This is a genomic window from Pseudomonas sp. NFPP07, from assembly GCF_900115645.1.
Classification (GTDB): Bacteria; Pseudomonadota; Gammaproteobacteria; order Pseudomonadales; family Pseudomonadaceae; genus Aquipseudomonas; species Aquipseudomonas chlororaphis.
Map to the genome: position 1 here is coordinate 280,770 of NZ_FOXG01000005.1, position 57,671 is coordinate 338,440.

At 62.8% G+C, this 57,671-nt stretch carries 48 protein-coding genes and 1 pseudogene (2 of these 49 cut by a window edge); 15 read left to right on the forward strand and 34 right to left on the reverse strand.

Annotated features, from left to right (window positions below):
• Both zwf and BM019_RS14835 read left to right on the forward strand, forming a co-directional pair.
• Positions 1-88 carry the final stretch of a glucose-6-phosphate dehydrogenase gene (gene zwf, locus BM019_RS14830; RefSeq protein ID WP_085530929.1) on the forward strand. The gene continues 1,433 nt to the left of window position 1, outside the view, so 88 of the gene's 1,521 nt are visible here — the last part of the coding sequence; its start codon lies beyond the left edge, outside the window; the stop codon is at positions 86-88.
• Positions 85-906, forward strand: coding sequence for an HAD family hydrolase (locus tag BM019_RS14835; protein ID WP_092418716.1), 822 nt, complete (start codon positions 85-87; stop codon positions 904-906). Before zwf ends, BM019_RS14835 begins: the two co-directional genes overlap by 4 nt.
• A gap of 126 nt (positions 907-1,032) precedes the next feature.
• Here the strand turns inward: BM019_RS14835 and nhaB are convergent, their stop codons facing one another.
• The 16 genes from nhaB to paaF all read right to left on the reverse strand — a co-directional run bounded on the left by nhaB (position 1,033) and on the right by paaF (position 18,448).
• Positions 1,033-2,535 (reverse strand): sodium/proton antiporter NhaB, encoded by a 1,503-nt coding sequence (gene nhaB / locus BM019_RS14840; protein ID WP_085530927.1) that lies wholly within the window; start codon positions 2,533-2,535, stop codon positions 1,033-1,035.
• Positions 2,536-2,747: 212 nt separating this feature from the next.
• Positions 2,748-4,802, reverse strand: coding sequence for a phenylacetic acid degradation bifunctional protein PaaZ (gene paaZ, locus BM019_RS14845; protein WP_092418717.1), 2,055 nt, complete (start codon positions 4,800-4,802; stop codon positions 2,748-2,750).
• Between the two features lie 58 nt (positions 4,803-4,860).
• Entirely contained in the window at positions 4,861-6,114 is a 1,254-nt protein-coding gene (locus BM019_RS14850) for an OprD family porin (RefSeq protein WP_092418718.1), read from the reverse strand.
• Between the two features lie 33 nt (positions 6,115-6,147).
• Positions 6,148-7,794 carry a cation acetate symporter gene (locus BM019_RS14855; protein ID WP_092418719.1) on the reverse strand — a complete coding sequence of 549 codons (1,647 nt, stop codon included), beginning with the start codon at positions 7,792-7,794 and terminating at the stop codon, positions 6,148-6,150.
• Positions 7,791-8,099, reverse strand: coding sequence for a DUF485 domain-containing protein (locus BM019_RS14860; protein ID WP_092418720.1), 309 nt, complete (start codon positions 8,097-8,099; stop codon positions 7,791-7,793). The genes BM019_RS14855 and BM019_RS14860 overlap by 4 nt, the downstream gene beginning before the upstream one ends.
• A 172-nt stretch (positions 8,100-8,271) precedes the next feature.
• Entirely contained in the window at positions 8,272-9,348 is a 1,077-nt protein-coding gene (gene paaE / locus BM019_RS14865) for a 1,2-phenylacetyl-CoA epoxidase subunit PaaE (RefSeq protein WP_092418721.1), read from the reverse strand.
• Positions 9,349-9,372: 24 nt separating this feature from the next.
• Positions 9,373-9,906: a 1,2-phenylacetyl-CoA epoxidase subunit PaaD gene (gene paaD, locus BM019_RS14870; protein WP_092418722.1), complete on the reverse strand. Its 534-nt coding sequence runs from the start codon at positions 9,904-9,906 to the stop codon at positions 9,373-9,375.
• Positions 9,893-10,654 (reverse strand): 1,2-phenylacetyl-CoA epoxidase subunit PaaC, encoded by a 762-nt coding sequence (gene paaC, locus BM019_RS14875; protein ID WP_092418723.1) that lies wholly within the window; start codon positions 10,652-10,654, stop codon positions 9,893-9,895. Before paaC ends, paaD begins: the two co-directional genes overlap by 14 nt.
• Before the next feature lie 8 nt (positions 10,655-10,662).
• Positions 10,663-10,944: a 1,2-phenylacetyl-CoA epoxidase subunit PaaB gene (gene paaB / locus BM019_RS14880; protein WP_007926505.1), complete on the reverse strand. Its 282-nt coding sequence runs from the start codon at positions 10,942-10,944 to the stop codon at positions 10,663-10,665.
• Positions 10,945-11,079: 135 nt separating this feature from the next.
• Positions 11,080-12,069: a 1,2-phenylacetyl-CoA epoxidase subunit PaaA gene (paaA, locus tag BM019_RS14885; protein WP_092418724.1), complete on the reverse strand. Its 990-nt coding sequence runs from the start codon at positions 12,067-12,069 to the stop codon at positions 11,080-11,082.
• A gap of 177 nt (positions 12,070-12,246) precedes the next feature.
• A complete protein-coding gene (gene paaK / locus BM019_RS14890; RefSeq protein ID WP_092418725.1) occupies positions 12,247-13,569 on the reverse strand; it encodes a phenylacetate--CoA ligase PaaK in 1,323 nt (440 codons plus the stop codon).
• Between the two features lie 102 nt (positions 13,570-13,671).
• On the reverse strand, positions 13,672-14,877 hold the full coding sequence (pcaF, locus tag BM019_RS14895; RefSeq protein WP_092418726.1) for a 3-oxoadipyl-CoA thiolase: 1,206 nt from the start codon (positions 14,875-14,877) through the stop codon (positions 13,672-13,674).
• Entirely contained in the window at positions 14,870-15,319 is a 450-nt protein-coding gene (gene paaI / locus BM019_RS14900) for a hydroxyphenylacetyl-CoA thioesterase PaaI (protein WP_092418727.1), read from the reverse strand. Before paaI ends, pcaF begins: the two co-directional genes overlap by 8 nt.
• A complete protein-coding gene (gene paaH / locus BM019_RS14905) occupies positions 15,312-16,829 on the reverse strand; it encodes a 3-hydroxyacyl-CoA dehydrogenase PaaH (RefSeq protein WP_092418728.1) in 1,518 nt (505 codons plus the stop codon). Before paaH ends, paaI begins: the two co-directional genes overlap by 8 nt.
• Before the next feature lie 2 nt (positions 16,830-16,831).
• Complete coding sequence (paaG, locus tag BM019_RS14910) at positions 16,832-17,623, reverse strand: 2-(1,2-epoxy-1,2-dihydrophenyl)acetyl-CoA isomerase PaaG (protein ID WP_092418729.1); 792 nt, start codon at positions 17,621-17,623, stop codon at positions 16,832-16,834.
• Positions 17,624-17,674: 51 nt separating this feature from the next.
• Positions 17,675-18,448 (reverse strand): 2,3-dehydroadipyl-CoA hydratase PaaF, encoded by a 774-nt coding sequence (gene paaF, locus BM019_RS14915; RefSeq protein ID WP_092418730.1) that lies wholly within the window; start codon positions 18,446-18,448, stop codon positions 17,675-17,677.
• A gap of 358 nt (positions 18,449-18,806) precedes the next feature.
• Between paaF and paaY the strand changes: the two genes are divergently transcribed.
• The 5 genes from paaY to BM019_RS14935 all read left to right on the forward strand — a co-directional run bounded on the left by paaY (position 18,807) and on the right by BM019_RS14935 (position 32,028).
• Positions 18,807-19,403 (forward strand): phenylacetic acid degradation protein PaaY, encoded by a 597-nt coding sequence (gene paaY, locus BM019_RS14920; protein ID WP_092418731.1) that lies wholly within the window; start codon positions 18,807-18,809, stop codon positions 19,401-19,403.
• Between the two features lie 87 nt (positions 19,404-19,490).
• Positions 19,491-20,414, forward strand: a complete 924-nt coding sequence (gene paaX, locus BM019_RS14925; protein ID WP_009043762.1) for a phenylacetic acid degradation operon negative regulatory protein PaaX — start codon at positions 19,491-19,493, stop codon at positions 20,412-20,414.
• Between the two features lie 61 nt (positions 20,415-20,475).
• A complete protein-coding gene (locus tag BM019_RS31195; protein WP_256580942.1) occupies positions 20,476-20,601 on the forward strand; it encodes a hypothetical protein in 126 nt (41 codons plus the stop codon).
• Positions 20,602-21,202: 601 nt separating this feature from the next.
• Entirely contained in the window at positions 21,203-31,255 is a 10,053-nt protein-coding gene (locus BM019_RS14930) for a non-ribosomal peptide synthetase (protein WP_092418732.1), read from the forward strand.
• 65 nt (positions 31,256-31,320) lie between these two features.
• Entirely contained in the window at positions 31,321-32,028 is a 708-nt protein-coding gene (locus tag BM019_RS14935; protein WP_092418733.1) for a 4'-phosphopantetheinyl transferase family protein, read from the forward strand.
• 104 nt (positions 32,029-32,132) lie between these two features.
• Here the strand turns inward: BM019_RS14935 and BM019_RS14940 are convergent, their stop codons facing one another.
• Positions 32,133-32,399, reverse strand: coding sequence for a hypothetical protein (locus BM019_RS14940; protein ID WP_009043763.1), 267 nt, complete (start codon positions 32,397-32,399; stop codon positions 32,133-32,135).
• A gap of 352 nt (positions 32,400-32,751) precedes the next feature.
• On the opposite strand from BM019_RS14940, the gene BM019_RS14945 reads away from it, so the two are divergent.
• Positions 32,752-34,077: a sigma-54 dependent transcriptional regulator gene (locus BM019_RS14945; protein WP_009043764.1), complete on the forward strand. Its 1,326-nt coding sequence runs from the start codon at positions 32,752-32,754 to the stop codon at positions 34,075-34,077.
• Positions 34,078-34,138: 61 nt separating this feature from the next.
• On the opposite strand, the gene BM019_RS14950 is transcribed toward BM019_RS14945, so the two are convergent.
• From BM019_RS14950 to BM019_RS14990, 9 genes are all read right to left on the reverse strand, one after another.
• Complete coding sequence (locus BM019_RS14950) at positions 34,139-35,431, reverse strand: transporter (protein WP_092418734.1); 1,293 nt, start codon at positions 35,429-35,431, stop codon at positions 34,139-34,141.
• 45 nt (positions 35,432-35,476) lie between these two features.
• On the reverse strand, positions 35,477-36,223 hold the full coding sequence (locus BM019_RS14955; protein ID WP_037005200.1) for a hypothetical protein: 747 nt from the start codon (positions 36,221-36,223) through the stop codon (positions 35,477-35,479).
• 44 nt (positions 36,224-36,267) lie between these two features.
• On the reverse strand, positions 36,268-36,948 hold the full coding sequence (locus tag BM019_RS14960; protein ID WP_009043767.1) for a C39 family peptidase: 681 nt from the start codon (positions 36,946-36,948) through the stop codon (positions 36,268-36,270).
• A gap of 63 nt (positions 36,949-37,011) precedes the next feature.
• Positions 37,012-38,055: a heme utilization protein gene (locus tag BM019_RS14965; RefSeq protein WP_092418735.1), complete on the reverse strand. Its 1,044-nt coding sequence runs from the start codon at positions 38,053-38,055 to the stop codon at positions 37,012-37,014.
• A gap of 63 nt (positions 38,056-38,118) precedes the next feature.
• A complete protein-coding gene (locus BM019_RS14970) occupies positions 38,119-38,697 on the reverse strand; it encodes a hypothetical protein (RefSeq protein WP_037004704.1) in 579 nt (192 codons plus the stop codon).
• 1 nt (position 38,698) lies between these two features.
• Entirely contained in the window at positions 38,699-39,160 is a 462-nt protein-coding gene (locus BM019_RS14975) for a hypothetical protein (protein WP_009043770.1), read from the reverse strand.
• 352 nt (positions 39,161-39,512) lie between these two features.
• A complete protein-coding gene (locus BM019_RS14980) occupies positions 39,513-40,037 on the reverse strand; it encodes an AAA family ATPase (protein WP_092418736.1) in 525 nt (174 codons plus the stop codon).
• A complete protein-coding gene (gene pnuC, locus BM019_RS14985; RefSeq protein ID WP_053261070.1) occupies positions 40,034-40,600 on the reverse strand; it encodes a nicotinamide riboside transporter PnuC in 567 nt (188 codons plus the stop codon). Before pnuC ends, BM019_RS14980 begins: the two co-directional genes overlap by 4 nt.
• 108 nt (positions 40,601-40,708) lie before the next feature.
• Entirely contained in the window at positions 40,709-42,343 is a 1,635-nt protein-coding gene (locus BM019_RS14990; protein ID WP_092418737.1) for a methyl-accepting chemotaxis protein, read from the reverse strand.
• Between the two features lie 285 nt (positions 42,344-42,628).
• Here BM019_RS14990 and BM019_RS14995 point away from each other — a divergent pair, with 285 nt between their 5' ends.
• Together BM019_RS14995 and BM019_RS15000 are read left to right on the forward strand one after the other, a co-directional pair.
• Positions 42,629-43,459 carry an undecaprenyl-diphosphate phosphatase gene (locus BM019_RS14995; protein ID WP_062826299.1) on the forward strand — a complete coding sequence of 277 codons (831 nt, stop codon included), beginning with the start codon at positions 42,629-42,631 and terminating at the stop codon, positions 43,457-43,459.
• Entirely contained in the window at positions 43,459-43,884 is a 426-nt protein-coding gene (locus BM019_RS15000; protein WP_092418738.1) for a DUF1294 domain-containing protein, read from the forward strand. Before BM019_RS14995 ends, BM019_RS15000 begins: the two co-directional genes overlap by 1 nt.
• On the opposite strand, the gene BM019_RS15005 is transcribed toward BM019_RS15000, so the two are convergent.
• Complete coding sequence (locus BM019_RS15005; RefSeq protein ID WP_062825815.1) at positions 43,881-44,225, reverse strand: MmcQ/YjbR family DNA-binding protein; 345 nt, start codon at positions 44,223-44,225, stop codon at positions 43,881-43,883. The two genes, BM019_RS15000 and BM019_RS15005, sit on opposite strands and share 4 nt — an antisense overlap.
• A 23-nt stretch (positions 44,226-44,248) precedes the next feature.
• Complete coding sequence (locus tag BM019_RS15010) at positions 44,249-45,157, reverse strand: LysR substrate-binding domain-containing protein (protein WP_092418739.1); 909 nt, start codon at positions 45,155-45,157, stop codon at positions 44,249-44,251.
• Between the two features lie 129 nt (positions 45,158-45,286).
• Here BM019_RS15010 and BM019_RS15015 point away from each other — a divergent pair, with 129 nt between their 5' ends.
• Entirely contained in the window at positions 45,287-45,898 is a 612-nt protein-coding gene (locus BM019_RS15015) for an FMN-dependent NADH-azoreductase (protein ID WP_092418740.1), read from the forward strand.
• Between the two features lie 227 nt (positions 45,899-46,125).
• Positions 46,126-47,163 carry an alpha/beta hydrolase family protein gene (locus BM019_RS15020; RefSeq protein ID WP_007926435.1) on the forward strand — a complete coding sequence of 346 codons (1,038 nt, stop codon included), beginning with the start codon at positions 46,126-46,128 and terminating at the stop codon, positions 47,161-47,163.
• 1 nt (position 47,164) lies between these two features.
• On the opposite strand, the gene BM019_RS15025 is transcribed toward BM019_RS15020, so the two are convergent.
• The 3 genes and pseudogenes from BM019_RS15025 to BM019_RS31030 form a co-directional block, all read right to left on the reverse strand.
• Positions 47,165-48,352, reverse strand: coding sequence for an MFS transporter (locus BM019_RS15025; RefSeq protein ID WP_092418741.1), 1,188 nt, complete (start codon positions 48,350-48,352; stop codon positions 47,165-47,167).
• 203 nt (positions 48,353-48,555) lie between these two features.
• Entirely contained in the window at positions 48,556-50,142 is a 1,587-nt protein-coding gene (locus BM019_RS15030) for an ABC-F family ATPase (protein ID WP_009043780.1), read from the reverse strand.
• Between the two features lie 5 nt (positions 50,143-50,147).
• Positions 50,148-50,364: pseudogene (locus BM019_RS31030) on the reverse strand (integrase); the annotation flags it as partial.
• 312 nt (positions 50,365-50,676) lie between these two features.
• Here BM019_RS31030 and lpxO point away from each other — a divergent pair.
• On the forward strand, positions 50,677-51,576 hold the full coding sequence (gene lpxO, locus BM019_RS15040; RefSeq protein ID WP_009043781.1) for a lipid A hydroxylase LpxO: 900 nt from the start codon (positions 50,677-50,679) through the stop codon (positions 51,574-51,576).
• Between the two features lie 86 nt (positions 51,577-51,662).
• Here lpxO and ligD read toward each other — a convergent pair whose 3' ends face one another.
• Positions 51,663-54,194 (reverse strand): DNA ligase D, encoded by a 2,532-nt coding sequence (gene ligD, locus BM019_RS15045; RefSeq protein ID WP_092418742.1) that lies wholly within the window; start codon positions 54,192-54,194, stop codon positions 51,663-51,665.
• 32 nt (positions 54,195-54,226) lie between these two features.
• Complete coding sequence (locus tag BM019_RS15050; protein WP_092418743.1) at positions 54,227-55,090, reverse strand: non-homologous end joining protein Ku; 864 nt, start codon at positions 55,088-55,090, stop codon at positions 54,227-54,229.
• 216 nt (positions 55,091-55,306) lie between these two features.
• Between BM019_RS15050 and BM019_RS15055 the strand changes: the two genes are divergently transcribed.
• Together BM019_RS15055 and BM019_RS15060 are read left to right on the forward strand one after the other, a co-directional pair.
• Complete coding sequence (locus BM019_RS15055) at positions 55,307-55,672, forward strand: hypothetical protein (protein WP_085530915.1); 366 nt, start codon at positions 55,307-55,309, stop codon at positions 55,670-55,672.
• Positions 55,673-55,739: 67 nt separating this feature from the next.
• Positions 55,740-56,891 carry a PQQ-dependent sugar dehydrogenase gene (locus tag BM019_RS15060; protein ID WP_092418744.1) on the forward strand — a complete coding sequence of 384 codons (1,152 nt, stop codon included), beginning with the start codon at positions 55,740-55,742 and terminating at the stop codon, positions 56,889-56,891.
• A gap of 112 nt (positions 56,892-57,003) precedes the next feature.
• On the opposite strand, the gene rimI is transcribed toward BM019_RS15060, so the two are convergent.
• Positions 57,004-57,671: the 3' portion of a ribosomal protein S18-alanine N-acetyltransferase gene (gene rimI / locus BM019_RS15065; RefSeq protein WP_092418745.1), read on the reverse strand. 439 nt of this gene lie beyond the right edge of the window; 668 of the gene's 1,107 nt are visible here — the last part of the coding sequence; its start codon lies off the right edge, out of view; the stop codon is at positions 57,004-57,006.

Consider the following 57,671-nt stretch of genomic DNA (forward strand, 5'->3'; position numbering starts at 1 on the left):
GCATATCTACCGGGCCGGTGAAGACGGACCGGCGGCCGGCGACGAGTTGCTGACCCGCGACGGCCGTGAATGGCACAGCCTCGGATGAGGGGCGAGGGGCAGCATCCCATCCAGTTCCTGCTCAGCGACATGGACGGCACCTTGCTGCTGCCCGATCACAGCCTGAGCCAGCGCACCATCGCCGCGGTGCGCGCGCTGCGCGAAGCCGGGGTGTTCTTCAGCCTCGCCACCGGGCGGCCGCCGCGGGCCATGTTGCAGCAGATCGAAGCCCTGGGCGTCGACCTGCCGACCGCGGCGTTCAATGGCGGCACCCTCGTCAACCCCGATGGCAGTTTCCTGGTGCGTCACCATGTGCCGGTAGCGGTCGCCAACACTGTCCTGGCGCTGCTGTCGCCGCAGCCGGAAGTCGAAGTCTGGGTGTTTGCCGACGGTGAATGGCTGCTGCGCAATCCCCACGGGCCGATGGTGCCGCGCGAGCAGCATGGCCTGGGTTATCCGCCGGTGGTGGTGGAGAGCTTCGAGGACTACCTGCCGCGCATCGACAAGATAGTCGCCGCCAGTGCCGACACTGCACTGTTGGTGGAGCTGGAGGCGCGTTTGCTGGAGCAGGTCGGTGGGCAGGCGCAGGTCTCCCGTTCGCAGCCGGTGTACCTGGATGTGACGGCGCTGCAGGCCAACAAGGGCCAGGCGTTGATCACCCTGGCGGAGTTTCTCGGGGTGCCGCTGGAGCGCACCGCGGCGCTGGGCGATGGCGGCAACGACCCGGCGATGTTCCAGCAGGCCGGGTTGTCGATTGCCATGGGCCAGGCCGAAGCGGCGGTGCAACGCCAGGCCGACCTGGTGACGGGCAGCAATGTCGCCGATGGCGCCGCCGAGGCGATCGAACGATTCATCCTGCCGCGCTAATGCAAAACCTGTAGCCGCTGCCGCAGGCTGCGATCGACCCGAAGGGTCGCGGCGGTCTCCAGATCGCTGAAGGCCTTCGGCCTTATCGTCCGAACGCGGCCCGAGCCTACGGCAGCGGCTACATCCTTACAGCCAGTAACTCACCGCATACCAGCCCAGCACCCCCATCACCACGGTGTAGGGCAACGCCATCCACACCATGCGTCCATACGACAGGCGCACCAGCGGCGCGATCGCCGAGGTCAGCAGGAACAGGAACGCCGCCTGGCCGTTGGGCGTGGCCACGCTCGGCAGGTTGGTGCCGGTGTTGATCGCCACCGCCAGGGTTTCGAAGTGTTCGCGGCTCATCAGTCCGGAAGCGAAGGCCTGTTTCACTTCGGTGATGTAGATAGTGGCGACGAACACGTTATCGCTGATGGCCGACAACAGTCCGTTGGCGATAAACAGCATGCCCGGTTGCTGGCTCGCCGGCAGCGCCAGCACCCACTGGATCAGCGGGGTGAACAGCTGCTGGTCGTGAATCACCGCCACCACCGCGAAAAACACCACCAGCAGGGCGGTGAACGGCATCGCATCCTTGAACGCGCTACCCAGGCGGTGCTCGTCGGTGATGCCGGTGAACGCGGTAATCAGCACGATCACCATCAGGCCGATCAGGCCGACCTCGGCGATATGCAGGGCCAGCGCGGCAATCAGGATCAGCGCCGCCACACCCTGTACCAGCAGCGCCGCGCGTTGCCGGTCGGTGCGTTCGGCGTTGTCTTCGGCGGCGTAGTTGGCCAGCACCGCGCGCACGTTGTCCGGCAGCAGGGTGCCGTAGCCGAACCAGCGCAGTTTCTCCAGCAGCACGCAGGTCACCAGCCCGGCCACCAGCACCGGCAGGGACACCGGAGCGACCTTGAGGAAGAAGTCGGCGAAGTGCCAACCCATTTCATGGCCGATCAGCAGGTTCTGCGGCTCGCCCACCAGGGTGCAGACGCCACCCAGGGCGGTACCCACCGCGCCATGCATCAGCAGGCTGCGCAGGAAGGCGCGGAACTGTTCGAGGTCCTGGTGATGCAGTTGCGGCAAGTGCTGGTCGTCGTTGAATTCGCTGTCCTGGCGCGGGTCGTTGCCGGACGCCACCCGGTGATACACCGAATAGAAGCCCACCGCGGCGCTGATGATCACCGCGGTCACCGTCAGGGCATCGAGAAACGCCGAGAGGAAGGCCGAGAGAAAGCAGAACAGCAGGCCCAGCAGCGCCTTGGAACGCACCCCCAGCAACAGCCGGGAGAACAGGAACAGCAGCAGCTCCTTCATGAAATAGATGCCGGCCACCATGAACATCAGCAGCAGGATTACCGGGAAGTTGTGCACCAGTTCGTCGTACAGCGCCTGGGGCGTGGTCATGCCCAGCGCCACGGCTTCCAGCACCAGCAGGCCGCCGGGCATCAACGGGTAGCACTTGAGGGCCATGGCCAGGGCGAAGATGAACTCGGCCACCAGCATCCAGCCGGCCGCCACCGGGCCGACGGTGAACAGCAGCAAGGGGTTGAGCAGCAGGAAGGCAAGGATGCTGGCTTTGTACCAGCGCGGTGAATGGCCGAGAAAGTTGTGGGCGAAAGCCTGGGCCAGTGAACCGGACATTGGCTGCTCCTTGTATTGAAGAAGCGCGCAACTTGCCGCAAGCACCGGTGAAGATCAAGAAACTCTGAAATCTTTTGCCACAAATACTGACCCGGGCTTTTGTAGGAGCCAGCTTGCTGGCGATGAGGCCCTTCGATGTCGTTCTGCAGGCCGTCATCGCGAGCAAGCTCGCTCCTACAAGTTTGAGGTGTGTCGGCGATCTGGACGCGCGGTCAGTCTTCGCGTTTGACCACCAGGGTCAGGATGTCGTAGCTAGCCACCAGCTCACCCAACTGGTTGCAGACCTCCACGTCCCAGGCCACCACGCCCTGGGGGATGCCTTGCGGGCTCTGCTTGCCCTGGTCGATCTTGCGCTTGCAGGTCAGGCGCGCCTGGATGGTGTCGCCGATGCCCACCGGGTTGATGAAACGCAGGGTGTCCAGGCCGTAGTTGGCCAATACCGGGCCCGGCGCCGGGGATACGAACAGCCCGGCCGCCGCTGACAGTACGAAGTAACCGTGGGCGATGCGCTTGCCGAACTGCGACTCCTTGGCCGCGATCTCGTCGAAGTGCATATAGAAGTGGTCGCCGGACAGGCAGCCGAAGTTCACCAGGTCGGCCTCGGTCACCGTGCGTCTGTGGGTCAGCAGCGACTCGCCGATTTGCAGGTCCTGGAAGAACCGGCGGAACGGATGCACCTCGGTCTCGATGACCTTGGCGCCCCGCACGTATTCGCCGGTGACCGCCGCCAGCATGCTCGGTGAGCCTTGCACCGCCGCCCGTTGCAGGTAGTGCTTCACTGCGCGCAGGCCACCGAGCTCCTCACCACCGCCGGCGCGACCCGGGCCGCCGTGCTTGAGTTGCGGCAGCGGCGAGCCATGGCCGGTGGATTCGGCGGCGGATTCGCGGTCCAGCACCAGCAGGCGCCCGTGCCAGGCCGCGGCCACCGGGATGGCCTTGGCGGCGATGTGTGGATCGCGGGTCACCAGGCTGGCCACCAGACTGCCTTTGCCTCGCGCGGCCAGAGCCAGGGCTTCGTCGAGGTCGTCATAGGCCATCAGCGTGCTGACCGGGCCGAAGGCCTCGATATCGTGGGCACCGCCTTCGGCATGCGGGTCGCGGGCCTGCAACAGAGTCGGGGCGAAGAACGCGCCCTGGCGGGTGTTTGCCCCGCGTGGCTCGAAGCCGTCACGGGCGCCGAACAACAGGTCGCTGCTGTGCAGCAGGCTCTCCAGGCGTTCGGCCACATCCAGCTGCTGATCGTGGGAGGCCAGCGCGCCCATGCGGACGCCTTCCACCGCCGGGTCGCCGACCACCACCTTGGCCAGCCTGTCGCGCAGGCGGCTGGCGACCGCGTCGAGGTGCCTGGCCGGCACGATGGCGCGGCGAATGGCGGTGCATTTCTGCCCGGCCTTGGTGGTCATTTCCCGGGCCACTTCCTTGATGAACAACTCGAACTCTTCGTCGTCCGGGCTCACGTCCGGGGCGAGGATCGCGCAGTTCAGCGAGTCGGCCTCGGCATTGAACGGCACCGAATTGCGAATCAGCTGCGGGTTGGCGCGCAGCTTGGCCGCGGTGTCGGCCGAGCCGGTGAAGGTCAGCACGTCCTGGCCCTGCAGACGGTCCAGCAGGTCGCCGGTGCTGCCGATCACCAGTTGCAGGCTGCCAGCGGGCAACAGCCCCGATTCATCCATCAGGCGCACCACGGCTTCGGTCAGGTAGCTGGTAGCGGTGGCTGGCTTGACGATGCACGGCATGCCGGCGAGGAAGCTCGGGGCGAATTTTTCCAGCATGCCCCAGATCGGGAAGTTGAAAGCGTTGATATGCACCGCCAGGCCACCGCGGGGCACCAGGATATGGGTGCCGGCGAAGCTGCCGAGCTTGCTCAACGGCAGCGCCGGGCCCTCGTGGACGATATTGCCCGAGGGCAATTCCCGCGAACCCAGGCTGGCATAGGTGAACAGGGTGCTGTTACCGCCCTCGATGTCGATCCAGCTGTCGGCGCGGGTGGCGCCGCTGTGGTGGGAGATGGCGTACAGCTGTTCCTTGCGCTCGCTCAGGTACAGCGCCAGCGCCTTGAGCCGCTGGGCGCGCTGTTGGAAGTCCAGGGCCATGAGGGAGGCGATGCCCTGGCGCCGGCCATGGTCGAGCGCCTCGGCGAAATCCAGGCGCTCTTCATGGGTGCGGGCCAGTTCGTGGCCGTCGATGGCGCTGCGCAGCACCTGGGCGCCGTGTTGGCCGATCCAGCGGCCGGCGATGAAGCTTTGCAGGGTAGGGGCGTGAGGCATCACGATTCCTCCGGATGATGAATGAGGCCGGCGCGGCCAGCGACCGCGCCGGCGGGGTTTACCAAAGAGCCAGGGTGTAGCCGAGGATCAGGCGGTTCTCGTTGAGGTCGGTGGTCAGGCCGTTGCCCGAACGAAAGGTCACGTTGCGCCAGCGGATGCTCAGGTCCTTCAGCGGTCCGCTCTGGATCACGTAGGTGATGTCGGTGTCGCGTTCGCTCTCGCGGCCGTTGTCGATGTTGCCCGCCTTGACGTGGCGGCCGTCGGTGTAGCGGGTCATGAAGGTCAGGCCGGGCAGGCCCATGGCGGCGAAGTCGTAGTCGTAGCGCAGCTGCCAGGAGTCTTCCTCGGCACGGGTGTAGGTGTTGTAGGTCACCAGGTTGACCACGTAGGGATCGCCGCCGTTGAGGAACGGGAAGGCGCTGTCGCCGGACAGCTGCTGCCAGGTGGCGCTGATTTTGTGCGCGCCCTTGATCAGGCTGAACATACTGTTGAAGTTGCGGTTATCGATCCGCCCGGCGCGCTCGGCGCCGTCGCCACGGCTGTCGAAGTAGCGCAGGTCGCTGCGCAGGCTGAAGCCGCCGCCCAGGGGCTGGGTATGCAGCAGGCCGAGGTAGTGCTGGCGATAGATCTCTTCGAGCTTGCCGTAGTAGTAGCTGAGGCTCAGTTGCGGGCTGAAGGCGTAGCTGGCGCCGGCGAAGTCGAAATGATCGCTGCGGGCGGCGCCATAACCGATGTCGTCGTTGCTCGAGGAATCCCGCAGGTTGGCTTCGGTCAGGCGCCCGGCATTCAGGGTCAGGCCGCTGATTTCCTGGCTGGTCAGCAGGCCGCCCTGGAAGGTCGAGCCCAGCAGGCGGGTGTCGTTGTAAGTGGCCACGGGCAGCAGCGGTTGCAGGGTGCCGATCTTCAAGACGCTTTTCGACAGGCGCAGTTTGCCGGTCAGGCCCAGTTCGCTGAACTCGTTCGCAGGTGTATGGCTGTTCGGGCCGAACGGCAGCAGGCCGGTGCCGCGGCGATCCGCGCTGGAGTCGAGCTTGAGCCCTAGCTCGCCAAGGGCATCCAGGCCGAAACCCAGGGTGCCCTCGGTGTAGCCGGACTCGATCCGCGCGGTGAAGCCCTGGGCCCATTCCTCGGCCTTGGACTGCGCGGCGTTGGCCTGGCGGAAGTCACGGTTGATGTAGTGGTTGCGCATTTCGATCCGCGCCTTGCTGTCGCCGACGAAGTCGGCTTGTACGCTGGAGGTGAACAGGCCCAGGCCCAGCGAGGCCATGGCCGGCAGCAGGTGTTTCGGTGAGGCGATGGAAACGGGGTTCATTGTTGTTATTCCCTGTCATCGATCGGAGCGGGTTCAGTGTTTGCTGGCGCCGGAAGCGCCGATGCCGGTCATCGAGCGGATGAACTGCGCGAGGTAGCGACCACGCTCCAGTTCGGCCCGCGCCGAGGTGTCGGTCACCGAGAGCAGCCAGGCGCTGAAGAACGCCAGGCTCATGGAGAACAGCGCCGGGTTGGAGTAGGGGAACAGCGCCCGTTCGTGATGCAGCACGTTGACCCAGACCGCCGGGCTCAGCACCAGCAGCACGATCGCTGACACCAGCCCGGCCAGGCTGCCGGTCACGGCGCCGCGGGTGGTCAGGCCTTTCCAGAACATCGAAAGGAATAGCACCGGGAAATTCACCGAGGCGGCGATGGCCAGCACCAGCCCGGAGAGGAAGGCGATGTTCTGCGACTCGAACAGCAGGCCGAGGACGATCGCCAGCACGCCGATGCACAGGGTGGCGATGCGCGACACGCGCATTTCCTGCTGCTCGCTGGCCTGGCCCTTGCGCAGCACGCAGGCGTACAGGTCGTGGGACACCGCCGAGGCGCCGGACAGCGCCAGGCCGGCGACCACCGCGAGGATGGTGGCGAAGGCCACCGCCGAGATGAAGCCGAGGAACAGGTTGCCGCCCACCGCCTGGGCCAGGTGCACGGCGATCATGTTGCCGCCGCCGATGATCGCGCCGCTGGCGTCGCGGAACGCCGGATCGGTGCCGACCATGACGATCGCGCCGAAGCCGACCACAATCAGCAGCAGGTAGAAGTAGCCGATGAAACCGGTGGCGTAGAACACGCTCTTGCGCGCTTCCTTGGCGTCGCTGACGGTAAAGAAGCGCATCAGGATATGCGGCAGGCCGGCGGTGCCGAACATCATGCCCAGGCCCAGGGAAATGGCGTCGATGGGGTTCGACAGCAGCCCGCCCGGGGCCATGATCGCGCTGCCCTTGGCGTGCACGGCGCTGGCCCCGGCGAACATCGCCTCGGTGCTGAAGCCGAAATGCCGGAGCACCATGAACGCCATGAAGCTGGTGCCGAACAGCAGCATCACCGCCTTGATGATCTGCACCCAGGTGGTGGCGAGCATGCCGCCGAAGGTCACGTAGAACACCATCAGCACCCCGACCAGCATCACCGCGTAGAGGTAGCTGATGCCGAACAGCAACTCGATCAGCTTGCCGGCGCCGACCATCTGCGCCACCAGGTACATCAGGGCCACGGTCAGGGTGCCGAAGGCCGAGGTCAGGCGCACCGGGGTCTGTTCCAGGCGGTAGGACACCACGTCGGCGAAGGTGTACTTGCCCAGGTTGCGCAGGCGTTCGGCGATCAGGAACAGGATGATCGGCCAGCCGGCGAGTACGCCCAGGGCGTACAGCAAACCGTCATAGCCGTTGAGGAACATCATCGCCGAGATGCCCAGGAAGGACGCCGCGGAGATCATGTCGCCGGCGATCGCCAGGCCGTTCTGCAAGCCGCTCATGCCGCCGCCGGCGGTATAGAAGTCGCTGGCCGAACGGGTGCGCAGGGCGGCCCAGCGGGTGACGCCGAGGGTGAACAGGACAAACACCAGGAACATGCCGATGGCGTTCCAGTTCAAGGGGCGCGCGCTGCCTTCGGCGGCCAGCGCCAGGTCGGTGGCGAACAGGCACGGAAGGGCGAACAACGCCAACAAGCGCTTCATTGGGCGCACTCCTGCTTGAGCTTTTCGTTCAGCGGGTCGATCACGTTATTGGCGCGATAGACGTAAAAGCCAGTGAGGGCGAAGGCCAGCAGCACGATCACCACGCCCACCAGCATGCCCACCGTGGTCACCCCGCCACTGAGCGAGCGCCCCAGGGTGCTGGGGGAAAACGCCACCAGCAGCACGAAGCCGTAGTAGATCACCAGCATGGCCAGGGTCAGGGACCAGTAGAGGTTCTGTTTGCGCCGCACCAGCTGGATGAAGTCGGGGTGCTGGCGGATCTGTTCGATGTCTTGCAGGGTCATGGGAGCGCTCTCTTGATGTTGTTTTTGTTTTGCTTGAAACGCGGTGAATTTTTTCTGTAGCCGCTGCCGGAGGCTGCGATAAGGCCGAAGGCCTTCAGCGATCTCAAGACCGTGCGCCCGCTTCGTCGGAGTGCCGCCCAAGTCGATCGCCGCCTGCGGCAGCGGCCACAGGTCAGAGCTGGTCGAAGTCCAGCACCACCTTGTCGCTGACCGGGAACGACTGGCACGACAGCACGTACCCGGCCGCCACTTCGTAGTCCTCGAGGGCGTGGTTGCTGTCCATCTCCACTTCGCCCTCGATCACCTTGCACTTGCAGGTGGAGCACACCCCGGCGCGGCACGAATAGGGCAGCTCGGCGCCCTGGGCATTGCCGGCATCGAGGATGCTCTGGCTGTTGCGCGGCAGGTCGAAGGCCAGGGCGCGACCGTCGCTGATCACGGTGATCTGGCTGACCGCCGCATCGAGCTGCCGGGCCGCCTCGCGGACCTCGCGCTTGTGCGGGCTGCCAGCGGCGGCGAACAGCTCGAAGTGAATGCGCTCGGCGGCCATGCCGTGGGCTTTCAGGCTGTCGCGCACGGTTTCGGTCATCGCCTGCGGGCCGCAGATAAAGGCGGCGTCCAGGGCCTTGACGTCGAGCCAGCGGGAGAACAGCCGGGCGCATTTGTCGGTGTCGATCCGGCCGTTATAGAGGTCGACGTCCTGCTGTTCGCGGCTGAACACGAAGATCAGGTTCAGGCGTTGCAGGTAGCGGTTCTTCAGGTCTTCCAGCTGTTCGCGAAACAGGGCGGCGGAGCTTGCGCGGTTGCCGTACAGCAGGGTGACGCGGCTGTGGGGCTCGGTTTCCAGGGTGCTCTTGATGATCGACAGGATCGGCGTGATGCCGCTGCCGGCCGCCACCGCCAGGTATTGGCCATGGCGCGCGGGGTCGAGCTGGACATGGAAGTGCCCGGCGGGCGGCATCACGTCCAGGCAGTGCCCGGGCTTGAGCCGGTCATTGGCGAACGCCGAAAAACGCCCGCCGGCCACGCGCTTCACGGCAATGCGCAGCTCGCCGTCGTTGACCCCGGCGCAGATCGAATAGGAACGGCGCACTTCCTCGCCATCCAGCTGGGTGCGCATCACCAGGTGCTGGCCTTGGGTGAAATGAAAGCTGTCCTGCAGGTGCTGCGGAATCTCGAAGGCGATGGACACCGCGTCGCGGGTTTCGCTGCGCACATCCTTGATGGTCAGGCTGTGGAATTTGCTCATGGTTGTTCTCCCACTGACACGGCGTCAGATGCACTTGAAATAGTCGAACGGCTCCAGGCAGTCCCGGCAGCGATACAGCGCCTTGCAGGCGGTCGAGCCGAACTCGCTGAGCTGTTCGGTGTGGCTGCTGCCACATTGCGGGCAGCGGATGGCGGCGCTTTCGCCCAGCAGGCTGCGCTTGCTGCCACTGCCCACGGGCGGGGCGATGCCGTAGGCCCGCAGCCGTTCGCGGCCGCTGGTAGTGATCCAGTCGGTGCTCCAGGCCGGGGTCAGCCGGCGTTGCAGTCGGGGCTCGGAAAACCCGCCAAGTTCCAGGGCCGCGCGGATGTCGCCCTCGATCACCTCGGTGGCCGGGCAGCCGGAGTAGGTCGGGGTGACCACCACCTGCAGGTGGCCGTCGTGCCAGTCGAGGTCGCGGACGATGCCCAGCTCCACCACGCTGACCACCGGCACCTCCGGGTCCATGACCGCGCCCAGGATGTTCCAGGCCGCCTCCAGGTCGCCCGGCTGCTGGGCCCGGGCGCCGCGGTCGCTGGAAATCAGCTCACCAGGTCGCATCGGGGTACGCTCGTGGCAGCGCCTGCATTTCCGCCAGCAAAATGCCCAGGTGTTCGCTGTGCAGGCCGCGGCGGGCGTCCAGGTAGAAATGGCTGGGTGCCGGCGGCAGGGGCAGGGTGGCGCTGGCGAAAATCCGCGCCACCGTCGCCTGCCAGGCGCTGGCGACCTGCGCCGGGTCGGCGATGATGCCGGCGCCGTGCAGGTGGTTTTCGCTGTCGGCGCCGCTGATCAGTTCGACGGTGAAGCGCCAGAGCAGGGGAATCGCCTCCAGCATGCGCTGGTGGCTGTGTTCGGTGCCGTCGCCCAGGCGCTCGACCCATTCGCTGGAGCGGCGCAGGTGATAGGTGACTTCCTTCACCGCCTTGGCGGCGATCCCGGCGATGCGTTCGTCGCTGGACTGGGCCAGGCCCTTGAGCACTTCCAGGTGCCAGGCGTCGTAGAGAAACTGCTTGAGCATGGTCACGGCGAAATCGCCGTTGGGCTGCTCCACCAGCAGCAGGTTGCGATAGGCGCGCTCGTCGCGGCGGAACGCCAGGTGGTCGGCGTCGCGGCCGTCATCCAGCAGTTCGGCGGCGTAGTCCAGCCAGTTGCGGGCCTGGCCCACCAGGTCGAGGCCGACGTTCATCAGCGCCAGTTCTTCTTCCAGGGCCGGTGCGCGGCCGCACCACTGGCACAGGCGCTGGCCCTGGACCAGGGCGCTGTCGCCCAGGCGCAGCAGGTATTGGATCAATTCGCTTCGCGTGTTCATGGTCGACCTCACATGTGCCCGACTTCGGCCGGCAGCTCATAGAAGCTGGCGTGGCGATAGACCTTGTCGTCCGCCGGGTCGAACAGCGGGTCCTTTTCATCCGGGGACGAGGCGACGATCAGCGCCGAGGGCACCACCCACAGGCTCACGCCTTCGCTGCGGCGGGTGTAGAGCTCGCGGGCGTTCTCGATGGCCATGGCGCTGTCGGCGGCATGCACGCTGCCGACGTGCTTGTGGTTGAGCCCGTGCTTGCTGCGCACGAAGACTTCGAAGAGGGTCCATTCGGACATATCGGTGACTCCACATCAGGGGGCTGAATTCATGTAGCCGCTGCCGCAGGCTACGATCGGCCCCGAAGGGGGCGCGCTCTTGAGGCCCTCGAAGGCCCTTCGGGCCTTATCGCAGCCTTCGGCAGCGGCTACGGGTCAGGCGGCGTTTTTATTGGTTTTCTTGCGGGCGTGGGCGACCGCGGCTTCGCGGACCCAGGCGCCGTCCTCGATGGCCTTGCGCCGGGTGGCGACGCGTTCCTGGTTGCACGGGCCGTTGCCCTTGAGCACTTCGTAGAATTCGTCCCACTGGATCTCGCCGAAGTCGTAGTGGCCGCGCTCGGCGTTCCACCTAAGGTCCGGGTCCGGGCAGGTGCAGCCGAGCAGTTCCAGCTGCGGGATGATCTGGTCGATGAAGCGCTGGCGCAGTTCGTCGTTGCTCTGGCGCTTGATCTTCCAGGCCATGGACTGCGCGCTGTTGGGCGAGTGTTCGTCGCTGGGGCCGAACATCATCAGTGCCGGCCACCACAGGCGGTTGATGGCGTCCTGGACCATGTCCTTCTGCGCCTGGTTGCCCTCGCGCATCAGGGTCAGGAGGATTTCGTAGCCCTGGCGCTGGTGGAAACTCTCTTCCTTGCAGATGCGCACCATGGCCCGAGAGTAGGGGCCGTAGGAGGTGCGCTGCAGCACCACCTGGTTGACGATCGCCGCACCGTCCACCAGCCAGCCCACCGCACCCATGTCGGCCCAGTTCAGCGTCGGGTAGTTGAAGATGCTCGAGTACTTGGCGCGGCCGCTGTGCAGCTTGGCGATTTCCTCGTCGCGGTCGGCGCCCAGGGTTTCCATCGCGCTGTACAGGTACAGGCCGTGGCCGGCTTCGTCCTGGATCTTGGCCATCAGTTGCAGCTTGCGCTTGAGGGTCGGGGCGCGGGTCACCCAGTTGCCTTCGGGCAGCATGCCGACGATTTCCGAATGGGCGTGCTGGGAAATCTGCCGGATCAGGGTTTGCCGATAGGCATCCGGCATCCAGTTCTTGGCTTCGATCTTGATTTCCGAATCGATTTTGTCCTGGAAGGCGCGTTCCTGTTCGGACATCTCCGAACGGGGCTTGATGCTTTTGACTCCGGTCTCTACCAGCTGTGCGTACATGGTGCGTCTCCTGCCGTGAAGGATTGCCTGGGCATGGAGAACTTTATATGTGATACAAAAATAAATATCAAACACAAAATAACGTGTCGTATATGGTTTTGTATCGCTTTGCTATTGAAGGCTTTCCCTCGGGCAAAAAAAAGCCCCGCCGAAGCGGGGCTTTAAGCTTGGAATGGCTTATTTCTGCCGGTTATCCACCACGTGGCTGGCCTTGCCCTCGGAGCGCTTGAGGGAAAAGGTCGGACGCAAAACGATACGCGAGCTGATGCCGATGTAGGTCTTGATGTGCCGGCTCAATTCGTCGCAGATGGCTTTCTGCTGCTCGTCGCCCAGTTGTTGGTGTTCGTTCTTGAGCTCCACATGCACCTCGACGCTGTCGAGGTTGCCGTTGCGGTACAGGTGGATCTCGTAGCATTCGCAGAGTTGCCGGACCTTGAGCACCTGCTCCTCGATCTGCGTGGGGAACACGTTGACCCCGCGAATGATCAGCATGTCGTCGCTGCGCCCGGTGATCTTGTCGATACGCCGCATGGGCCGCGCGGTGCCGGGCAGCAGGCGGGTCAGGTCGCGGGTGCGGTAGCGGATCATCGGCAGGGCTTCCTTGCTCAGCGAAGTGAACACCAGCTCGCCCATCTGGCCGTCCGGCAACACCTGGCCGGTCACCGGGTCGATGATCTCGGGGTAGAAGTGGTCCTCCCAGATAGTCGGCCCGTCCTTGGTCTCGGCGCATTCCATGGCCACGCCGGGGCCCATGATTTCGGAGAGCCCGTAGATATCCAGCGCGGTGATGCCCAGGCGCTGTTCGATGGCGCTGCGCAGCTCGGCGGTCCAGGGTTCGGCGCCGAAGATCCCCAGGCGCAGGGCGAGCTTTTGCGGATCGATGCCCTGGCGCTCGATCTCGTCGGCGATGTTGAGCATGTAGGAGGGCGTGACCATGATGATGTCCGGCTGGAAGTCCTTGATCAGCTGCACCTGTTTTTCGGTCTGGCCACCGGACATCGGGATCACCGTGCAGCCCAGGCGCTCGGCGCCGTAGTGGGCTCCCAGGCCGCCGGTGAACAGGCCATAGCCGTAGGACACATGGACCTTGTCGCCACGCCGGCCGCCGGCGGCGCGAATCGAGCGCGCGACCACCCTGGCCCAGGTGTCGATGTCGTTCTGGGTGTAGCCGACCACCGTCGGCTTGCCGGTGGTGCCGCTGGAGGCGTGCAGGCGCACCACGTCCTCGATCGGCACGGCGAACATGCCGTAGGGATAGTTGTCGCGCAGGTCGGACTTGCTGGTGAACGGGAACTTCGCCAGGTCCTCCAGGCTGCGCACATCGTCGGGGTGCACGCCCAGCGCGTCGAAGCGCTGACGGTACAGCGGCACATTGCGGTAGGCGTGGTTCAGGCTCCAGCGCAGGCGTTCCAGTTGATGCTGGCGCAACTGGTCGACGCTGGCGGTTTCCAGCGGGTCCAGCAGGGGATCAAGCACGGCTTTGGCAATTGGCATGTTCATGGCTTCACTCGAATTATTGTTGTGTCGAGCCGCCGGCGGGCGGCTCCTGAGTGCCTGCGCCAAGGATACCCGTGGGGGCTCCGGGCGCGGGTGTATCTGGTCTTAAAGTCGTTCGATGATCAGCGCGATGCCTTGGCCCACACCGATGCACATGGTGCACAAGGCGTAGCGACCCTGGCGCTGCTCCAGCTCGTGCAGCGCGGTGGTCACCAGACGCGCGCCGCTCATGCCCAGGGGATGGCCCAGGGCGATGGCGCCGCCGTTGGGGTTGACCCGCTCGTCGTCGTCCGCCAGGCCCAGCTCGCGCAGCACCGCCAGGCCCTGGGCGGCGAACGCCTCGTTGAGCTCGATCACGTCCATGTCCGCCAGGCTCAGCCGGGCCAGTTCCAGCACTTTGCGCGTGGCTGGCACCGGGCCGATGCCCATGATCCGTGGCTCGACCCCGGCGGTGGCCATGGCGACCACCCGACCACGAGCCTTGAGGTCGTAGCGTTGCGCGGTTACCGCGTCGGCCAGCAACAGGGCGCAGGCGCCGTCGTTGACCCCCGAGGCGTTGCCCGCGGTGACGCTGCCGCCCTGGCGGAATGGCGTGCCGAGCTTCTGCAGCTGTTCGAGGGTGGTGTCGCCCCTCGGGTGTTCGTCCTGCTCGACCAGGGTCGGCGGGCCTTTGCGCTGGGGAATGGGCACCGCGACTATTTCCCTGGCCAGGCGTCCGCTGGCTTGCGCCGCCGCGGCCCGCTGCTGGCTGCGCAGGGCGAAGGAGTCCTGGTCGGCGCGGGAAATGCCGAATTGCGCGGCGACGTTTTCCGCGGTTTCCGGCATCGAGTCGATGCCGAAGCCTTGTTCCATCAGCGGGTTGACGAAGCGCCAGCCGATGGTGCTGTCGAACAGCTCGGCCTGGCGCGAAAACGCGGCCTGCGCCTTGCCCATCACCAGCGGCGCGCGGGACATCGATTCGACGCCGCCGGCCAGCACCAGCCCGGCCTCGCCACAGCGCAGGGCGCGGGCGGCGCTGCCTATGGCGTCCAGGCCGGAGCCGCACAAGCGGTTGAGGGTGGTACCGGGGACCTCCACCGGCAGCCCGGCGAGCAGCGCCGACATGCGTGCCACGTTGCGGTTGTCTTCGCCGGCCTGGTTGGCGCAGCCGTAGATCACTTCGTCGACCCGGCTCCAGTCGACCCCGGGGTTGCGCTGCATCAGGGCGCGCAACGGCACCGCGCCCAGGTCGTCGGCGCGCACGCTGCTCAGGGCGCCGCCGTAACGGCCGATGGGGGTACGGACCGCATCGATGATCAGGGCGTCATTCATTGGGGTTCTCCTGCGCCAGCACCGGGCCGCGCACTTTGTAGGATTTGCCGTGGAACAGGGCGATCAGCACGCCATGCTGGTTTTCGATCCGCACGTCGTAGTTGCCGATCCGGCCGCTGCGGCTTTGCTCGATGCAATCGGCGGTCAGGGTATCGCCGAGGCGGGCCGGGGCGATGTAGTCGATGCTGCAGCCGATGGCTACCGTGGCTTCGTCGTAGGTATTGCAGGCCAGGGCGAAGGCCGAGTCCGCCAGGGTGAACAGCAAGCCGCCGTGGCAAGTGCCGTGGCCTTGCAGCATGTCTTCGCGCACGCTCATGCCCAGCCGGGCGGCGCCGGGCGCCACCGACAGCAGGCGCATGCCCAGTGCCTGGCTGGCGTTGTCGCGTTTGAACAGGCTCTGGGCGCAGGCGCTGGCCAGGCTCATTGCAGGGTGATCAAGCATGCAGCGTCCTCCCTTCGGCAACCCGGCGGCGCAACAGCAGGGACGGTCGATAACGTTCCTCGCCGTAGGCGGCCTGCAGGTTTTGCAGGACCTCGAGCACCCATGGCAGGCCCAGGCGGTCGGCCCAGGCCAGGGGGCCTTCGGGGTAATTGACCCCGGCGCGCATCGCCAGGTCGATGTCCACCGCCGAGGCCACGCCTTGCAGCAAGGCGTCGGTGGCTTCGTTGGCGAGCATCGCCACGGTGCGCAGGACCAGCAGCCCCGGGGTGTCGCTGAGCTGGCTGACCTTGAACCCGGCGCGTTGCAACAATGCCACCGCCTGGTCGCGGGCCAGTGGGCTGGTGGTGACGGAGCAACTGATGGCCAGGCGGCCAGCGCTGGCATAGTCATGGGCCAGGTCCAGCAGGATCAGGTTGCTCAAACCGTGTTCGCGGGCGCGCTGGCTGGCCAGGCGCCCGTCGCTGACCGCCAGTACCGCGTCGCCGACCCGCAACAGGCCAGGGCCGTCACGCTCGACCAGGCGCACACCGGACTCGCGCAGGCGTTGCAGCAGGCCTTGGGCAGCCCCCAGATCGCCCTCGACTACGCAGTGCTCGATGGGCTGATCGCTGTGCAGCTCGACAGGGGCCGGGCGCTCGGCGCCCTCGGCATAGGCATAGAAACCCTGGCCACTCTTGCGTCCGAAATGTCCGGCATCCACCAGTTCCTGCTGAATCAGCGAGGGCTGAAAACGCATGTCGCCGTAATAGGCCTCGAAGACCGAGCGGGTCACCGCGTAGTTGACGTCATGGCCGATCAGGTCTGTCAGTTCGAAGGCGCCCATGGCAAAACCACCAGCCTCGCGCAGCAGGGCGTCGAGGGTGGCGCAGTCGCCGGCACCTTCCTGCAGCAGGCGCAGGCTTTCGGCGTAGAACGGCCGGGCCACGCGATTGACGATAAAGCCCGGTGTGGAGCGGGTGTGCACCGGCTGCTTGCCCCAGTTTATTGCGGTGTCGTACAGGCGCTGCGCCAGTTGCCGGTCGCTGGTCAGGCCCGAGACGACCTCGACCAGCGGCATGACCGGCGCCGGGTTGAAAAAGTGCAGGCCGAGCAAGCGCTCGGGGCGCCTCAGGCCGGCGGCGATGCGGGTGATCGACAGCGAAGAGGTGTTGCTGGCGAGGATGCAGCTGTCGCGGCACAGGCTTTCCAGCTGGTGAAACAGCTCACGCTTGGCCTCGAGGTTCTCGGCGATGGCTTCGACGATCAGCTCGCTGTCGGCCAGTTGCTCGATGGCTTCGGCGGCCTGCAACCGGGCCATGGTCGCCCTGTGCGCCTGGGCATTGAGTTTGCCGTTGGCTACGCGCCTGGCGAGTTGCCGGTCGATGTCGGCGATGGCTTGCGCGGCGGCGCCCGGGCGGTTGTCCAGTAGCCAGGCCGGGTGGCCGGCCTGGGCCGCGACCTGGGCGATGCCGGCGCCCATCGCGCCGGCGCCGATCACCGCGACACGGGCCTGGGGTGTCAGTGCGTTCATGTTCAGCGTCCTTTGAAGGCCGGTGTGCGTTTGTCCATGAAGGCACTCACGCCTTCGCGGTAGTCCTCGCTGCGTCCGGCCAGGCGTTGCAGGTCTTTTTCCAGTTCCAGCTGTTCATCGAAGCTGTTGTTCAGGCTGGCGTTGAGGCTGCGCTTGATTAGCGCCAGGCCATAGGTCGGTTGGGTGGCCAGGTGGCGCGCAAGCTTGAGGGCCTCGTCGCGCAACTCGGCATCTTCGACGCAGCGATAGATCAGGCCCCATTGCTCGGCCTGTTCGGCCGTCAGGCGATTGCCCAGCAGGGCCAGGGCCTTGGCCCGCGCCATGCCGACCAGGCGCGGCAGGGTCCAGGTGCCGCCGGAGTCGGGGATCAGGCCGATCTTGCAGAACGCCTGGATAAAACTCGCCGAACGACCGGCCAGCACCAGGTCGCAGGCCAGGGGAATATTGGCCCCGGCCCCGGCGGCCACGCCGTTCACCGCGCAGACCACCGGCAGCGGCAGGTCGCGCAACTGGCGGATCAGCGGGTTGTAGAAACGTTCGATGGATTCGCCCAGGTCCGGCACCTCCGCGCCGGGGGCGACATTGCGGTCGCTCAGGTCCTGGCCGGCACAGAAGCCACGACCTTCGCCGGTCAACAGCAGCACCCGGGTCTCGGGATTGGCGCGCACCTGCTTGAGGGCTTCGCGGACCTCGCCATGCATCTGCGCATTGAAGCTGTTGAGCTGTTCGGGGCGGTTCAGGCTGAGGAGGGCGACGCCTGCCTCGACGGAAAACAGGATGTGTTCGAAGTTCATGGTTCTGGCGCTCTCTGACAGGTCGTGTGAGTCGTTGGCCGCTACGGCGGCCTAGTGGCCGGTGAAGCGGGGCCGGCGTTTTTCCTGGAAGGCGCGGATGCCTTCTTCGCGGTCGCGAGTGCCGGCCAGCACCGTGAAGGCATGGCGCTCGAAGCGCAGGCCGCTGGCGAGGTCGGTGTCCAGCGCCTTGAGCAGCGCCTCCTTGGCCAGGCGCAGGGCCAGCGGCGCCTTGCCGGCGATCAGCCGCGCCAGCTGCAGGGCGCGCTCGACCGTGAATTCCGGTTGGGTGACCTCGCTGACCAGGCCGGCGCGCAAGGCATGGCGGGCATCGATCGACTCGCCGCCGAGGACCATCTGCATGGCCAGGGATTTGCCGACCGCCCGCAGCAGGCGCTGGGTGCCGCCGGCGCCGGGCATGATCCCGAGGTTGATTTCCGGCTGGCCAAAACGGGCGTCCTCGCCGGCGATCAGGATGTCGGCGTGCATGGCCAGCTCGCAGCCGCCGCCGAGGGCAAAGCCGTTGACCGCGGCGATCAGCGGTTTGCTGAAGGCGGTGATCCGCTGCCAGGAAGCCTGGCGCGGGTCATTGAGGATGCCGGTGAGGTCGCGCTCGGCCATTTCATTGATGTCGGCACCGGCGGCGAATGCCTTGCGGCTGCCGGTCAGCACCACGACCCGGGTCTCGCTGTCGGCCTGGGCGGCGTCCAGGGCAGCTGCCAGTTCGCCGAGCAATTCGCTGGTCAGGGCATTCAGGGCGGCGGGGCGTTGCAGGGTAATCAGTCGAACGCCGCCATCGAGGCTTTCGACAGCAAGGGTTTGAGGCATGGCGGATGCCCTCACGGTGCACGCTCGGCGCAGGGCCGGGTCATTATTGGATCGGCTGGGGAGCCGGTTTTCGCCGAGTATATCGCCAATGCGATACATAAATGCAATGTAAAAATGTAATTAGTGTGTCTTTATGTTGAGGCTTTTAATCGTTTGCTCCAGGATGGAGAGGGGCGATCAAGTCATGATTTTCTAGATTTTACTAGAGCTTATGGCCTTTGCCTGGCGGCTTTCGCTGAGCAGAGACGCGATACTGTTTTTCCGCTTTTTCGTTTAAGCTTGATGCGATACAAAATAAACCCTGATCGGCATCGCTTTGCACACTATGTCGACTTGCCGCCTAGCCAAGGAGTACCTCATGACCTGCTACAGCCTCGACGGCCTGACCCCGGTGGTCCATCCCAGTGCTTATGTGCATCCGTCCGCCGTGCTGATCGGCGACGTGATAGTCGGTGCCCACTGCTACATCGGCCCGCTGGCCAGCCTGCGCGGCGATTTCGGACGGATCGTGCTGGAGGAGGGGGCCAACCTGCAGGACACCTGTGTGATGCACGGCTTTCCCGAGAGCGACACGGTGGTTGAGCGCAACGGCCATATCGGCCATGGCGCGGTGCTGCATGGCTGCCGGATCGGCGCCGATGCGCTGGTGGGGATGAACGCGGTGGTGATGGATAACGCCCGGATCGCGCCACGCTGCTTCGTGTCCGCGGCGGCCTTCGTCAAGGCCGGCTTCGAGTGTGCCGAGCAGTCGCTGGTCATGGGCGCCCCGGCCAGTGTCAAACGCCGCCTCAGCGACGAAGAGCTGCACTGGAAGCAGGCCGGCACCCGCGAATATCAACAGCTGGCCAGGCGCTGCCTGGAGCAGATGCAGGTCTGTGAGCCGCTCGCGGAACCCGAAGCCCATCGCCCGCGCATCACTGACAGCGGCCTGCGCCCGAAAAATACCGGCCAGTGAACAACCAGGGCACAGTGGGTCGCGCGCTCCAGGCCACTCCAAGCCGGTGAAACCCGGTATATTTCTTCCTTTTTGTCCGGTACGCCCATGTCGTCCCTAGCACCCCTGAATCACCTCGTGACCCGTTTCCAGGAGCAGACGCCGATTCGCGCCAGCTCCCTGATCATTACCCTGTACGGCGATGCCATCGAACCCCACGGCGGTACGGTATGGCTGGGTAGCCTGATCCAGTTGCTCGAACCCATCGGCATCAACGAGCGGCTGATCCGCACCTCGATCTTTCGCCTGACCAAGGAAGGCTGGCTGACCGCCGAGAAAGTCGGGCGCCGCAGCTATTACAGCCTGACCGGTACCGGCCGCCGGCGTTTCGACAAGGCCTTCAAGCGGGTCTACAACGCCAGCGTGCCGGCCTGGGATGGTTCCTGGTGCCTGGTGATGCTGTCGCAGCTTGGCCAGGACAAGCGCAAGCAGGTGCGCGAAGAGTTGGAATGGCAAGGTTTTGGCGCGATTTCGCCGGTGCTGCTGGCCTGTCCGCGCAGCGATCGGGCGGACATCAACGCGACCCTGGTGGACCTTGGCGCCCAGGAAGACACCATTGTGTTCGAGACCACCGCCCAGGATGTGCTGGCCTCCAAGGCGCTGCGCCTGCAGGTGCGCGAAAGCTGGAACATCGACGAGCTCGCGGCTCACTACAGCGAGTTCATCCAGTTGTTCCGGCCGCTGTGGCAAGCGCTGCGCGAGCAGGAGCAACTGCAGCCGGCCGATTGTTTCCTGGCACGCCTGCTGCTGATTCACGAGTACCGCAAACTGCTGCTGCGCGATCCGCAACTGCCGGACGAGCTGCTCCCTGGTGACTGGGAAGGCCGGGCGGCGCGCCAGCTCTGCCGCAACATCTATCGCCTGATTTACGCCAAGGCCGAGGAATGGCTCAACGACGCGCTGGAAAACGCCGACGGTCCGCTGCCCGACGTGGGCGAAAGTTTCTATCGGCGTTTTGGCGGTTTGAAGTAAGGCGCTCGCAAAGTGTCCCCCGGATACTGACTGACCAGGTTCTTGGCCGCAGGGTGTCGCCATGGTCGTGCAGGATGGCATCAGCCCGCTTGCCGATCCGGCAGCTGCGGCCATGTCACTTGTGGTGCGAACCCTCGTGCTTGAATTCGACGAGCAGCAGACGTACCGGTCGCCATCGCTGATATAAGCCACCTCCGGATGTCCTGCCTGTTGCAAATGACCCTCAGGATCGTCGGCAGCCCTGGCCGCGATCTCGTCAACCTTCCCGGATAGAAGTGCTCGCCGGACAAAACTGTTCCCGGTTTCTCCCCCTCCATCAAAGACTCGCGCCCCGATACAGAGTTGGGGCGGCGGTGAACGGCTGTCGATCGGAACGATAACCCCGGATAGGACCCAGTCCTTGTGTTCAGATATTGCCGTGAAGATTCTGCTTGATTCTCTTTTTTAATTAAGTTTTATCTTATGAGTGCAAAGGAAATATCTTATGGATATTGGATTTTCGTTAAATATATTATTTCGCGAGAATTCGTGAGTGCGTATCTTTCTCGATTGGTGACCATAAATAATTATTTAACTTGGAGTCTGTGCTGGTGAAAGGCAGATGAAGGGTCGGGTTGGGGCTAAGAGGAACATAATTGAATTAAGAAATAGGCACGCTTTTCGGCTTTGGCCCAAGGCAAAGGATTTTTAATCGTAGTCTTGTTTTTAGTGGCGAGAGAGTCTCTCGTTAAAATGCGGCGATCAGTTTAGACGTGAAGGCTCACTCTAATAAACCTTAAGGATATCGTATGTTTTCTGCCTCGCCTTACACCAGGGTCTTCTGGGATGAATATATTATCAAGCCGCAATCATGCGAATATAACCTGGTTCTGGATCAGGATATCGAAGGTGACCTGGATTTAAATAGGCTGTGTTTGGCCGTAGAGGGTATAAGTCGAGACTATATTCTGTTTAATCATGTTCTCGATGAAAAAGATGGACAGCTTTTTTGGGTGAAAGCCGATAATCCTATAACCCTCGAGTATTTCGATTCACCCTGCGATGCCCAATCCCTGGTAAGTACTCCCTTTGACCTCCGCCAAGGGCCTCTCTGTCGCTTCCATCTGATCAAGACTGGCGAACGGCGTTACAACTTTCTTGTCGTCGTACACCACGTGCTGCTGGATGGCCTGTCTGGCGACGAGTTTTATGCCTTGATATCTCAATATTACAACAAGGGCCCGCTAGGGCTCGCGCCGGCAGAGGCGTTTAGTGATCTCATCGATTTATATGCGCGCTATGAAGATGACGTTGCTCAATTGCGTGGACAGTTTGACTCGACGGGGTTCTGGCATGACTTGTTGTCTGGTTGTCCGCGGCGTGCCGAGTTGCCCTGCATACCCTCCGGACAGAGGCAAGAGGCAGCGGGCGAAGTGCGTTTTGATGTCTCGTTCGCCGACTGGCGAGATCTGAAGGCCGGGATCAAATATGCCAATCATTTTCTAATATTCAAGACGTTGTGGGCGATCTTGATTGCCCGTCAGACGAGGCAGGAAAAAGTTTGCATTGCCTATCCTGTCGCAGCGGAAGGAGGGGAGAAAGTCTATTATGGCGGGCAGGTGAATACCGCGGTTTTTCCCTTGGCGTTACTTGCTGATTCGAACTTTTCAAGCTTGTATAAAACGACCCTCGACTATACGAAAAAACTTAAGGTCTCGGGACGGCTGCGCCACTCCAAGTTGCCGGTTCATTACATGCTCAGCGAGAGTCCGGTTGCTGAATTGAACGTCAGTTTTTCCCAGGGATTTCTGAAGAATTTTCCGTTGACATTTGATGGTTGCCGGGCACAGGTCAATCATCGCTTCAATAACGACCTGGCAGGCACTGAGTTGTTGTTGGAGTATCAGCAGTCGAAAGACGCCTTTGAGTTCAGGCTCAGGTATGACGCGAATCTATTCGACGCGGTACAAATGGCTGAACTCGCGGAGCAATACCAACATTTGCTGTGGTCGTCACTAAGCGAGCCGGATCGGCCGCTTTCCACGCTGCCATATTTATCCGAAGAGCAGGCGCAGCGTCTAGAAAATCAATCCAATAACGACAGTGAAGTGCCGCTGGAGCACGTCACGACGCTGTTCGCCGGTTTTGAGGAAAATGCCCGTCTTTATCCCACGCGGATGGCATTGGTCGACAGCCGGCAGGCATTCAGTTATGGGGAGCTCGCGCAGCGTAGCAGCGGCCTGGCGCGTAGGTTGCGTGAGGAATACCTGCGTATTTGCGGCGAGGAAATGCCGGCCGATACCTTGATCCCCTTGTATGTGCAGCGGGGGGCCAACGCAGTCGTGGCCATGCTGGCAATCATGAAGGCTGGCGCGGCCTATGTGCCTTTGGACCCTTACGCCCCCGCGCAACGGCTGGCGTATATCCTGAGCGATGTGGGCAGCCCCATTGTCTTGACCGAAACGGCTCTTGAAAACTCATTGAAGGAAAGTACGGCCGATAGCTACTGCCTGCTGATTGATCGGCCGGAAGAACGAGTGTCTGGCAAAGAGCCGATACTGCTTCCCGAGGTGAGCGGCGAGCAGTTGGCTTATGTCATTTATACCTCCGGGACAACAGGGAAGCCCAAAGGCACGCTGTGCGAACATCGGGGTGCCGCGAACATGATTCTGGGTCATGGCCGCCGGCTGCTGAGTCGTGAGCAGGGTGTTCTGAACTGTCTGCAATTTGCCACCCTGGCCTTCGACGCGCATGTGTTCGAAATCTTCATCGCTCTTAACAACGGGCATCGCCTGTGTATCGCCAGCGAACCCCAGCGCCTGGATCTTGAGTTGCTCACCGCGCAGATGCGCGAGTGGCAAATCAACTTCTGCTTTCTGCCGCCCGCACTGCTGGGGACCCGTCCTCTGTTGCCGGACTCTCTGCGTTGCCTTGCCGTAGGCGGGGAGTCGACTTCGCAGGATGTGCTCGATCACTATCTAGCGACGGGTTTGCAGGTTGCCAACCTGTATGGGCCCACCGAAGCCTCGGTCAGTGTGAGCATCAACCTGTATCGAAACAATGGTGCCCGCAATATTGGCCTGGGCATTGCCAATATGCGCTGCTACGTGGTGGATGAGCATTTTCACCCGCTGCCATTGGGGGTTGAAGGCGAGCTTTGCCTGGCGGGAATCGGCCTTGCCCGCGGTTATCTCAATTTGCCGGAACTGACGGCCTCGGCGTTTATCGAAAACCCCTTCAGCCAGGATCCGGACTACCGCCGGCTGTATCGCACCGGCGATCGTGTGCGGCGCCTGGCTGATGGCAGCCTGGAATACTGTGGCCGAGCGGACCAGCAGGTGAAAATTAACGGTTACCGCATCGAGTTGGGTGAGATCGAGAGTGTGATGCGTGCCGTGCCGGGAGTGGCCGAAGCACTGGTCACGGCGCGCAAGGAGCCTGCGCCGCAGCTTCAGGCCTGGTTCGTAGTCGCTCCCGGCAGCGATCTGACGGTCGAGAGGTTGTGGCGGCAGTTGAGTACCCAATTGCCGGCCCATATGGTGCCAATGGCGATGATGGCGATCCCGAGGATCCCGCTGACTGTCAGTCGAAAAGTGGATTACCGAGCGTTGCCCGAGCCGGCGATGATCGATCAGAGTGTCCCTTTCCGCGCGCCTGGCAATGAATTGGAAAGCCGGTTGCTGGCGTTGTTCAACCGCCTGCTTGGTAGCCACGCAGGCATTGACCATCACTTCTTCCGCTTGGGCGGCAACTCGATTCTGGCGATCAGGTTGTGCCATGAAATCTATAAGGCCCTTGGCATAAAAGTATCGGCGCTGACACTGAATCGGTATCCGACGGTGGCGCTGCTGAGTGAGCATCTTGCCCAGCAAGAGCGGACGCTGTCGGAACCCTCGATCGCAAGGAGCGGGCGCAGCCAGGCGCGGTTGTCTTTCCAGCAGTCGCGCTTGTGGTTTATGGAGAATCTGTCGGGTGGCGCCACGCATTACCTGTCGCCGGTGCTGTTGCAGCTGTCCGCCGATACCGACTGCGCGACCTACATCAAAAGTTTACAGGCGGTGGTGGCTCGTCATCAGGTGCTGCGGAGCCTGATTCGCCAGGATGAAACGGGCGAGGCGTATCTGCATGTCACCGAGCAGGAGCTGGCGGTACCGATCCATTCGGTGACGCAAGTGCAGTTCACTGCCTGCCTGCAACAGGTGCTGCAGCAGCCGATTGACCTGCTGCGCGATCTGCCGTTGCGGGCAGCGATCTACCGCTACCGGAATGAGGTCGGGGCAGAGATTACGGTGAGTCTCCTGGTGTTCCATCACATTGCTTTCGATGGCTGGTCAATGGACGTGCTGCTGCGGGAGTTGGCGGTGCTTTATCAATATTTCCTCGGGCAAACGGAACAAGCTCCCCCGGCGCTTGATGTGCAATATCTCGACTATGCGGTTTGGCAGCGTGAGCAGTCCGATGACCGGGCCAGTGCCGAGGCCCTGGCATTCTGGGATCAGGCGCTGGATGGCTACCAGCAGCTGGATATTGCTCCGGATTACCTTCGGCCCACGTTTTTTGATGCGCGCGGCAGTCACTGCAAGGTCCAGCTGACTGCATCCTTGGTGGCAGCACTCGAGTCGTTGGCCCGCAAGGAAGGGGTTACGCTGCATGCCGTGCTGTTGGCCGGCTTCACCCTGTTACTGGCACGTTATACCAACCAGGATGACATCGTGATGGGGACACCGTTGGCCAACCGCAGCCAGCCGGAGTTGGAAAGCCTAATCGGCTTTTTCGTCAATAGCTTGCCGCTGCGCAATCGGGTGCCTGACGAACTCTCGGTGTGCGAGTTTATCCGCCAGGTCGCGGCCAATACGGTGCAAGTGCAACAACATCAGAGCTTTCCCCTGGAGCAACTGGTGGATCGCCTGGGAGTGCCACGGGACTTTTCGCGGCATCCACTGTTTCAGGTGATGTTCGCTCTGGAAAGCACGCTGGGCGCCGCTTGCCCGGATTGGCTTTCGGTGGTGGATCTGAGTGCGTATGAGCAAACGGCCAAATTCGACTTGACCCTCACGTTGACGCCCGTTGCCGGGCGGATCAATGCCCGGTTTAACTTCGCCACCGCGCTGTTCAGCCAGGACACGATCAGTCGCCTGGCCGGCTACTACGTCACGGTCTTGCAGCAGATGGTCGAGGGGGCCGAGCAGCCGTTGAGAAGCCTTGGCCTGGCAAGCGCCGCGCACATGCAGCCGCAGCTTGCGATGGCTGAGGAGCGGCGTTTCGAGTATTCGTTCGAGCGTACCCTGCAGCACGATTTCATCCGTTACGCGCAGCAGCATCCGCGGGCCGTGGCGGTGATCGATGAGCTGGGTGAAATGACCTATGGCGAGCTGTATCTGGCGGCCCTGACGCTGTCTACCCAGTTGCGCTTGCAGGGCGGCATGACAGGTGAGGCGATTGCGATACTCGCGGACAAGGGACGCCTGCAGCCTGTGGCGATACTGGCGGCGCTGATGTGTGGCAAAGCCTTCCTGCCGATGGATAAAGGCTGGCCGTTGCAGCGCCGCCTGGGCGTGATGGCCCAGGCGAGCATCAATACCCTGTTGAGCAGCGAGCCATGGGAGACATCGCAGATCAATGTCGTCGGCCTGAGCGCCACGGGGCAGGCCCTCACGCTACCACCGCCGGCGCGGCTCTTGCCTGCCGTCGATGCCGCTGCGGACAGCCTGGCCTATATCATCTTTACCTCTGGTTCTACAGGCACGCCAAAAGGCGTGGCGATCGAGCATCGCAGCGTGGTGAATATGCTCGAAGGTACCCGTCGTTATTTCGCTATCGACGCGTACGACCGCAGCCTGGCCCTCAGCGCGCTGAGTTTCGACCTGGCCATTTTTGACATCTTCAGCCCTCTTTCAGTGGGGGGCGCGGTCGTCATGCCGGCCGAGAACGATCGGGTCAACCCGCAGGCCTGGTATCAATCGATCATCAACCATCGCGTTACGGTGTGGCTGAGCGCGCCCGCGCTGCTGGAGCTGTTGCTGGACTATGTCGGCAATGCCGGACTTCTCTCCGGCCCGGTACCCGCGTTGCGCGCGGTGATGGTAGGGGGGGACTGGATTGCCACGTCATTGCCTGAACGCTGTCGGCAGTGGGCCCCGCACAGTCGTTTCTGCAGTGCCGGTGGCGCAACGGAGGCGGCGGTCTTCTCGATTCTTTATGAGGTGCCGCAGGAGCCAGTCCGGTCGGTCAGCATTCCGTATGGCAAGCCGTTGCCACACGAGCGTTTCTATGTTCTGGATGCTGAATTGCGACCGCTGCCTGTGGGGGTGAAAGGCGAGATGTATATCGCCGGTGAAGGGTTGGCGCGCGGCTATTACGCGGATGCACAGCGCACCGCCGACAGCTTCTTCTGGCATGAGCACTTGCAGGAACGCGTCTACCGTACCGGGGATGCCGGGCGTTTCCTCAGCGACGGCAACCTCGAGTTCATGGGGCGGATAGACCAGCAAGTCAAAATCAACGGTTACCGCATTGAACTGGGGGAAATCGAGAACATCACGCTGTCCTATCCCGATATAACCATGTGTTGCGTGGTATTGATTCAGCATCCGCAACCCTATCTGGCGGCCTACTTGGTCGCTACCAAGGCGGTGGACATTCAAGCGCTGAGTCAGTATCTGCGCGGTGAGTTGCCGCCATACATGCTGCCAAAGGCGTTTATCCAGCTGGACAGCATGCCGCTGACCGAGAACGGCAAGATCGCCCGAAAATCGCTGCCGCTGCCCGAGAGCGAACAACGCCCCCTGGTCGCCGCCGAGAGTGATCTGGAGCGCGAGTGCTGCCTGATCTGGGGTGGATTGTTGAAGTTGGAGCGCGTCAGCGTGGAAGACAACTTCTTCTCCCTGGGCGGCAACTCCATTCTGGCAATCCAGGCCTGTTACCAGATCAGCCGCAGGTTACGGAGGGAGGTCACCCTGGGCGAACTGGGGCAATATCCGACGATTCGCGCCTTGTGCCGTTACCTCAAGCTTAACGGCAATGAGTCCGGGCTTTTGCTGATTCCGGCGCTGCAGCGTGATACCTGGCCACTGTCGTTCTCGCAGATGCAGCTGTGGTTTATCGAGAAGCTCAACGGTGGCAGCAACCTGTACCACGTACCGATGCTGTTCCGCCTGAGCACCGAGGTCGATCTGAGCGCTTATCGCCAGAGCCTGAAGTCCATCGTTGCCCGCCATCACGTGCTGCGCAGTGTCATTTGCCAGCCGTCGGCTCTTGCCGCATTGTCGAAGTTGACCGACAACGAGTTGCGGGTGCAGCAGTTGCGGCTCGATGCTGCTGGCTGGCAACAACAGTTGCTCGGCGACATTGACCGGCCATTTGCACTCGATTCGGAAATTCCCCTCAGAGCCAGTCTCTATGAGGTCCGCCAGCCTGACGGCAGTACGATCTTGTACAGCCTGATTGTCGTGCATCACCTGGCTTTCGATGGCTGGTCACAAAACCTGTTCCTGGAGGAGCTGCAAAACCTCTATGAGTCGTACCGACGAGGTCAGCAACCGACATTGCCGGAACCGCTCCTGCAATATGGAGATTACGCTTGCTGGCAGCGTGAATACCTCGATTCGGCTCGGTTGTCAGAACTGAAAACCTTCTGGCAGCACCAACTGCAGGGCTGGCAAACGCTGGAGATGCCGCTCGATTTTGTGCGGCCGGCGCAGTTTGACCACCGCGGGGCCAACTATGGCATCGTATTGCCCGAGGCGCTGATGGCTCGGGCCGAGCAGTTCATTCGACAGGAAGGCGTCACGTCTTTTGCGCTTTTCCTGTCGGCATTCAATCTGCTGCTCAGCTGTTTCAGCGGTCAGCAGGATGTTCTGGTCGGTACGCCGGTAGCCAACCGACCGACGACGGAAACCCGATCGGTAGTGGGTTTCTTCGTCAATACCCTGCCGTTGCGCACGCAGATCAACGACGAGATGCCGTTGTCCGAGTACGTGCGCGAAGTCTTCAACTCTGTGCTTCAGGTGCAGAAGTATTCGAGCCTGCCGCTGGAGCAGTTGATCGATGCTCTGCAGGTACCACGCGATCTGTCGCGGCATCCGCTATTCCAGGTGCTGTTTGTGCTGGAGGATGACGGGCAGACCCCGAAGTTGCCTGATTGGCTGGAACCGCAAAGCCTGATGGAGCAGTACCAGGCGGCAAAGTTCGACCTGACCCTGAACATACAGAAAGAAGGTGAGCGCGTGCAGGCGGTATTCAACTACGCGACCGCGCTCTTCACTGCCCCAACCATGAGCTGCCTGTCTCGGTACTATCTGCGCATTCTTGAACAGATCGTCGGGGAGGGGCATTTGCGGATCAATCAGCTGGAGCTGGTACCCGCTGTAGAGGTCCGGCGGCAGCGCGAAGCCTGGAAGTCCTGTCCGCCAGCCTATGATTTCGAACGGGCGATCCATCACGATTTTATCCAGCATGCCCGGCAACAGCCGCGAGCCATTGCGATTATCGACGGCCTTGGCGAACTGACCTACGGTGAGTTGTATCAGGCTGCTCTGACTCTGTCGTTGCAGCTGCGCCAGCATGTGGACATGGACGCCGAGACCATTGCGGTCATGGTCGACAAAGGGCGGGCCCAGATCATCGCGGTGCTGGCGATCGTGATGTCCGGCAAGGCTTACCTGCCACTGGACAGCTCCTGGCCGGAAAATCGGCGGCGGGATGTTCTCAGGCAGTCGCAAACCCGGGTGGTGTTCAGCAGCAAGCCGTGGAAGGAGGAGCCCGAGGCCAGGCTGCTATTGATCGATCCATACGGCGCGGTTGCCATGTTACCCGCCGCCAGTATGGGTGAACCCATGCTCCCCGACGCGTCTGCACTCGCCTATGTCATCTTTACTTCAGGTTCTACCGGTGTCCCCAAGGGCGTCGCCATTGAACATCGGGGGGCGGTGAACAGCATTGTCGACACCATTCAACAGCTCAATCTCAATGCCCTGGATCGTGGCCTGGCCCTTAGTGCTCTGAGTTTTGATATTTCGGCGTTTGATATTTTTGGCCTGCTGTCGGTGGGTGGCACCATGGTGATGCCTTCGGAAGCGGAGCGTTACCAACCGGATGCCTGGCATCGTTTGATGGTGACCCATGGGGTGACGTTCTGGAACTCCGCGCCTTCGGTGATGACATTGCTGGTGGAGTACCTCGAATCCGTCCAGGCCGATGAAAATGGCTGGCCGATGCTACGTACCGCGGTATTGGTAGGGGAGGTGATTGCCAAACCGCTACCGGCGCGTATCCGCCAATGGAGCCGAGGTTGCAGGGTGGTCAGTGCCGGCGGCGCGACGGAAAGTTCCATCTGGTCGATTCTCTACGACATTCCGGACACTCCGATACTGGCGCCGAGCGTGCCTTATGGCAAAGCCATGGCGCATCAGCGCTTTTATGTACTGGACAGCCACATGCGCTTGCTGCCGCCTTGCTTGCCCGGTGAACAGTACATTGGTGGAGCAGGCGTTGCCCGAGGCTATTTCCGCAATGAGCCGATAACCCGGGAGCGATTCATCTACCACCCTGAACTGGACGAGCGGCTTTACCGGACCGGGGACGCGGGGCGTTATCTACCTGACGGCAACCTGGAGTTCATGGGGCGCATGGACTTCCAGGTGAAAATCAATGGCTACCGGGTCGAGTTGGGGGAGGTGGAAAGCCAGGCTCTGGCCTTTGACCCGATAAAATCCTGCTGCGCCATCGTCTGCAAGGATGAAGTTCAAGAGCGTCTGGCGTTGTACTACGTCTGTGACGAGCCGCTGGTGGAGTCCGAGCTGCTGGAGTCCATGAGTCAGCGGTTACCGCTGTACATGATCCCGACCGTCTTGATACGCCTGCCGGCGCTGCCTTTCAACTCCAGCGGCAAGCTGGATCGCAAGGCGTTGCCCGCCCCGGGGCAGAGAGAGCAGAACCACTACGTCGCACCCGCCAATGGACTGGAACAGCAATTGTGCGAGCTGTGGCAGGCCACCCTGAAGCGCGAGCAGGTCGGTATGACGGATGACTTCTTCAGGTCGGGAGGTACTTCGCTCATGGCGATCTCGGTCTGTATGAAGATGTCGGAGTTGCTGAAAACCTCGATCCCTGTCGTCAGGCTTTTCCAGTGCCGTACGTTGAGAAACCTGTTGGCGGTCACTGAAAGTGGCCTGGTGATACCGTTGAGTCCGGTAGCGAGCGGCGCGCCAGTGTTGTGGATGATTCATCCGGCCCTGGTTGGGGCCGAAGTCTTCTATCCCCTCGCGCAGGAGTTCCAGGGCAGGATGAACTGTCAGGGCATCGATAATCACAACCTTTATTACCAGCCGACGATCAGCTCACTTGGGGCGCTGGCTGACCGATACCTGGATGAAATGATTGTCAATGGACTGCAGGTGGATACCGGCAGGGTGCATATCCTTGGCTGGTCGCTGGGCGGGTTGATTGCCCTGGAAATTGCCGCCAAGTTGGAGCAACGGGGAGCTACCGCTGTTTCGCTCTATCTGCTCGATAGCTTCTACCAGCAGGGCATTGCGGAGATTCCGCTTGCCGCACTGCTGCCAGTGCTGGGGCTTACGGGAGCCGCCGCCGAGCGTGCCCGGAGGGTCGCCGAAGTGGAGGAGCAGTTGTCGCAAGGGCAGTTGAGCGTCAAATTGCAGGCGACGACGGTTACGTTGTTCAAGGCGATGCAGCCCAATCCGCAGTTGCCGGGCTCTGTGATGAAGTCGCTTGTTGCTGTCGCGGATAACGGGTTGGGCGCGGCTTGCTCGCAGCTGAGCGTCGTCCCGCTTGCCTGCCATCATCACAACATTCTGGAATCCAGCGACGAGATCATCAGGGTCATTACCGGATCAATAATCTGAGAAGGAAGCTCGGCAGCGGCCATGTGGGTAGCTGCCGGTCCTGAAAAGAGCCACGGTATGACAAGATGATTGGACTTTACCCCATCGAGCTGGCAACGCATTTCATTACGGACGGCATCGGCATGGTCTGTCTCCGCCTGGACAGAAGCCGTATTGATCTGGGGCAGTTGCTGCAATATGGCGCTGAACTGCCTGTAGACATTCAACGTAGTGTGCACACGAGGAGAGTCGAGTACCTGGCGGGCCGCTATTGTGCCCGCCAAGCGCTTGGCCAGCTGGGGGCCGCTACATGGGCAGTAGGGCGCAAGGCCGATGGTGCACCCGACTGGCCCGAGGGCATTCTGGGCAGTTTGTCTCATACGGAGGAACGGGTTATTGCCTGCGTGGCGTGGCAGTCCGAATGGAGCGGGCTGGGTATCGACATCGAAAAGATCGTGGGTACAGAGATGCTCCTGTCGCTGGAACATCTGGTTTTCACCCAGGCAGATAAATTGCAGATGCAGGCATCGCACTTGAACTTACTTGAAACAGCTACGCTGATCTTCTCCGCAAAAGAGGCGTTTTATAAGTTTATCCATCCACAAGCCTATGCCAGTCTGGACTTTAAGGATGTGTCTTTGCAGGCAATGGATAGTGACGGGTTTACCATCGAGCTTCATAAGGGGCTTGGCGCGTCCTGGGGAAAGGGTAGGCGGGTGCGAGGGAGTTACCTGTTCGAGTCGAACCATGTAATTACCCTCATCGCCAAGTCCAGGACTCATCCCGATAGTTAATTCTGAATGAGTCAAAATGTCGCAGGGGAATGTACTAAAAGCGCGGAGGATATATCAGATGAATAAGAAAGACGGATCACTGGATAGTGATCCGTCTTTTCCGTTTATTCCGGCATGACCCAGGATTGCAGTGTGTAACCTTCCTGGCTCAGTTCGGCGCGGGCCTGTTTCAGCAGGTCTTCCAGTTGCGCCGGGTCGGAGTAGGCGCTGCTTGGAATCTGTTTGCGACCAATACGGGTATTGGTGCGGTCGATGACGGTCAGGCTCAGTTCGCCGTTACCGTCTTGTGGGGCCCAGGCGACGCATTGGAATGGCTGGAATGCGCGGTCGGCGATCAAAAGTGCTTCGTTGATACGGAGCGGGGCGTTCATGGGGTCTTCTCTCTATGTGCCCAATCAAATGATGTGCCGTCGGTTGGGCTTACCGCTCGGCTGGTTACTTATACTGATGTCTCGAACCAGGGATCAGGTCACATAGAAAGACCAGAATTTACAACTTTTGTTCACAGCCGCGGTTCAGAGCCTTCTTTTGAAAGCTGAATGAAAGATTGGCGCAGGCAATTAAACCGGGCTTTGGGATTCCATCTAAGGGTTAGTCCAAATGGTGATTGACGCTATAAACAATCGATACAAGACCCCGTCAAGTAATTGCTAATGTTACAGCCAGGTTTGCCAAACTACTGTTTCTAATAACTTTTCCTCTTTTTGGCGCCAAGGAACAGTCATGCTTGAAGCGACCGCCTTACGCCGCCTTTTAGTGGTTGACCCGTGCGACGATTGCCATCGTCTGCTGCCTGGATTACGCACGGTGGGCTGGGATGTCGACAGTTGTGACCTGGAATCGGCCGTCGATCGCGGCTGTGACGTCGGCTTGCTGCGTTTGCAGGCCTTTCACCTGGAGCGACCGGAAGCGGTCAAGGACCTGATCAGCCGCAGCGGTACCGAGTGGATCGCGGTGCTCAGCCCGGACGTGCTGCGCCTGCAGAAAGTCGGCGATTTTGTCTGCGAGTGGTTTTTCGATTTCCACACCCTGCCGTTCGATGTCTCGCGGGTCCAGGTGACGCTCGGACGGGCTTTCGGCATGGCCCGCCTGCGTGGCCAGGGGCACATTCATGTCGCTCAACCCGAGCATGAGTTGCTGGGCGACAGCCGACCGATCCGCGACTTGCGCAAACTCTTGAGCAAGCTGGCGCCCACCGAGTCGCCGGTGCTGATTCGCGGCGAAAGCGGTACGGGCAAGGAGCTGGTGGCCAGGACCCTGCACCGCCAGTCGCAGCGCCACAGCAAACCCTTCGTGGCGATCAACTGCGGGGCGATCCCCGAGCACCTGATCCAGTCCGAACTGTTCGGCCATGAGAAGGGCGCGTTCACCGGCGCCCATCAACGCAAGGTCGGGCGTATCGAGGCGGCCCATGGCGGCACCCTGTTTCTCGACGAAATCGGCGACCTGCCGCTGGAACTGCAGGCCAATCTGTTGCGCTTTTTGCAGGAAAAACACATTGAACGGGTGGGCGGCAGCCAGCCGATCCCGGTGGATGTACGGGTGCTGGCGGCGACTCACGTCGACCTCGAGGCGGCGATCGACAAGGGGCGCTTTCGCGAAGACCTGTATTACCGCCTGAACGTGTTGCAAGTGGTCACCGCGCCATTGCGCGAACGGCATGGCGATATCGGCATGCTGGCCAGCCATTTTTCCCACTTCTATAGCCAGGAAACCGGGCGCCGGCCGCGCAGTTTCAGCGAAGACGCGCTGGTGGCCATGGGCAAGCACGACTGGCCGGGCAATGTCCGCGAGCTGGCCAACCGGGTGCGGCGCGGCCTGGTACTGGCCGAGGGCCGGCAGATCGAGGCCCGGGACCTGGGACTGCTCAGCCCGCAGGCGAGCATCGCGCCCATGGGCACGCTGGAGGACTACAAGCATCGGGCCGAGCGCCAGGCCCTGTGCGACGTCTTGAGTCGGCACAGCGACAACCTGAGTGTCGCGGCCAGGGTGCTGGGCGTATCGCGCCCGACTTTCTACCGGTTGCTGCACAAGCATCAGATCCGCTAGGGCGGTGCGACGAAAGGCCCGCGGCGAGGTGATCGCCGCGGGCCTTTTTTTGGTTGGGTGTTTAGAAGTAGTAAGGGAATTTCAGGCTGAAGGTGAAGTCCGGCGCATCGTCGGTCAGGCCGATGGACAGGTTGGGCACTATGGTCAGGTTGTCGGTGGCCGCCACGGTCATGCCGACGTTGAAGTAGCCGGCGTTGGCATCGCTGGACACCACGGACTGCCAGTCGCCGCCATCTTCCTTGAGCTTGCTCTTGCGCTGGATCAGGTCCGAGAAGGAGAACGACATACTCATCTTCTCGTTCAGGGCGAAGGCGACGCCCATGCCGATCTGGAAGCTGTCGCCGAGCTTGACCTTGCCCGGGGTCTTCTGGTTGACCGTGGAGCTGATGTCGTCGAACGATTCCTCCAGGTTGTGGGTGTAGGAGAGGGTGCCGAACAGCACCGCCGGGTCGAAGGTCTTGACCAGCGAGATACCGGGAGTGATCGACCAGACGCCGTTACCGGTCGGCAGGTCATCCGGGACGAACAGGTTGGTGTTGTCCTGGACCTGGCGCAGCTTGATGCCGAACGGTTCTTCGCCGGTTGGCGCCTTGACGCGCAAGGTCAACACCGCGTCCGGGGTATTGACCGATTCGTCGAGGAACTTGTAGGCGATGCCGAAGTTCACGTCGCCGAGGGTCGGGTCCTTGGACACGGTCTTTTCGCTGGTGACGCCCGCCGCGCCGTTCTGCGCGCCGCCGGACTGGTAGGTCGATTCGCGGTAGACCACCGGCACGTTGACGTCGAACTGCCAACGGTTGTCCAGGTTGTAGCGGGCCGTGAGGTCGAGGGTCCAGTTGTCGGCCTTGATCCGGTCCAGGTTGATATTGCCGAGGAAAATCGAGTCCAGCGCCAGGAAGCCGTTGAGAATCAGCTGCCGGGTGTCATAACGGGAGTAGGTCAGGCCGGTCTCGACACTGAACTTGCCGCCGCCGAAGAAGCCGCTGGCTTCGTCGTACAGGTTGGACACACTCTGCGCCGGTTGCGAATCATCCTTGAGCGATTCCCCGTAGGAACTGCCGCCGGCCGGGGTCGGGCCTTTGCTCGTGGTCCCGGCCACCTGCTGGTTGCCACGCATGTCCGCTGGCGACTTGGCCAGGCGTTTCGGGGGTGGCGCCGCCGGTTGCTCCTCGACCTGGCGTACCCGTTGTTCCAATACCGCCAGTGCTTTCTGCTGCACTTCGTAACGTTGCTTAAGCTCCAGTAATTCTTGTTTCAGGGCCTCTACGTCGGCATCAGGCGCTGCCTGCAGCAGTGCCGTCGGGAGGATCGTGCTCAGGCATACAACTGCGCGCAGCGAGACTGATCGATACATGAATAAGCCGTCCCTTTAAGCCTAATGATCGAGAATCAGCGTAGTTCAATATCCCAGGTTGCGAAGGCCCTTGAGCTGGGTCAGGTTGCAGTCCAACGCGCCGGTGCTCGCCCCGTTATTGTTGAGCACCACGTTCAGTTGGGTCAGGTTGCTGACCAGGTTGCTGTCGCCCAGCAGGCGGGTGTTCTGCAGCAAGCCGCCCTGGGCCACTTGTTGCAGGGCTGAGCCCTGGTTGTTGCTGGCCTGGATGGCCATCTGGATGCCGCCACCGGTGGCGGACACGGCCACGCTGCCCGCGGCATTGCTGCCGCTGATGGTTTGCCCGCTCATCAACAGCTGGCCCTGCGCCGGCACCAGCGCCGGAGCATGCCTGGCTTCCTTGACGTCGATGGAGACGTTGTTATAGGCGCTATTGCCATCGCCCGCCGCGCGTACGCTCTGGGTCACCCCTTGGGTGGTGGCCAGGCCCGCGCCGCCGATCACGTTGCCCGAGCCCTGGGTCGGCGTCGAGCCGTTGCCGCTCTCGGTGATCGTGGAGACATAGAATTCTGGCTTGATCGTCGATTGCTGGATCTGCATGGTGGTCGTGGCGCCGATCAGATCGCCCGAGGCATTGCGCCAGGTGCTGCTCATGACAATGCCGAAGCTGATGATCCGCCCCGGCATGACGTAGCGACCGCGGAGCTCGGAGAGTTCCTGGTCCTTGATTTCTATAGGCTTGAACCCTGCGTTGGCGTACGCAGGAAAACTTGTGACCAGGCAGGCAGCGGCCAGCCAGTAAGCGCTTTTCATCTGCTGCTCCCGGAGCATCCTGCCCCTTTATCCTTAGGGCGACCCTAGAAGAAGTCGCTCTGAATGAAACCGAATTCCATCAGTTCTGCGTCTTTGACCGGGTTGAAGGTATCCAGCTTGTTCTTGGCCGTCAGCGGGTTGGGCGGGTCGCGCAAGGCGTTGGCCTTGTCGTAGCCGGGACCGACGATGGCGAAGACGATACCGTTCCAGCCTTTGACAAAGTCTTCGTGGGAGTAGCGTTTATGGCCGAGGACGGGGTCGCCGACATAGACCCAGTCTTTCTGCGCCCGCTGCATGACCACGAAGTGCTTGTAACCACGAATGTCCATCAGTACCACCACCGGAATGGTCACCGCCTCGAGTTTTTCAGGAGGTATCCGGTAGCCCCGGGCGCGCATGCCGATGCTTTCCAGGTAGCGCTTCATGTCCAGCATGGAGAAACCCTGGGTACGCACAAGGTCTTGGTCAGCGGTGGCCAGCATGCCTTTGATGACGTGCTCCTCATCGACGTCGAGCCAGTAGGCCTGGCGCAGCACCGTCGCCAGCGCGGCGGCGCCGCAACTGAAGTCGGTTTTCTGCTCGACCAGGTCGGCGAATTTGCGCTCCCGCACGCTCTGCACCTGCTTGTACACCAGGTTGCCGCCAGGCAACACGGCCACCGGCATCTGTGCGGCCTGAGCCAGGCCGGTCAGACAAAGCAAAAGGGAGAAGGTCGCCATTCGCATGATCGCTACGCCTTGTGGGACTGTGGAAAAGCCCCGTTTCCGGGGCTTTCGTCACTCTCGTGATTACAGGCAGGCTCTGCAGCCGGCAGCGATGGACAGCGAGTTGCTTTGTTGGTTGCCGACACCCGCCGAGACGTTGGCACCGCCGTTGCCGGAGAAGCCGTTCATCGAGCCAGACATCGACGCGTTGTTGATCACAGGGTTTTTCCAGCCGTCTTTGGTCAGCACTTGCTTGGTCCAGACGCCGGACAGTTCGATCGTGCCTTGTTCCTTGAAGGTGAACTTCTGATTGCCATTATCGTGATCGCCACCGCCGCTACGATCGTCGTAGCCATGACCGCCACCATGGTGATCGTCGTCGCCCTGGATCTTGCCGTAGCCGGTGCCTTTGTAGGTGCCGGAGGCATTGAAACTGCCGCTGAGGGTGTCTGTTTTGTAGGTACGCACACCCTTGTTGTCCACGTCCAGGCCAGTGGAAGTCTGGTTCGCCGAAGCTGACGCGGTCGCTACGCGTCCGCCGGATACGGCGATTGCCAGGTTGTTTTTCTGTTGGTTGAAGTCGCCGGCGGTGACGTTGATGCCGATGTTGCCGGAGCCGCTGTTGCCTGCATTGTCGAGTGTTGCGCTGTTTTGCGTGGACCAGTTTTTCACCGTGTTGTTGGTGTTGGTCTGGGTCGCGCTGGAAGTGGCTACCGCGCTGCCGAAGATGAAGCTTTCATCGGCGGTGGCCAGGGCGACGGCGTTGTCTTGCTGGTTACCGTCGCCGGCAGCCACGTTGGCGCCCATGTTGCCGTTGGAGTTGTTCATCGAGTCGCTGGCGTCGGCGTTGTTGTGGGTGCCGCGGTTGCTGACGCTGTTGCCCGAGCTGTACTGCTCATCGGTCACGTTGGCCACAGCACCGGCAGTGAGTTGCAGCTTGGTGTTGAGGTCTTGGCCGTCGTTGCCGCCATGTCCACCGTGGCCGCCGTGACCGCCGTGGTGGCCACCGTGACCGCCATGGCCACCGTGGCCACCGTGGTTGTCGTCATTACCGCCTGCCTGTGCAGCGATCGCCATGACCGCGGCGAGGGCAAAAACCAGTGGCTTGAGAGCCATTGTAGGTTTCATGGTGTTTCTCCGTGCTTATTTAGTTGGTTAAGTGTTGGTACCTTCCAATCGCACTGCTGCGGGTCAGTCAGCGACCCGTATGCTCAGGGTGTTAGCCATTCGGTTCCCCACCCCGGCACTCTGGTTCACCTGAATCACTCCCCGGCTGCCGGTGAAGGCCTGGTCGCTGGTAACGACCTGGCGGCTGCCTTTAGAAGCGTCAGTTGCTCCCGAGCCTGGTAACAGCGCCACGTTCTGTTGGGACAGGACGCTGTCGTCGATGCTTTGCGGCTGGGCACTGATGCTCACCCGCATTGCGTTGACCATCTGGTTGTTGGCGCCGGCTCCCTGGTTCACGCCCAGGACCCCGTTGCCGTTGCTGAAAGCGTTGCCGCCAATGTTGCTGCTGGCGTCGATCGCGCTGCTCGCCGGGGTGCCGAGCTTCTGCCGGACCACGGTGGTGGCCTGGGCGTCGGTGCCGATGGCAATGGCGCGTGTGTTGGTCTGTTGCTGCTGGTCGCCGGCGGCCTGGTTGACGTTGAAGTTGCCGTTGTAGCGGGCGCCAGAGTTGTGAAGGGTGGCGGTGTCCACCGCCTGGATGCCTGGGTCGGCCATCACCGAAGCGCAGCCGAACAGGGCAAGCCATACGAGGGTACGAGTCATCTCATTGGCCTCCGGCCAGTCTGCCCAAAGGAGCCAGGCCAGAATTCAGGGAGCGGTTGATGGTGCCGGAGATGGCGCCACCGCTGCCGCCGCCGTGGCCGGCGCTCATGCCGGTCAGGCCATTGGGGTTGGTGACGGTGTTCAGCCCCTGCAGGTTCACGCCGTTGGGCATGACGCTGCTGCTGATCGTGGAACCGCTGCTGACCCCGGCAAAATCGCCGTCGCTCAATTCGGTGTTGCTGGTCATCTGTTTGACCCGGGCCGATGGGTTGGCATTGACGGTGGTCGGGTAGGGGTCAGGATGCAGCGGAGGACGGCCGACGGTATGAGGTTGCACGTCGCGGTCGAGAACAATCCTGCCGTCCCTGATGTCGCCGGCTGCCTGGGCCGGGAGGCTGAGCAGCGAGCCGATGGCACAGCCGATCAGCAGGAGGCGGGTCAGAGCTGAATTGAGATTCTCCACGGTAGCATTCCCTTCTTCTTTCGCTGGCCCTAGTCAGCGTTGCGAGGGAGAGAGCAGAAGCCGTGCCGCTTTTCGATTGTTTCAAAAATTCAACAGGTTACGAATAACCAGGCGTGTTGCCGGGGCAGGGGTGTTTCAACCATGAGACCAGTATCGCCTTCGACGGCCCGGTATTGCCGTGGCGAGGCTCTGGATCGGGGGGCTCGCGGCGGGTTGTATCAGCGTTTTAACAGATGGCAGAAGGGCAATGAGAAGCCCTTTGATTTGGCCGCTCTGCGCAGCGGCGGGTGTTTCAGGGATGGACGTTTTTCTCGCCAGCAGAGGAAAAAACGCGGACAGGAAAAGGATTCGGCTAACCCTGAAGTAAACGCTCGACCCGCTCGAATGCCCGTTGCCGACGGGCTTCCCAGTCGCCGCGAATCACTTCGAAGGGCTGCTGGTGTTGCACCAGCCAATCGCTGGTGGCCTTGAAGAAGGCCAGGCGCTCGCTCAGTTGGGGTTGGCAGCGCTGGCCGTCGTCGCTCCAGCCGACATCTTCCGGCGAGAGCAGCAGGTGCAGATCATAGCGGCGAGCCAGCAACTCGGGTTCCAGCCAGTCCGGGCAGGCGCCGAACAGGGTCTGGCTCCAGAGCATATTGCTCAGCAGGTGAGTGTCGAGAATCAGCAGCGACGGCTGTTGCGCCCGGGCCTGGTCTTCCCAGGCCAGCTGGCCGCGGGCGATCTCCGGGATATCCGCCAGGCAGGTGTCGCGTCGCTGCTGCTCGATGAAATGGCGAACGTACTCGCCCACCTGGATGCCGCCGAAGCGCGCCTGCAAGTGGCCGCTGAGCCAGCTTTTGCCGCTGGACTCGGGGCCGGTCAACACCAGGACCTTCATGCCGGGCGCAACGCCGGGTCGGCCCGCCAGGCGCGCCAGCCCTGCACGGCCAGCAGGGTGAACAGCCCGTACAGGGCCGCCGTCAGGTACAGGTCCTTGTAGATGAACAGGCCGACAAAAATCACGTCGACGGCAATCCACAGCGGCCAGCATTGCACGCGCTTCTGCGCCATCCACCATTGCGCCACCAGGCTGAAGCCGGTCAGCGCGGCGTCCAGCCAGGGTTGCGCGGCATCGGTCCAATGGGCCATGGCGGCCCCCAGCAGCAGGCTGCCGATGGCCCCGAGGCTCAGGCCCAGCAGCATCGAGCGCGGCGCCAGCAGGCTGACCGGACGCCCCTGATGGCTGGCGCCACCGCGGGTCCATTGCCACCAGCCATAGAGTTGCAGGGCGGCGTAGACCACTTGCAGCAGCATGTCCGAATACAGCTTCACCTCGAAGAAGATCCAGCTGTACAGCAGCACCATGACCAGGCCGATCGGCCAGCACCAGGGGTTCTGCCTGACTGTCAGCCAGACGGCGATCACGCCGAGTGCGGCGGCGAACAGTTCAAGCCCGGACATGAAAACTACCTGGAAGCGGAGGAGGGGGCGGATTGTAACCAGAAGCGGCCTTGCATGTTAGTGAAGGCCGGCAACCGTGGCGGGGCGAAAACCCCGCCACGGCCAGCTTCAGACCCGGAACTGGCGCAACAGGCCGTTGAGCTGCTCGCTCAGTTCCTTGAGGTGCAGGCTGGCGGCACTGGATTGCTCGGCCGCCAGGGCGGTGCTGTGGGACAGGCCGGCGGCCTGGGTCACGTTCTGGTTGATGTCTTCGACCACATGGGCCTGTTGCAACGTGGCGCTGGCAATCGAGGCGTTCAGCCCGTTGAGGTTGCGCAGGGCCTGGCCGATGGCGTTCAGGCTTTCGCCGGCCAGCCCGGCCTGCTCGATGGTCTGTTGCGAAGCCCGGCTGCTGTCGCCGATGACTTTCACCGCGGCTTCCGAGTGCCCTTGCAGGCGCTCGATCATCGACTGGATCTCGGCAGTGGATTTCTGCGTCCGCTGGGCCAGCAGGCGCACTTCATCGGCCACCACGGCGAACCCACGGCCCTGTTCGCCAGCGCGGGCGGCTTCGATCGCCGCGTTGAGCGCCAGCAGGTTGGTCTGCTCGGCGATCGAGTGGATCACCTCCAGCACGCTGCCGATCTGGGTGCTTTCCTGGGCCAGGGTGCGAATCACTTCTACGGCCTGGTCGATGGTGCCCGAGAGTCGGTCGATCTGTTGCAGGCTGCCGTCGATATTGACCTGGCCCTGCTGGGCCCGGGCTTCGGCGTCGCGCATCTCGCTGGCGGCGTGTTCGGCGTTCTTCGCCACGTCCTGTACGCCGTAGGTCACTTCGTTGATGGCGGTGGCCACCAGTTCCATCTGCTGCGACTGCTGCTGGCTGCGTTCCTGGGCCTGGCTGGCATTGTTGCCCAGGTCGGTGGAAGACTGCGCCAGGGCTGAGGCCGACACCTGCAGCTGGCTGACGACGAGACGCAGCTTGGCGGTGAAGCCGTTGAAGTGCCGGGCCAGTTCGGTGACTTCGTCCTGGCCGTGGGTGTCGAGGGTGCGGGTCAGGTCGCTTTCGCCGCTGGCGATATTGGCCATGGCGTGCACGGTTTCCTGCAGCGGGCGGACGATGCTGCGGGCGATCAGCAACACCAGCAGGGCCATGAGCAGGGCAATGGCGATACCGCCGACCGAGGCCTTCACCACCTGGCTGCGGAACTCGGCCTGCACATCATCGATGTATACCCCCGAACCGATGATCCAGCCCCAGGGCTGGAACAGCTGGACATAGGAGGTCTTCTGCACCGGCTCGCTGGCGCCCGGTTTCGGCCAGCGATAATTGACCATGCCGGCGCCCTTGGCTTTGGCGATGGCCACCATTTCGTTGAACACGGCAAAGCCGTCCGGGTCGCGAATGGCCGCGAGGTTCTGGCCGTCGAGCTTGGGGTTGGTCGGGTGCATGACCATGACCGGAGTCAGGTCGTTGATCCAGAAGTAGTCGCTCTGGTCGTAGCGCAGGTTGCGTATGGCGCTCAGCGCCTGCTTCTGCGCCGTCGCGCGATCGAGGCTGCCGGCGCTTTCCAGGCCCTGGAAATAGGCCAGCACGCCGTTGGCGGTCTGCACCACATGCTGGGTCTTCTGCGCCTTGGCCTGGTACAGGTCGTCGCGGATCTGCTTGAGCATCAGCATGCCCAGGGTCAGCAGCATCAGTACCGCCACAATCAGGATCAGCCACAGCCGGCGGCTGATCGACATTCTGCGTAAGCTGTTCATGAATCTGTCACTCCCGATTGTTGTTCTTGTAATGGAAACACCCCGTACATCCGTCATGCGCTCCTTGCAGTCAGGTCCATCGGATTCTCGCAACGCGACAGCGTTTATCGAGTATGTCTGATAGGATTTCGGCCTCATCGCGAAAAACCTGAATCCGGCTGATTTTTCACGGAATTTTCAGGGGCGATGATGATCCTATTGCGGCTGCGAAGTCGCGATGCACGCGTCAGTGAACATTGAAGAAAAACTAAAAAGGCATGCCACGGCATGACCTTCGGGGGATTGATGGAGCTTTGGACCGCCGTACAGGCATTGATTTTAGGGATTGTGGAAGGGCTGACGGAGTTTCTGCCCATCAGCAGTACGGGCCACCAGATTATCGTTGCCGACTTGCTCAACTTCGGTGGCGAGCGCGCCATGGCGTTCAACATCATCATTCAGCTGGGGGCCATTCTCGCGGTGGTCTGGGAGTTTCGCCGCAAGATCCTCGACGTGGTCACTGGCCTGCCGACCCAGCGCAACGCCCAGCGTTTCACCATCAACCTGCTGATCGCCTTCATGCCCGCCGTGGTGCTGGGGGTGATCTTCGCCGACCTGATCCATGAATACCTGTTCAACCCGATCACCGTCGCCACGGCGCTGGTGGTGGGTGGCCTGGTCATGCTCTGGGCCGAACGCCGGCAGCATGAAATACATGCCAACACGGTGGATGAAATCAGCTGGAAAGATGCCTTGAAGGTCGGTTTCGCCCAGTGCCTGGCGATGATTCCAGGCACCTCGCGCTCGGGCTCCACCATCATTGGCGGCCTGTTGTTCGGCCTGTCGCGCAAGACCGCCACCGAGTTCTCGTTCTTCCTGGCGATGCCGACCATGGTCGGTGCCGCGGTCTACTCGGGCTACAAGTACCGCAATCTGTTCCAGCCGGACGACCTGCCGGTGTTCGCCATCGGCTTCATCACCTCGTTCATCTTCGCGATGATTGCGGTCAGGGGCCTGCTCAAGTTCATCGCCAACCACAGCTACGCGGCGTTTGCCTGGTACCGCATTGCCTTCGGCCTGGTAATCCTCGCCACCTGGCAGTTCGGTTGGGTCGACTGGACCTCGGTCCACTCCTGATGAACACACGCAATCAGAACCGCCCCGGCGAAGCCGCCGGGGCTCGGATCCAGCAGCCAAGGCTCAAGGCGGTGATCTTCCTGCTGCTCTGCGCCTTGCCGCTGTGCGGCTCGTTGCTGTTGGGCGTGAAGGGGATTTCCTGGGTACCGCTGGCGGCCTACGGCGCGGTCAGCGTGCTGACGTTCTTCCTCTACTGGAGCGACAAGCGCAAGGCCCGCAGCGACAGCTGGCGGACCCCGGAAAACGTCCTGCATGCCGTGGAACTGGCCGGTGGCTGGCCAGGTGCCTTGCTGGCGCAGCAGGCGTTTCGCCACAAGACCCGCAAGCTGTCCTATCAACTGGTGTTCTGGCTGATCGTGCTGCTGCACCAGGTGTTCTGGATCGACCGGCTGTTTCTCGAGGGCAGCCTGTTCTCGCTGTTCTAGAGCAACAACCCCACCTGGACCCGCTTGGGCAGCTTGCTCACCACCAACTGGTGCGAACGCTGCAGCAAGTCCCGCAGTTCTCCGGCGCCCAGCGGGTAGGGCGTCTGCATGATGATCCAGTGTGCCCGGGCCAGGTACGGCGCCGGGCCGATGCCGGGACGGTCGACATGGCCGAGGAACAGCTCCTTGTCCACCTTGAACGCCAGTGACTCGCCCCGCAGGTTCTGCAGGGCGAACATCTTGTTGCCGGCCACGGAAAACACCCGCACGCCACCCCATTTGTAGTCTTCGCGCGCGCCTGGCAAGTCCAGGCAGAATTGCGCCACATCCGCTTCAGTCATGGTTTTTTCCTTTTGTCGCGCTGTCACAGTGTGCGGTCTCCACAGCCTTTGAACGCTTCGCTGACATGCTCGATCCACGCCCTTACCGCTGGCAATACACCGCGCCGGTGAGGGTAGACCGCCTGCAGCCAGCCGCCGGGCAACGACCATTGCGGCAGCAGTTGCACCAGTTGCCCGGTCTGCAGTTCTTCCTCGCAATACATCATCGGCAGGATGGTACAGCCAAGGCCGGCGAGGGCGCAGGAGCGACGCACCAGAAAATCGTCGATGCCCAGGCGCGCCTCCAGGACCAGGTCGCATTTCTCGCCCTGGGCGTCAAGCAGGCGCAAATGCACCATGCGGTCGGCCTCCAGGGCTCCCAGCACCGGCACCTTGTGCAGGTCTTCGGGACTGTGGATCGGCCATTCCCGGGCGAACGCCGGGCTGGCGACCATCACGGTCTGCGCCTGGCGCAGGCGCCGGGTCACCAGCAAGGGATCTTCGTCGCCATGCTCGCGAACCCGCAGCGCTACGTCGATGCCTTCGGCGACCACGTCGACCCGGCGGTTGAGCAACTGCATCTCCAGCTGGACCTGGGGATACTGCTTGAGGAACGAACTGATGACGCTCGGCAACATATGATGGGCCAGGCCCACCGGGCAGGACACCCGCAGGCGCCCGCGAGGTTCGCTGGACATGCTGGCCACGGCCTCGTCGGCCATTTCCGCTTCCAGCAGCATGGCCTGGCAGTGACGCAGATAACGTTCACCGACCGCGGTCAGCTTCAATTGGCGGGTGGTGCGTTGCAGCAACCGGGTGTGCAGGCGTTCTTCCAGTTCGGCGATACGTCGCGACAAACGGGATTTGGGCACCCCCAGTAAACGCCCGGCGGCGGCGAAACCACCGGCTTCCACCACCTTGGCAAAGTAATAAAGATCGTTGAGGTCTTGCATATCCTGACTCGACTGTCCTGCTGATGGGACAAACTATCGCATTTATGCCGACTAATCAGCTATTGGTTTCATCTGTAGGATTATCCTCAATTGATCGCCCGGTGGCGATCCTCACTTGGAGAATCCCAGATGAAACTGTTGCATATCGATTCGAGCATCCTTGGTGACAACTCGGCTTCCCGTCAGTTGAGCGAAAGCGTGGTCAAGGCCTGGAAAAACGCCGATGCCAGCGTTGAAGTGACCTACCGCGACCTGGCCGCCGACGCCATCAGCCATTTCAGCTCCGCCACCCTGATGGCCGCCGGTACCCCGGCCGAAGTGCGCAACGCTGCCCAGCAGCACGAAGCCGAGCTGAGCGCTTCGACCCTCGCCGAATTCCAGGCCGCCGACGCGGTAGTGATCGCCGCGCCTATGTACAACTTCACCATCCCGACCCAACTCAAGGCCTGGATCGACCGCATCGCCGTCGCCGGCCAGACCTTCCGCTACACCGAAGCCGGCCCTGAAGGCCTGTGCGGTGGCAAGAAAGTCGTGGTGGTCTCCACCGCGGGCGGCCTGCATGTTGGCCAGGCCACTGGCGTGGCTCACGAGGACTACCTGAAAGTGCTGTTCGGCTTCCTCGGCATCACCGACATCGAATTCGTCCGCGCCCACGGCCTGGCTTATGGCGACGAAGTCCGCAATAAGGCCCTGAGCGACGCCCAGGCGCACATCAGCGAGCAACTTTTCGCCGCCGCGTAAGGCTTGTGTAAAAGTCGCTTACGCCCCAGGCAAGGCCCTTTAAACTCTGTATTCTGATGCCCTCCAGGCAGCGGAATACGGAGTTTTTCGCGTTCGCGCTATTTGTTCTGGCTCGGGTTATGCAGTGGCTTGACCAGGCCCGACAGCTCCAGGCAACAGGCCAGCGAATTCCTGGCCAGTGAAGCAATGAACCGGCGTTTTCATCAGGTAGGGAAGGTGGTGCATCCATGATGCGTCTTTGGGCAATGTCACTGATCTGCCTGCTCGGCGGCCCGATTATCGTGCACGCCGCGCCCGCGCCCCATCCGCACTGGAGCGTGGGCTTCCACGAGATGAGTTTTCTCGACCCGCTGGACCAGCAGCCGATGCGCGCCATTGCCTTCTATCCCTCCACCGGCATCGAACACAGCAGCAAGGTCGAGGGTTATCAGATCGCCGCCTCCCGGGATTCGAAGGTCGCCATCGGTCGTTTTCCGCTGTTGATGCTGTCCCACGGCAATACCGGCACGCCGCTGGCCCTGCACGACCTGGCCACCTCGCTGGCGCGCAAGGGCTTCGTGGTGGTGGCGGTGATTCATCCGGGCGACAACTACAAGGATCACAGCCGGCTGGGGACCCTGAGCAATCTCTATGGCCGGCCGATCCAGATTTCCGAAGCCATCACCGCGACCCTGGCCGACCCGATGCTGTCGCCTTTCGTCAACGCCGGGCAGGTCGGGGTCATCGGTTACTCGGCCGGCGGCGAAACCGCGTTGATCCTGTCCGGAGCGACCCCCGACCTGGACCGCCTGCGCCGCTACTGCCAGGAGCGCCCTGACGATCACGATGCCTGCAATACCCAGGGCGAGCTGATCGTCGATCGCGACGACCTGCAACCGGTCGCCGACCCGCGGGTCCATGCCTTGCTGCTGATGGCGCCGCTGAGCCTCAAGTTCGGGCGCCAGACCCTGTCCGGCGTGCATGTGCCGGTGCTGCTGTACAGCGGCGACGTCGACAAGCTGGTGGCCCTGGACAAGAACGCCGCGGCCCTGGCCCGCAAGCTGCCGGTCGCGCCGGACTTCAGGTTGTTGGCCGGGGCCGGGCACTTCGTGTTCATGGCGCCGTGCACCGAGGAGCAGTTGCTGAGCATGCCGGCCTTGTGTACTGACGCCGATGGCGTCGACCGCGAGGACATCCACCGCAATCTGATCGCCGAGGCCGGCCGCTTCTTTGCCCAGGCCCTGGGCAAGCCGAGCCGGGCCGGGATGCAGACCGCGGATCAGTGAATCAGCCGTCGGCCCGGCGCTTGAGCAGCAGGGTCAGGCCCAGGGCGCCGAGCGACAGCAGCGCCGCGCAGAAGAAAATCCACGAATACCCCAGGTTCAACGCCACCGCGCCCATCAAGGGCCCGGCAATCGCCAGCGCCAGGTCGAAAAACACCGCGTAGGCGCTCAGGCCGGCGCCGCGGCTGGTGCTGGGCACCTGCTTGATCGCTTCCACCCCCAGCGCCGGGTACACCAGCGACAGGCCGAAGCCGGCGAGCCCGGCGCCGATCATGGCGAACGCCGTCGATGGCGCCAGCCACAGCAGGATCAGGCCCAGGGTCTCGATGCTCATGCAGGCGATGGCCGCGCGATAACCGCCAAACCGGTTGATGCTGGAGATGAACAGCAGGCGCGAGAGGATGAAGCAGATGCCGAATACCGTCAGGCAATAGGCCGCGCCGGTCCAGCCGCGGCTGAGGTAGAACAGGGTAATAAAGGTGGTCAGGGTGCCGTAGCCGATGGACGCCAGGCTCAGGCCGGCGCCGTACGGCGCGATACGGCCGAACACCGCGCGAAACGACAGGCGCTCGCCGCGGATCACCGGCACCGATGGCTTGTTGCGGATCAGCAGCAGGGCCAGGGCTGCCAGCAGCGACAGGGCCAGCCCCAGGCTTTCGAAACCGTAGTCGGCGACCATCACCACCCCCAGCGGCGCGCCGATGGCAATCGCGCCATAGGAGGCGATGCCGTTCCAGGAAATCGAGCGCGCGGTGTGCTCGGCGCCGACCTGGCCCATGCACCAGCTGATGGTGCCCACGCCGATCAGGCCCTGGGCCACTCCCAGCAGCAAACGTCCCAGCAACAGGACGCTCAGGCTGAGCAGCGGCAATGTTTGCAGGAGGGTGGACGCCAGGGTCAGCAGCCCGCTGAGGAAAATCCCCGCCAGGCCGTAGACGATCGCCCGTTTGGTGCCGATGTTGTCCGACAGGCGCCCGGCCATGGGCCGGCTGAGGAGGGTGGCCAGGTACTGCGAGCCGATGGTCAGCCCGGCCACCACCGCGCTGAAGCCCAGTTCGCCGTGGACGTAACCCGGCAGCACCGCGATCGGCAGGCCGATGCAGAGAAACGCGATAAAGGTATAGAAGACGATAGAGACGATCTGCAGGGTGATCGCCATGGAGCTGGGCACGGGCTGTTGTTGCGCAGACATGAGGGCTCGTTCGCGGGCGGGCGGTTGGAGAACCGCATCATGGCGCGGGCCGGAAATAAAAGGAAGCAGGCTAACGATTTCTTTATGGCCGGGTATTTGCGGTACCAGGGACCAGCTCAGCGCGAGTCGCTGCTTTTATATAAGGCATAAAAAAGCCCCGTCACCAGGACGGGGCTTGCAGACTGGCAACCAGCGGGCGTTCCTTAGAACACCACGCCCTGGCTGCGCAGGTAGTCGTCGTAGGTGCCGCTGAAGTCGGTCACGCCGTTCGGGCTCAGCTCGATGATGCGAGTGGCCAGGGACGACACGAACTCCCGGTCGTGGCTGACGAAAATCAGCGTGCCCGGGTAGTTTTCCAGCGCCAGGTTCAGCGCCTCGATGGATTCCATGTCCAGGTGGTTGGTCGGTTCGTCCATCACCAGTACGTTGGGCTTTTGCAGGATCAGCTTGCCGAACAGCATGCGACCTTGCTCACCACCGGAGATGACCTTGACCGACTTGAGGATCTCGTCGTTGGAAAACAGCATGCGGCCCAGGGTGCCACGGATGATCTGCTCGCCCTGGGTCCACTGGCCCATCCAGTCGAACAGGCTGACGTCGTCTTCGAAGTCATGGGCGTGGTCCTGGGCGTAGTAGCCCAGCTCCGCGCTTTCGGTCCACTTCACCGAACCGGCGTCCGGGGTCAGCTCGCCCATCAGGGTGCGCAGCAGGGTGGTCTTGCCGATACCGTTCGGGCCGATGATCGCCACGCGCTCGCCGGCTTCGACGGTGAAGCTGAAGTTCTTGAACAGGGTCTTGCCGTCGAAGCCCTTGGACATCTGCTCGATGGTCACGGCCTGGCGGTGCAGCTTCTTGGTCTGTTCGAAGCGGATGAACGGGCTGACGCGGCTCGATGGCTTGACCTCGGCCAGCTGGATCTTGTCGATCTGCTTGGCGCGGGAGGTGGCCTGCTTGGCTTTCGAGGCGTTGGCCGAGAAGCGGCTGACGAAGGTCTGCAGCTCGGCGATCTGGGCTTTCTTCTTGGCGTTGTCCGACAGCAGTTGCTCGCGGGACTGGGTCGCCGCGGTCATGTACTCGTCGTAGTTGCCCGGGAACAGGCGCAGCTCGCCGTAGTCCAGGTCGGCCATGTGGGTGCAGACGCTGTTGAGGAAGTGACGGTCGTGGGAAATGATGATCATGGTGCTGTTACGCGCCGTCAGAATCGTTTCCAGCCAGCGGATGGTGTTGATGTCCAGGTGGTTGGTCGGTTCGTCGAGCAGCAGCACTTCCGGATCGGAGAACAGCGCCTGGGCCAGCAAGACCCGCAGCTTCCAGCCCGGAGCCACTTCGGTCATCGGACCGAAATGCTGTTCCAGGGGAATGCCCAGGCCCAGCAGCAGTTCACCGGCGCGGGACTCGGCGGTGTAGCCGTCCATCTCGGCGAAGTCGGTTTCCAGCTCGGCCACGGCCATGCCGTCTTCTTCGCTCATTTCCGGCAGCGAGTAGATGCGATCGCGCTCGGCCTTGACCTTCCACAGCTCTTCGTGACCCATGATCACGGTGTCGATCACGGTGAATTCTTCGTAGGCGAACTGGTCCTGGCGCAATTTACCCAGGCGAACGTTCGGCTCCAGCATGACCTGGCCACCGGACGGCTCGAGGTCGCCGCCGAGGATTTTCATGAAAGTCGACTTGCCGCAACCGTTGGCGCCGATCAGGCCATAGCGGTTGCCGCCGTTGAACTTGACCGAAACGTTCTCGAATAGCGGCTTGGCGCCGAACTGCATCGTGATGTTAGCTGTGGAGATCAATTACTTTACCTATCAAGGGGTTGCGAGCATCGTGTGGGCTCTTGGGCCATTCCCGGGGCATTCTGGAGCTTTTCCATTTCGCCAGGGTCGAGCCAGGGTCGAGCCAGCGAGCATAAGTAGACAGCAACATCTGGACGCTATGGCCAAGTTGCTGGGCAATAAAGGTGGGAGGTCATGTTGGAATTTGGCGCGCATTGTCGCATATGTGCGCCGGCAGTTGTATGACAGTGACCCACGGATTTTTCATCCAGGCCGGTAAGCGTCAGGCATTGTAAAAATCGCCGCTGCGGATTTGTTCCGGGCAATGCGACTTAAGTCGTGGAATAGCGGACGGACACATTTTCACAAATCGGAGTTAACCTTTGGTTACAAACTGTGGCTAAAATGCCGACCAGTTGCCACATGCCATCATTGGCATGGGCTCAGGGACGTGCCTTCAGGACCTCTTATCGCTTTCGGACGCTGCATATGACCCCGGCCCAGGTGGCCTACGTGGGGGCGCAGTATGTTCTCTTCTGACATGTGACGATTTCCGTGAAACTCATCATTGCCGCTGTTTACGTTTTATCCATCGCGTATGTGCACCTGCGTGGTCGCGTGCGCCATAAACTGGGCCGCCAGCTGAGTGATCACTCGACCTTCCTGGCCCCGATCAACTGCTTCCTTTATCTGTTCTCGAAGATCCCCAACCGCCCGTACCTCGATCCGGCCGACTTTCCCGACCTGAGCCCGTTGCAGGCCCACTGGGAAGAAATCCGCGCCGAGGGCCAGAGCCTGCTCAGGGCCGGGGAGATCAAGCGTTCGGAGCAGTACGACGACGTCGGCTTCAACTCATTCTTCAAGACCGGCTGGAAGCGCTTCTACCTCAAGTGGTACGGCGACAGCCATCCTTCGGCGATGAAGCTGTGCCCACGGACCACCGAACTGGTGCAAAGCATCGGCTCGATCAAGGCGGCGATGTTCGCCGAACTGCCGCCGGGTTCGAAACTGGTGCGCCACCGCGACCCTTATGCCGGTTCCTACCGTTACCACCTGGGCCTGGAAACGCCCAACAGCGCCGGTTGCTACATCAATGTCGACGGTGAGCACTATCACTGGCGCGACGGCGAAGCGGTGATGTTCGACGAGACCTACATCCACTACGCGGAAAACACCACCGAGCAGAACCGCATCATCCTGTTCTGTGACGTCGAGCGGCCGATGAAGTACCGCTGGGCCGCCGCCTTCAACCGCTGGTTCAGCCGCACCGTGATGGCCGCCGCCGGTTCGCCCAACGATGCCGGCGACCGCACCGGGGGCCTGAACCGCGCCTTCACCAAGCTGTACAAGATCCGCCTGCGCGGTAAAGAGCTGAAAAAGCGCAACCGCAAGCTTTATTACCTGGAAAAGTGGGCGATCTTCGCTGCGCTGTTGCTGCTGTTCATCTTCATCTGATTTGCCGCACGGCGAATCGCTGATTGCGGGCAAGCCTCGCTCCTGCATGGGCTCTGCAGGAACGAGGCTTGCCCGCAATCATTTCCTCAAGGCTTGTCCGCCCCCAATTGCTGCCACATCTTCGCGGTGATCCGCTGCCGATGGGCGTAGCCGTGCCACGGATCCTCGGTCAAGGCCTCCAGGCGCTGACTCAGGTTCGCCACATTCCACTGCTGGGCATGCCGGACATCGCCCAGCTCATCCCGCGCGATAGGCACCGAGACCGGCAGCCCGGGGCGGGCCCGTACCGAATAGGCGGCCACGGTGCTGGCGCCACGGGTATTGCGCAGGTAATCGACGAAGATCTTGCCGACCCGGTTTTTCGGGCCCATGGTCGCGGTGATGCGCTCCGGCAACTGCTGCGCCATGAATTGCGCGATGGCCTTGGCGAAACCCTTGACCGTTTCCCAGTCGGCCTTGCGCGCCAGCGGCACGATCAGGTGCATGCCTTTGCCGCCGCTGGTTTTCAGGAAGGCCTGCAGGCCCAGCTCATCGAGCACCGACAGGGTCAGTTGGGTGGCTTCCAGCATGCTTTTCCAGGGCAGGGCCGGGTCCGGGTCGAGGTCGAGCACGAACAGGTCCGGGGTTTCGATCTGGTCGTGGGTCGCGCCCCAGGTGTGCAACTCGATGGTGCCCATCTGCACCGCGCCGATCAGCGCCGCAGTACTGTCGATTTCCATCAGGCGCGCGTGGCCGGGGTCCAGCGCCGGGTCGAGGTGGCGGATATGGGGGATGGCCAGGTGCTCGGCATGTTTCTGGAAAAACTGCTCGCCTTCCACCCCTTCAGGGGCCCGCAGCAAGGACACCGGGCGGTCGCGCAGGTGCGGCAGGATCTGCTGGTCGATGCTGGCGTAGAACTGCGCCAGTTGCAGTTTGGTGGTGCCAGACTGCTTGTCGATGACCCGATCCGGGTGGGTGATCTTGACCCCGGCGACGCTGTGAGCGGCCGCCTTATCCGAACGGGCGGGCGTGCTCCGGCTGCGGGTTTCGACGGCCTTGGAGGTCTGCGGCTGCTCGCGGACGATTTCGCTGGCCGGCTTATCGCTGCGCAGGGCGATGAACGCCGCCTGGCGCACCACCTGTTCGCGGGTCCACTCGGCGAACTCGGCTTCGGCCACCAGTTGCGGTTCGATCCAGTGCACGCCGCGGGCCTGGGCCGCGGTCAGGGGCTTGGCCAAAGGCGATGAATCCCGCTCAAGTTCCTGCATCCGCTCATGCAGCTGCTTCAAGGTCTTCTGGTCGAAACCGGTGCCGACCCGGCCGGCGTACACCAGCCCGCTCGCGTCGTTGACCCCCAGCAGCAGGGCGCCAAAACCGCTGCGCGAACCTTGCGGGCGGGTATAGCCGACCACCACGAACTCCTGGCGCAGCCGGCATTTGAGCTTGATCCAGTCGGCGCTGCGGCGCGACACATAGGGGCTGCCGGCCCGCTTGCCGATCACTCCCTCGAGGGACAGGGCGCAGGCACTTTCGAGGACGTCCTGGTGGTGGGCGGCAAAGGCTTCGGAAAAGCGCAGGACCTTGCTCGATTTGCGCCCGAGCGCCTGCTTGAGGGCCTGACGGCGTTCCTCCACCGGCGTTTCGCGCAAGTCCTCGCCCTGCAGAAAAGGCGCATCGAACAGGTAATAGATGATGTCCACGCTGCGGCCGATATCGAAGGCGTTCTGCAGCGCCTGGAAGTCCGGCAGGCCTTCGTCGTTGAGCACTACCATTTCGCCGTCCAGCCAGCTGTCCTTGAGCTTCAGGGCGGCCAGGGCCTTGGCTTGCTGGGGCAGGCGGCTGGTCCAGTCGTGGCCGTTGCGGGTCAGCAGGCGCACCTCGTCGTCCTGGATTCGCGCCAGGATCCGGTAGCCGTCGAACTTGATCTCGTAGCGCCAGTCGCCGCTGGGCGCCTTGTCCACCAGGGTTGCCAGCTGCGGCGCCAGGCTTTGCGGCAGGACCACGGCTTTTTTCCCCGATGGTTTCTTCGCGGCTTTTTTTGCGGCCTGGGGTTTGGTGCTGGCGGCCGTGCTGTCGCCCACCGTGGCACCGCTGAGCACGCTTCTGGGCAGGGCCCGGACCACGTCGTACTCGTCGCTCGGTCGCGCCTGGGCATCCTGCTCCTTGATCAGCAGCCACTGTTCCTTGTCGCCGCTGCCGCGCATATGGGTGCGCACCAGGGTCCAGTCGCCGCCAAGCTTCTCGCCGATCAGGGTGAACTTGAGCTTGCCCGCCCGGTAGCTGGCGGCGGGGTCGTCATGGGGTTGCCAGACGCCATGGTCCCAGACGATCACGTCGCCGGCGCCGTATTGCCCGGCGGGGATGCTGCCTTCGAAATTGCCATAGCTCAGCGGGTGGTCTTCGACATGCACCGCCAGGCGTTTTTGCCTGGGGTCCAGGCTCGGGCCCTTGGGCACCGCCCAGCTTTTCAGGCTGCCGCCCAGTTCCAGGCGAAAGTCGTAATGCAGATTGCGCGCATCGTGCTTCTGGATCACGAAACGCAGGGCCGAGGTGGACTTGGCGGAGGGTTTGTCCGCCGCCGGCTCCGAGGTGATCGCGAAGTTGCGCTTGCGCTGGTATTCACTCAGGGATTTGGCCATGACCGACTACCTCGTATGGCGAACCGCGTGGTTCAGGCGCGGGAGCTCTTCGTGGTTTTCCTGGTCTTGCCGGGTTTGTCCGGGCTAGCGGGCGCCTTGCTCCTGGACTTGCCGCCCAGGCTGCGCTTGAGCATCTCGGTCAGGTCGATGACATCGGCGCTCTTGCGTTGCTCTTCGCCGGTACTGCTTTCCACGTCCTCGATCTTGCCGGCCTGGGCCTTTTTCTCCACCAGGGCCATGATTTTGTCGGTGAAGCTGTCGCGGTATTCCTCCGGCTGCCAATCGGTGCTCATGTCCGCCACCAGGCGCCTGGCCATGTCCCGTTCGCCCTTGGCCAGGTCCGGGTGAGTCACCTCCGGCCCCAGGGCCAGTTCGTCGAGGCTGCGCACCTCGGCCGGCCAGCGCAGCATCACCAGCACCAGCGCCGACTCCAGCGGCATCAGCGCCGCCAGATGCTGGCGGGTGTGCAGCACCACCAGGGCCAGGGCGACTTTCGAGGTGCTCTGCAGGGTTTCGCGCAGCAGCGCATAGACCTTGCCGCCACGCTTGTCGGGGGCCAGGAAGTAGGGGGTGTCGATGTTCTGCAGCGGGATCTGCTGGCTGTCAACGAAGGCGAAGATGTCGATGGTCTGGGTCGACAGCGGGTGGGCCGAGCGGATTTCGTCCTCGCTGAGCAGCACATAGCGGCCTTTTTCGTAGGCCACGCCCTTGACGATATGTTCCTTGCCGACTTCCTTGCCGGTGACTTTGTTGACCCGCTTGTAACCCACCGGGTCCATGGTGCGCTGGTCCAGCCAGTCGAAGTCCACGCCCTGGGAGGAGGTCGCCGAGACCAGCGCCACCGGAATGTGAACCAGACCGAAACTGATCGCGCCTTTCCAGATTGCCCGTGCCATGAGCCTGTCCCCGTATTGACTGTGGAATCGCCATGCAGCGACTGGTTTTCAGGTGACCCGTGGCGCGGCGCGAAAGTTTCCCCGGGGTGCCGGCCTGCATAGGGCAAGCCGATAACTCGTGTTACATGTCTGGCGGATTATTTAATTAACAAGGCCGAACGCGCGACGTAGCCTGGACTCGAATGCGATAACTCGTCGCCATCCAAGAGGGTCGCCATGAACAATCTGCTTCGCGCTCTTGTCGCTTTTGCACTGATGAGCGGGGCCAGCGCCGTGGCGTTCGCCGCGCCTCAGGCGGCGCATCCGGACAGCAGCCCAACGTCCGCCATGCTGTTGGCGCAGAACCTGCCCGGCAGTAACAACAACCCCTACAACAGCCCGATACGCCGGGCCAACCCCAACAGCATGCAGGGCACCCAGCCCAGCACCCCGGCTGTCCGTGGGGTTAATCCAGTACCCGTGCAACGCCCTCCGACCCTGGAGAACGGCGGTATCGGCAACGGTTACCCGCGCACCATCACCCAGCCACGGATCATCGATCCGACACCCGTGACCCCACCGCGTAACCAACAGCAGCGATAAACGCTGACCGCCCGAGGCCGATGCCGGCCCCGGGCGGAACCCTTTTTATCGACAGAAGGAATTGTGCATGTTGCGTAAAACCCTCTTGGCAACCGTCTGTGCCAGCCTTGTTCTGAGCAGCGCGCTACCGCTCGCGGCCGCCCCCAGCCAACAGTTGCAGAGCGAGCTGGGCCCCCTCAGCGTGACCCCGCTGGTCGAGGGCCTGGACCACCCCTGGGCCCTGGCGTTCCTGCCGGACCGCCAGGGCATCCTGGTGACCGAGCGCCCAGGCAACCTGCGGCTGGTCGGCGCCGACGGCAAGCTCTCGGCGCCCCTGGACGGCGTGCCGCAGGTCTGGGCCAAGGGCCAGGGCGGCTTGTTGGACGTGGTGCTGTCGCCGGACTTCAAGCAGGACCGCCTGGTCTACCTGTCCTACGCCGAAGGTGGCGGCGAGGGCGGCACGGCGGGGACGGCGGTGGGGCGCGGACGGCTGTCCGAGGACCTGAAGACGCTCAAGGATTTCCAGGTGATTTTCCGCCAGGCGCCCAAGCTCTCCACCGGTAACCATTTCGGTTCGCGCCTGGTGTTCGACCGCGACGGCTACCTGTTTATCACCCTGGGGGAAAACAACGAGCGCCCGACCGCCCAGGACCTGGACAAGTTGCAAGGCAAGATCGTGCGCCTGTATCCGGATGGCCGGATCCCGCAGGACAACCCCTTTGTCGGCCAGCCGGGCGTGCGCCCGGAGATCTGGTCCTACGGCCACCGCAACCCCCAGGGTGCGGCGCTCAACCCCTGGAGCGGCACCCTGTGGGATAACGAGCACGGGCCCAAGGGCGGCGACGAAATCAACCTGATCGAGCGTGGCAAGAACTACGGCTGGCCCCTGGCGACCCACGGCATCAACTATTCCGGTGCGCCGATTCCTGAAGCCGAGGGCAAGACTGCCCCAGGCACCGTGGGCCCGCGGCATGTCTGGGAGAAATCCCCCGGCATCAGCGGCATGGCCTTCTACGACGGCGACCGCTTCAAGGCCTGGCAACACAACCTGTTCATCGGCGCCCTGGCGTCCCAGGAGCTGATCCGCCTGCAATTCGACGGCGACAAGGTGGGCCACGAGGAGCGCCTGCTGGGCGAGCTCAAAGAGCGCATCCGCGACGTGCGCCAGGGGCCGGACGGTTATCTGTATGTGCTGACCGACGAGGACAAGGGCAGGCTGTACAAGGTTGGCCTGGAATAACCCCGGCCCTTCTTCTGTAGGAGCGAAGCTTGCTCGCGAAAAAATCTTCAACGATAACGCGTGTTGGCAGGATGAATCGCCGCTTCGCGGCTATCGCGAGCAAGCTTCGCTCCTACAGAGGCACTGCGGCCGGGTAGAGGATCACCGCCGCCTGCAGCTTGCCGCTGCCGAAACGGCACATCTTGGCGAATTCGCCGTGGCTCACCGGCAGGTGCTGGCAATCCATTGGCTGGCGGTGCTGGCTGTGGTCGACATCGGGATCGTGCAGGTAGACGAAGTCTTCGTCGCAGTCGGTGACCATCACCCAATGCGGGGCCTTGGAGCGGGTCAGGCGGTAGCTGCTGATCAGCACCAGGGGCTGGCCGCCGTCGGCCAGCAGCTTCGGCAGGTCCAGCGGGCCGCCCAGCACCTGCAAGACGTCGCTGCTATCCAGCTGGGCGCAGAACTCCTCATGCACCAGGCGCATGACGTCTTTTTTATGCTCGTCGCGCACCCCGCCGAGAAACAGCGGCCCCCGGGTATTGACCTGCAGCCTGACCCTGAAGCCCCGGCGCCACGCGGCCAGCGCCAGCCCCTGGGGGCTGCAGCCGCCGTGGCCGGAGGTCATGAACACGGTGGTCGCCTCGCGCCACAGCTGCAGTTCTTCACGGCGCTCCAGGGCGCGCCCGGGTTGCAGCGCGGCCATGGCCATCAGCAGGCAGGCCGGGCCGCAAGTGAAGTCGGTGGTCTGCTGGTAATAGGGCACGCGGATGGTGCGGGTTTCGCGATGCTGCAAGATGC

Bases quoted from the DNA above. Each gene is read 5' to 3' on its own strand.
- BM019_RS14835 (WP_092418716.1), top strand. From the start codon at position 85: ATGAGGGGCGAGGGGCAGCATCCCATCCAGTTCCTGCTCAGCGACATG.
- nhaB (WP_085530927.1), bottom strand. From the start codon at position 2,535: ATGTCCGGTTCACTGGCCCAGGCTTTCGCCCACAACTTTCTCGGCCAT.
- paaZ (WP_092418717.1), bottom strand. From the start codon at position 4,802: ATGCCTCACGCCCCTACCCTGCAAAGCTTCATCGCCGGCCGCTGGATC.
- BM019_RS14850 (WP_092418718.1), bottom strand. From the start codon at position 6,114: ATGAACCCCGTTTCCATCGCCTCACCGAAACACCTGCTGCCGGCCATG.
- BM019_RS14855 (WP_092418719.1), bottom strand. From the start codon at position 7,794: ATGAAGCGCTTGTTGGCGTTGTTCGCCCTTCCGTGCCTGTTCGCCACC.
- BM019_RS14860 (WP_092418720.1), bottom strand. From the start codon at position 8,099: ATGACCCTGCAAGACATCGAACAGATCCGCCAGCACCCCGACTTCATC.
- paaE (WP_092418721.1), bottom strand. From the start codon at position 9,348: ATGAGCAAATTCCACAGCCTGACCATCAAGGATGTGCGCAGCGAAACC.
- paaD (WP_092418722.1), bottom strand. From the start codon at position 9,906: ATGCGACCTGGTGAGCTGATTTCCAGCGACCGCGGCGCCCGGGCCCAG.
- paaC (WP_092418723.1), bottom strand. From the start codon at position 10,654: ATGAACACGCGAAGCGAATTGATCCAATACCTGCTGCGCCTGGGCGAC.
- paaB (WP_007926505.1), bottom strand. From the start codon at position 10,944: ATGTCCGAATGGACCCTCTTCGAAGTCTTCGTGCGCAGCAAGCACGGG.
- paaA (WP_092418724.1), bottom strand. From the start codon at position 12,069: ATGTACGCACAGCTGGTAGAGACCGGAGTCAAAAGCATCAAGCCCCGT.
- paaK (WP_092418725.1), bottom strand. From the start codon at position 13,569: ATGAACATGCCAATTGCCAAAGCCGTGCTTGATCCCCTGCTGGACCCG.
- pcaF (WP_092418726.1), bottom strand. From the start codon at position 14,877: ATGAATGACGCCCTGATCATCGATGCGGTCCGTACCCCCATCGGCCGT.
- paaI (WP_092418727.1), bottom strand. From the start codon at position 15,319: ATGCTTGATCACCCTGCAATGAGCCTGGCCAGCGCCTGCGCCCAGAGC.
- paaH (WP_092418728.1), bottom strand. From the start codon at position 16,829: ATGAACGCACTGACACCCCAGGCCCGTGTCGCGGTGATCGGCGCCGGC.
- paaG (WP_092418729.1), bottom strand. From the start codon at position 17,623: ATGAACTTCGAACACATCCTGTTTTCCGTCGAGGCAGGCGTCGCCCTC.
- paaF (WP_092418730.1), bottom strand. From the start codon at position 18,448: ATGCCTCAAACCCTTGCTGTCGAAAGCCTCGATGGCGGCGTTCGACTG.
- paaY (WP_092418731.1), top strand. From the start codon at position 18,807: ATGACCTGCTACAGCCTCGACGGCCTGACCCCGGTGGTCCATCCCAGT.
- paaX (WP_009043762.1), top strand. From the start codon at position 19,491: ATGTCGTCCCTAGCACCCCTGAATCACCTCGTGACCCGTTTCCAGGAG.
- BM019_RS31195 (WP_256580942.1), top strand. From the start codon at position 20,476: ATGGTCGTGCAGGATGGCATCAGCCCGCTTGCCGATCCGGCAGCTGCG.
- BM019_RS14930 (WP_092418732.1), top strand. From the start codon at position 21,203: ATGTTTTCTGCCTCGCCTTACACCAGGGTCTTCTGGGATGAATATATT.
- BM019_RS14935 (WP_092418733.1), top strand. From the start codon at position 31,321: ATGATTGGACTTTACCCCATCGAGCTGGCAACGCATTTCATTACGGAC.
- BM019_RS14940 (WP_009043763.1), bottom strand. From the start codon at position 32,399: ATGAACGCCCCGCTCCGTATCAACGAAGCACTTTTGATCGCCGACCGC.
- BM019_RS14945 (WP_009043764.1), top strand. From the start codon at position 32,752: ATGCTTGAAGCGACCGCCTTACGCCGCCTTTTAGTGGTTGACCCGTGC.
- BM019_RS14950 (WP_092418734.1), bottom strand. From the start codon at position 35,431: ATGTATCGATCAGTCTCGCTGCGCGCAGTTGTATGCCTGAGCACGATC.
- BM019_RS14955 (WP_037005200.1), bottom strand. From the start codon at position 36,223: ATGAAAAGCGCTTACTGGCTGGCCGCTGCCTGCCTGGTCACAAGTTTT.
- BM019_RS14960 (WP_009043767.1), bottom strand. From the start codon at position 36,948: ATGCGAATGGCGACCTTCTCCCTTTTGCTTTGTCTGACCGGCCTGGCT.
- BM019_RS14965 (WP_092418735.1), bottom strand. From the start codon at position 38,055: ATGAAACCTACAATGGCTCTCAAGCCACTGGTTTTTGCCCTCGCCGCG.
- BM019_RS14970 (WP_037004704.1), bottom strand. From the start codon at position 38,697: ATGACTCGTACCCTCGTATGGCTTGCCCTGTTCGGCTGCGCTTCGGTG.
- BM019_RS14980 (WP_092418736.1), bottom strand. From the start codon at position 40,037: ATGAAGGTCCTGGTGTTGACCGGCCCCGAGTCCAGCGGCAAAAGCTGG.
- pnuC (WP_053261070.1), bottom strand. From the start codon at position 40,600: ATGTCCGGGCTTGAACTGTTCGCCGCCGCACTCGGCGTGATCGCCGTC.
- BM019_RS14990 (WP_092418737.1), bottom strand. From the start codon at position 42,343: ATGAACAGCTTACGCAGAATGTCGATCAGCCGCCGGCTGTGGCTGATC.
- BM019_RS14995 (WP_062826299.1), top strand. From the start codon at position 42,629: ATGGAGCTTTGGACCGCCGTACAGGCATTGATTTTAGGGATTGTGGAA.
- BM019_RS15000 (WP_092418738.1), top strand. From the start codon at position 43,459: ATGAACACACGCAATCAGAACCGCCCCGGCGAAGCCGCCGGGGCTCGG.
- BM019_RS15005 (WP_062825815.1), bottom strand. From the start codon at position 44,225: ATGACTGAAGCGGATGTGGCGCAATTCTGCCTGGACTTGCCAGGCGCG.
- BM019_RS15010 (WP_092418739.1), bottom strand. From the start codon at position 45,157: ATGCAAGACCTCAACGATCTTTATTACTTTGCCAAGGTGGTGGAAGCC.
- BM019_RS15015 (WP_092418740.1), top strand. From the start codon at position 45,287: ATGAAACTGTTGCATATCGATTCGAGCATCCTTGGTGACAACTCGGCT.
- BM019_RS15020 (WP_007926435.1), top strand. From the start codon at position 46,126: ATGATGCGTCTTTGGGCAATGTCACTGATCTGCCTGCTCGGCGGCCCG.
- BM019_RS15025 (WP_092418741.1), bottom strand. From the start codon at position 48,352: ATGTCTGCGCAACAACAGCCCGTGCCCAGCTCCATGGCGATCACCCTG.
- ligD (WP_092418742.1), bottom strand. From the start codon at position 54,194: ATGGCCAAATCCCTGAGTGAATACCAGCGCAAGCGCAACTTCGCGATC.
- BM019_RS15050 (WP_092418743.1), bottom strand. From the start codon at position 55,090: ATGGCACGGGCAATCTGGAAAGGCGCGATCAGTTTCGGTCTGGTTCAC.
- BM019_RS15055 (WP_085530915.1), top strand. From the start codon at position 55,307: ATGAACAATCTGCTTCGCGCTCTTGTCGCTTTTGCACTGATGAGCGGG.
- BM019_RS15060 (WP_092418744.1), top strand. From the start codon at position 55,740: ATGTTGCGTAAAACCCTCTTGGCAACCGTCTGTGCCAGCCTTGTTCTG.